The following is a 57671-nucleotide window of genomic DNA, read 5'->3' on the forward strand; positions in this document are numbered from 1 at the left end:
TGTAGGTCATCTGCTTTGTACTGCCTGTAACGATTTTAAAAAACTGTCCAATTCGGGGGCCAGAGGCGCTTCCAGTACTATAGTTTCATTTGTAGCCGGATGAACCAGCTGCAGGCGAGCTGCGTGCAAAAACATGCGCTTCAAGCCGTGCCTGGCCAATTGTTTGTTCATTTCAAAATTGCCGTACCGATCATCGCCAGCAATTGGAAACTTGTTGGCACTGGTGTGAACCCTTATTTGATGGGTACGGCCAGTCAAAATTTGAGCTTGAATTAATGTAAAGTTTGAATAAGGTGACTTATAGCATTGAATTACTTTGAATTTAGTGCAGGCTTTGTCGCCACTTTCATCCACAAAAACTCGTGCCTCTTTTTCACCTGCCTGAGTTTTCAACAAAGGCAAATCCACTTGCTTTAACGCGTTGGGCCAGTGCCCCAAGACAAGCGTTTTGTAATATTTTTTCCAAGATCTGGCTCTAAGTTGTTCTTGTAACTTTCTAAGAGCACTTCGTTTTTTAGAAATAATCAAGATTCCAGAGGTTTCACGATCAATTCGATGAACCAGCTCTAAATCTTGATGCGTTTCGGCCCTAAGTGCCCGAATACATTCAATTAAACCAAACGCAGAGCCCGAGCCGCCATGAACGGCCATGCCTGATGGCTTGTTCACCACAAGCAGGTGCTCGTCTTCAAACAGCACGGGAATATCTGCTGCTGCCTTTAGTAGCTGCGTTTTGTTTAAAGTGTTACTTGAGGAAATGGACTCAAGACTTTGTTTTTCTATTACCTGAATGGGTGGAACTCGAACTACATCACCCACACATAGTTTTGTTTTTGCTTCGGCCCGTTTTCGATTGATTCGAACCTCGCCAGAGCGGATGATACGAAACAAGTGGCTTTTGGGCACGCCTTTGCAGACACTGCACAAAAAGTTGTCCAAACGCTGATCTTGATGTTTTTCGTCAATTTCGAGCAAAACAGCCCTGTCGGGATTGGGTTTTTCCTGTGTTTTCAATTCTTTGTTTTACCAATTGAGCGGGTTCAGCATATAATCGGATTATCGCTTGGGAAGCGTCCGAATTCAGTTCTGGATACGCCCCACCGTGATTTTATTTAGTGGGTGTGCCGCCTACCCTGGATGGTGGCAATGATGGCTGAAAAAGAGGCGCGCGGCTGAATGCCCGCCTTAAGCTGGAAACAAAGAATTTTACGCACCAGCGCACACAAGAAGCGCTGGGTACTAACAAAAACGACGCAGGCCCACCTTACGCAGGTGAAATTTGAACCAATATTTATTATTAAATATCAATGCCTTAGTATAATCGCCGCTCTTGGTTAAAGCCGAGCGGCGCTTTGTTGTATTCGTTTTTGAATCTCTTTGTTCCTTCCGCTTTTTCAGCATCTCTTTTCGCACTGCGGTGCCATTGGAGTGTGCATGAAGCGCATGTTATTTAACGCAACTCATTCAGAAGAGTTGCGGGTCGCAATTGTCGACGGCCAAAAACTTATCGACATTGACATTGAAACAGCCGGCCGTGAACAACGGAAGAGCAATATCTACAAAGGTGTAATTACCCGCGTAGAACCCAGTCTTGAAGCCTGTTTTGTCAATTACGGCGAAGATCGTCACGGTTTTCTGCCATTCAAGGAAATTTCCCGACAGTATTTCAAAGAAGGCGTTGAAGCTGGCAAAGCCCGGATCCAAGACGTCGTCAAAGAAGGCCAGGAACTGTTCGTTCAGGTCGAGAAGGAAGAACGTGGCAACAAGGGCGCAGCCCTGACCACTTTTATTTCTCTGGCTGGCCGCTATTTGGTGTTAATGCCCAACAATCCGCGTGGTGGTGGTGTTTCACGCCGTATCGAGGGTGAAGAGCGCCAGGAATTACGCGAGGCACTCGACAAGCTTGAATACCCCAAAGGCATGAGCATCATTGCGCGTACCGCGGGTATTGGTCGCTCGGTTGAGGAGTTGCAGTGGGACCTTAACTACCTGTTGCAACTATGGACAGCGATCGACGGCGCGGGTAAATCAGCCAATGGCGCATTCCTGATTTACCAGGAAAGCAGCTTGGTGATTCGCGCCATTCGCGATTACTTCAGCCCCGATATTGGCGAAGTGCTCATTGATACCGATGAAATCTACGACCAGGCCAAGCAATTCATGCAGCATGTAATGCCTGACATGATGAATTTGGTGAAACGCTACCGCGACGACATTCCGCTGTTCAGCCGGTTCCAGATTGAACACCAGATTGAAACGGCCTACAGCCGCATGGTTCCCCTGCCCTCTGGCGGCGCGATTGTCATTGACCACACCGAAGCTTTGGTGTCGATCGATGTGAACTCAGCCCGCTCGACTCGCGGCACTGACATTGAAGACACCGCCTTGCGCACCAACCTGGAGGCTGCTGAAGAAGTGGCTCGCCAGCTGCGCCTTCGCGATCTGGGTGGCTTGATCGTGATCGATTTTATCGACATGGAAAAAACCGGCAACCAGAAAGAAGTTGAAAACAGGGTTAAAGACAGCCTGCATTTTGACCGTGCACGCGTGCAAATGGGCAAAATCAGCCGTTTTGGCCTGATGGAATTGAGCCGCCAGCGCATTCGCCCTGCCCTGAACGAAGGTTCCCACACCACTTGCCCGCGTTGTAACGGCACTGGCGTGATTCGCGATACAGAAAGTACAGCACTGCATGTATTGCGCATTCTGCAAGAGGAAGCCATGAAGGAAGGTACGGCCAGTGTGCACGTACAGGTTCCCGTGGACGTGGCAACATTCCTCCTGAACGAAAAACGCTCTGAAATCTACAAGCTGGAAGCGCGTTTGAAGGTGAATGTGCTCTTGATTCCAAACAAGCATTTGGAAACACCGCATTACGAAATAACACGCTTGCGCCATGATGACGAGCGTCTTGAAGACCCGCGTCAGAGTTTTGAATTGGCAACTTCCAAGGAAGAGCCAAACTACTATGAGAAGAAAGTTGAAGGCGAAGCAGTTAAACGTCAGGAAGCGGTGATCAAGGGAGTAATTCCTACCCAGCCCGCACCTCCCCATCAGGAACGTAAGCCCAAAGCTGAACGGGCTGTTGCAGTTGCTGCACCTGCGGGGCCTTCCTTGATTCAACGAATTATTGCTTGGTTTAAACGTGACACCACGGCTGAAGCACCTGCAGTGGTCATCGAGCAGAAGAGCAATGATCGTGGTGGCCGTGGACAAAATCGGTCTCAAGGTGATCGAAATGATCAGCGCAATGGTCGCGGTGGAAGAAATCGCCGACGTGGTGGCCGTGGTCGTGACGATGAGACTACAGGCACAGCAACTGGCGACGAAGTGAAAGCCGCTGATGCGCAGCAAACACGTTCTGGCCAACAGAACCGTGGTGGCCGTGGCAAACCGCGCGATGAACGCACGGCAGGTGCAGAGGTACTTGAAGTGAAGCCTTTGGCAGCGGTGGAAGCTGTTGCTGGTGATGCTTCAGAATCATCCGCTGAACAAAACGAGCGCACAGGTGGACGCCGTCGCCGTCGTCGTGGACGTGGTGGACGTGGCGCTGGTGAAGGTGAAACTGGCGTGGCCGTGGATCAAGCGGCAATGCAATCAGAAGACGCCTTCCAGGCCGCTGATGCAGCGGATGACGAGGAGTTGGCCAACAAGATTGCCGAAACCATGTCTTATGGGAGTGATGAGGAAGTGGGTGGCGATGAGCCACGCCGACGTCGTCGCCGCCGTGGTCGTGGTGGCAACCGTGATGGGGCAGCCCGTGACAACGCAGGCACTGAGCAATCTTCAGAAACCCTTGAAGAAACCGCTGAAGAACCTACTGAGCAGGTTGTTGCTGCAACAGGCGTGAATGTTTCTGAAATGGGTTTGCCTGCAGAACCAACACAAATGGGTTCTACTGAAAACAATCCCGATGAGTCCAATGCTTTGGGTGCAGACGTACAAGCTGTTCAATCAGTGATCGCTGCAGTGGCCCAACCGGCGGAAGAAGCAAAGCCTGAGACAACGGAACAAGAGACTGTGGCCAAGGCCGAGACAGTACAAGCTCCAGTTGAAAGCCCAGCGGATACTGCACCTGTATCGAACATTGAACCTGTGGCAGAGCCTGTGGCCGAGCTGGAAACCAAACCAGTTGTTGAACCAACGGTAAAGCCGACAGCAAAACCAACAGCAAAGCTGAACAAGGTTGAGCTGGAACAAATGTTGAGCAGCGCCGGTATGTTGTGGGTTGAAACGGACCATGAAAAATGGTCACTTGTACAGTCGAATCTGGCAGCCACACCAAAGCCGGTTCGAGCACCACGCGAGCGAAAGCCGGTTGTTCAGATTGCCTCCGAGAATCTGGTTTTGGTTGAAACAAAACCTGAGTTCAGAAGCGGTTCAAACTAAAGCAGTTCTCAGGTCAGCCATGACCTGAGTAAAAAACCCGATGGATGAGAGTCCATCGGGTTTTTTTATTGATACACAATGCCGGTAACCATAAAAAAACCCACTCATTGCTGAGTGGGTTTTTGCCATGCCGTATCGAACTGATTTCCCTTTACTGGGCCATCACCTGAGAACCCATGGCTGTTGCACCCTCTTTGGAGCGCACTGGCGATATTTTGCCAGACTTGATGTCGTCGTACCAGGCATCGTGATGAGCCTTGGCCCACGTTTCATCCACATAGCCGTCGCGCATGGCCTCAAGCGCACCTTCCATACCGATAGAACCGACATAAATATGCCCCATCGACATGATGATGAACAACAGCGCAGCGCTGGCGTGAATCACATGAGACTGTTGCATCAACAGACGTTCCTGGTCAAAGTTCGGGAAGTCGAGAATAAGGCCAGTTGCAGACACCACGAGGCCAAGCACCGTGACACCACCCCAGAACCAGATCTTCTCGCCCATGTTGAAGCGGCCTGCCGGTGCATGACCGAACAAACCACCACCCTTCTTGAGCCATTCAATGTCGTTTTTCTCTGGCAAATTGTCTTTCACGTACATGATGAAAAACACAATGATGCTGACCGCAAACAATGGACCCACAAAGTTGTGAATCACAATGCTCATGGAGGCGAGCCATGAATTGAGCGTTAAGCCCATCCACGGTGCCAACACATACTTGCCAAACATTAACAACAAGCCCGTAAGCGCCAAGGCAACGAAACTGAATGCCATGGTCCAGTGGGCCACACGTTCTGCCGAAGTAAAACGCTCAATCAACTTACCGGTACGTGGCTCAGGCAGCTTTACAGGACCTTTGACCAAGTGAGCACCAACAATCAACAGAAAAACCACTGCAACGGCCCAGCCGCCATAGTAGGAAATCCAGTCATTGCGCATTTGGCGCCATGTTTCACCGCTTTTGTTGATCAACACACCGGTTTCACGGCCTTTGGTGACTGTGGTGAATGAATCACCCGACGCCACGTCGGACCAAACCGGTGAGTTGTTCAGGGGCTGCGTTTGCTGCTTCTGGACTTGCGCTTGCGCGCGTTCAGATGCATCTTGCGCCATGGCCCCCATTGACCACAGTGAGCACACCGCGAAAACCAGCGCGGTGAACAAGGCCAACATCGCCTTGCTCATGCCTGGCTTTGCAGCAGCCCGAATGGTTGAATGTGTCATGATTGACTCTCCTTATTTGGCCTTTGCCGAATCGCCAGTACGAACGTATTCGTTCTGTGCTTTGGCTCGGACGTTCAGGTTGTCTGCCCAGCTTTCCTTGTCACCCGCTTTGAAACCACCGGCGGTGAATTCACCGCCGCCAGTCACATAAGCCGGTGTGTCGGCCTTGCCTGCATACCCCTTGCCTTCGTTGGCATCTTCCAGGGGTGAGCAACCAGTGGCCAAAACCAGGCCCGCAAAGGCCCCGGAAAGGATCAACTTGCTACGAAGCGCCATAATTACGCGCCCTCCTTGGCAGGTTGGCCATAAGCAGAACTCCAGCCCCACACTTCAGCGCCTTTGCCGCGAACAACCACACGATTGCGGAAGATGTCGGAGACTACGTCACCGTCACCAGCCAACAAGGCTTTGGTTGAACACATTTCGGCGCACAGTGGCAGCTTGCCTTCGGCCAAGCGATTGCGACCATACTTCTCGAACTCGGCTTCGGAAGCGTCTTCTTCAGGACCGCCTGCACAGAATGTGCACTTGTCCATCTTGCCACGCTGACCAAATGCACCTTCCTGAGGGAATTGTGGTGCACCGAATGGACAGGCGTAGAAGCAATAACCGCAACCAATACACAGGTCCTTGTCGTGCAACACAACACCTTCATCGGTCTTGTAGAAGCAGTTCACTGGGCATACGGCCTGACAAGGCGCGTCTGAACAGTGCATACAGGCTACAGAGATTGAACGCTCTCCGGGTTCGCCGTCGTTGATGGTAACCACGCGGCGGCGGTTGATACCCCAAGCCACCTCGTGTTCGTTTTTACATGCGGTGACGCAGCCATTGCACTCAATGCAACGCTCGGCATCACACAGAAACTTCATTCGTGCCATTTTGTTATCTCCTTTGCATTAGTGCTTAAACCAGCTTTTCGATCTGGCAAACGGTGGTCTTCGTTTCCTGCATCATCGTCACGCTGTCGTAGCCGTAGGTGGTTGCAGTGTTCACTGCCTCACCACGGACAACAGGTGCCGCACCTTCCGGGTAGTACTGCAGAAGGTCTTTGCCTTCCCAGTGTCCAGAGAAGTGGAATGGCAGGAACACTGTGTCTTCACCCACGCGGCGTGTGACCAAGGCTTGCACCTGGATCTTCGCGCCAGTTGGGGTCATGACACGTACCTGATCGCCATGCTTGATGCCACGGTCGTTCGCTGCCTTGGGGTTGATTTCAACAAACATGTTTTGTTGAAGCTCAGCCAGCCATGGGTTGGAACGTGTTTCTTCACCGCCACCTTCGTATTCCACCAAACGACCTGAAGTCATGATCAAGGGGAAAGACTTGCCAATGTCGGCATTCTTTTCCTGAAGAGACTTGTACAGGGTCGGCAAGCGCCAGAAGGCTGCCTTGTCGTCGTGTGTTGGGTACTTGGCCACCAAGTCAGGCTTGGTCGAGTACAGCGGTTCGCGGTGCTTGGGCACTGGATCCGGGAAGTTCCACACCACGGCGCGGGCCTTGGCGTTACCGAATGGATGGCAACCGTGCTTCATAGCGACGCGCTGGATACCACCGGACAGGTCGGTTTTCCAGTTTTTGCCTTCGGCTTCGGTTTTTTCTGCTTCGGTGAGGTCGTCCCACCAACCCAACTGCTTGAGAAGGTCGGCTGTGAACTCGGGGTGACCGGTTGTAATTTCAGCGCCCACTGGGTGTGATCCAGCCTCGGCCAACAGGTTGACACCGTCTTTTTCAACACCGAAGTTGGCGCGGAAGTTACCGCCACCGTCCATAAGCGATTTTTCTGTCGAGTACAGGTTGGGTGAACCGGGGTGTTTGATATCGGCTGTGCCGTAGCAAGGCCAAGGCAAACCGAAGTAATCACCGTCGCATGGTCCGCCCTCAGCTTTCAGGGTGCGAACGTTGAAGGTGTGCATGTTTTTCATGTGCAACTTCAAGCGCTCTGGGCTTTGGCCTGTGTAACCAATGGTCCATGAGCCCCTGTTGATCTCCTTCAAGACGGATTCCATTTCTGGTTCCATCATGCCGCCCTTGCCTTTCACCAAAGTGTGTGAACGGCTGAACTCGTCAGCAAAGCCCAGTTTTTCGGCCAGTTGATACATGATCATGTGGTCGGTGCGGCTATCGAACATCGGTTCGATCACCTTTTCACGCCACTGCAGTGAACGGTTGGAGGCTGTGCACGAACCGGCACACTCGAATTGTGTGGCTGCGGGTAGCAGATACACTTCGCGGTTGGGGTTCAGGCCAGCAGGATCGCCGGGCATGGCAGCCATGGAGGCGGTTGCTGAAGGATAAGGATCAACGACCACGAGCAAGTCGAGCTTGTCCATGGCTTTCTTCATGTCCAAACCACGGGTTTGTGAGTTCGGTGCATGCCCCCAGAAGAACAAACCACGCAGGTTACCTGCTTTCTGGTCGATCAACTCGGGGTTTTCAAGCACACCGTCTACCCAACGTGACACAGTCATACCGGCTTTGGTTGACATGCCCTCTGAGTAGCGACTCTTGATCCACTCGTAATCCACACCCCAAACACGGCACCAGTGCTTCCAGGAGCCTTCGGCAACGCCGTAGTAGCCTGGCAGTGAGTCTGGGTTTGGACCTACGTCGGTCGCGCCCTGTACGTTGTCGTGTCCGCGGAAAATGTTGGCACCACCACCAGACACACCAATGTTACCCAAGGCAAGCTGCACGATACAGGATGCACGAACCATGGCGTTACCAATGGAGTGCTGGGTTTGACCCATACACCACACCAGAGTACTGGGGCGATTTTTAGCCATCATTTCGGCTACTTTGTACATTTGGGCTTCGCCCACACCGCAGGCCTCTTCGACCTTGTCGGGTGTCCAGTTGGCCATCACATCGGCCTTGATCTGGTCCATGCCGTAAACACGGTCGTTGATGTACTTCTTGTCTTCCCAGCCGTTCTTGAAAATGTGGTGCAACAAGCCAAACAGGAAAGGAATGTCTGAGCCAGAGCGAATACGCACGTATTCGTCTGCGCGCGCAGCAGTGCGTGTGAAACGTGGATCCACCACGATCATTTTCGCACCGGTTTCCTTGGCGTGAAGCATGTGCAACACAGACACGGGGTGCGCTTCGGCTGCGTTTGAGCCGATGTACAAGGCGCACTTGGTGTTCTGCATGTCGTTGTAGGAGTTGGTCATTGCACCATAACCCCAGGTGTTCGCAACGCCAGCCACCGTGGTGGAGTGGCAAATACGCGCCTGGTGATCACAGTTGTTGCTGCCCCACATCGATACCCACTTGCGCATCAAGTAGGACTGTTCGTTGTTGTGCTTTGAAGAGCCGATGAGGAATACGGAATCAGGACCGTTTTCTTCACGCAGTGCCAGCATTTTCTTGGCGATGCCGTCGAGCGCTTCGTCCCAGGAAATTTTCTGGTACTTGCCGTCCACCAATTTCATGGGGTATTTCAAACGGTATTCACCGTGGCCGTGCTCACGAAGCGCCGCACCCTTGGCACAGTGCGCGCCCAGGTTAATGGGGCTGTCGAACACCGGATTTTGGCGAATCCACACACCATTCTGCACTACTGCATCGGTGGCGCAACCCACTGAGCAGTGCGTACAAATTGTGCGTTTGATTTCAATTGCGCCGCCGGCTGTGCTGCCTTCAGCAGCCGCTTCAGCGCGTTTGACCATACCAAACGGCAGGCTGCCCGCAACGGCACCCGCACCCACGCCAATTCCGGAGCGCTTCAGGAAAGCGCGGCGGTCCATTGTGGCACCCAAGCGCGACCCAATTTTATTGAGCAGGCTGTGGTTGTGATTTGGGATCACTTTGGCCACTGTCTTGTCGTCTCTTCTCTTTAACATCCTGGTCTCCTTGAGTTACACCAGCAAGGTTCTGTAATAGGTTTTCACATGCTCAGAGAGCTGGTAACCCTTCGATTTCTTTTCTGTGCCTGCGGCAGCGGCTTGTTCGGCCACTTCAGGTTGTTTACTTACCACCAGTGCAGCACCGGCAGCAGCAACACCCACACCGGCACCCACCAGGAACTGGCGTCGTGCAAGCTTGGGTTTGTCTTGACTTATCATTTTCTTGGTCATCTCATCACCTCCAATCAAACGGCACTTTCAAAATCGAAAGACTGTGTTTCAACATCAAAGAACACGCGGGCCAAACGACCCACAGTTTTGTAAAAATCGGTATTGCTGGCTGCCTCTATGTCGTCGGCCATGCGGCCATACCAGCTCGCCATGTGGGCCTGGAAGAACGCACGCTGCTCTGCAAACGACACAGGTGGCTCGTCCGCCAAAATCAAATAACGCATCACTTCGCACAGAAAAGCGATGTGGTCTTCGGTTTCCACCAAAGCTTTGTCGCGGGTCAATCCAAACTTTGCCAGGTCATCGCGCAAGGCAATCAAGGGCTTTTCGTTCAAAAAACCAGCCATGTAATACGAGCCATACAACATCACTTCGGGGCGACCCACGCCAATGAAGTTGTCGACAAATTCCTGATTGATTTTCTTGCTGTCGAATTGCTCCACCACGCGAATGAGCTCGGAAAACTCGAAGCCCAACGGTGTTGTAATGTCGAGCGTGCCGCGATCAATTTCACGGAAACGGGCCAGAAACTCATCGTTCACCTTGCCGGAAAACAATTGGGACAACAGGCCATAAAAATCGGCACGAGCCCAGTCTTCGCCGGCGATCAGGTTGTCATCCTGTTGAACCTGGGTGGTCATTTTTTCACCTCAAATATGGTCATTTCATCTTTGGCGCTGTACATGTCAGTTACGCGGCAATCGGCGCACATTTTCAACCGGTTTGCATTTCGTTCAAACATGCTGTGCGCACTCAGTTTTGCAAACATGTTCTCGATCATGTGCTTGGTGCCAAACGCTTTTCCACAGCTGATGCAGTGGAATGGCTGCGATTCGTTCAACACGCGCTTTTCGCGAGCTGCCGGGCCAAGCAACAGCTGTGGCACCAATTCCATTGCATTTTCGGGACAAGTTTCAACACACAATCCACACTGAACACAGTTCCGTTCAATGAAGCGGAGCTGAGGCAATTCGGGATTGTCGATCAGTGCTGAAGCTGGACAAGCGCTGGTGCAGCTCATGCAAAGCGTGCATTTGTCTTTGTTAACCAACACGGCACCAAAGGGTGCGGAAGCGGGCAATGCTATTGGTTCTTCAAAATCGAGCTGAGCATGCTTTTGAGCGTGCTCTGCCAGATGATCCACAGCGAACTCCATGCGGGTTCGCTTGTTGGAAGACAGCTCGAAGCTGGCTGCTTGCACACCGGAAGCGACCAAATTCGACGGCTGGAACAACTGCTCGGTTTGCCCAACGGCAAGAAGGCGGACACGGCGCTGCAAACCCATGGCTTCGAGCAGCGTATTTACCCAACCTACTTGTGCGCCAAGCGGCTCACCATAATGGGCCCCTTCCAGCGCAGATTGCACAATCGTAATTCTGTCTACACCAAAAGCCAGGGCCGACAACCACAAGTCTGGGCCCGCACTTGCACTGTGATTCAATTCGATGGGCAACAAACTAAAATCTGAGGAAGCGGACTTGCCGGCATTGATTGCCGCCATTTTTTTGGCTGACTCCAGCCAGTTGTGTTCAAAGTCTGGGCCGTGAAACACCAATTCCAACTTTTTTCCACCATTTGCACGAAACGCTTTCACAGCCGTTTTAATCGCGCGCCCCTGCGCAGTTGCGGGGCTCAATGCAAATTGAATTGCGCCGGTTGGGCACACGGTAGTACAGGCACCACAACCTAAACAAAGATGTGGATTTACCTCAATTTTTTCACCGGCAGATCGGATTGCCTTGGTACTGCAGGCGTCGATACAGTTGCTGCAGCCCTCTTTGTTCGAACGGCTGTGCGCGCAAATGCCCGACTTGTAATCAAAAAACTTGGGCTTCTCGAATTCACCCACAGTTTGAACTGCGTCCAGCATGGCTTCGAGCATAAGTTGCTCACTGTCGCCCACATGCCAATAACCCAAAGGCGCTTGGCGATCAGCAAACAAGCCCGGCATGGTGCAGTCAATGACCATGTCGTATTCGCGCGCTGAAACCAAATTCATGTCGGAAAACGAAATGGCTTTGAACTCGCCACACGCCTTGATACATGCACCGCTTTGATCGCAACTGCCGAGGTCAATCGCAAAGGAATCTTTGGAGATCGACTTTGTTGGGCATGCATCAACACAAGCGCCGCAGCGTGTGCACATTTCCATGTCCACAGGGTTTGTTTTTCGGGTATTCAGAGTGAACGAACCCAAGTAACCCTCGGCTGAATCAACAGCCAAAGCCAGCACATTCAAATCACGCTTGGCTGGCAACACAACGCCAGAGGCATCAACAACCAACAAATCAACGGTGAGGTTGTTGGCCAGCGTTTGGGCATGGTGAAGCTGCTTGTCGGTTTGCGAAACAACAGCAATGCGGCCTTGCGATTTGAACAGCACGGCCGGGACGGGTTCTACCTGAAATTCAGTTTCGTAGGCGGCGAGTGCCGCAACGGCTGCGGCTGCCTCGGGAGATGACTGCAGGCCGGGCTGACCTCTCAGCAATCCGCGCAAATTTACGAATTCAATTGTTTGGGTGTTTGCAGATGCGCCTGAAACAGATTCGAACACCGCCTGTTCCTGAGTACACCCTACGAAACAACGCGCACCGCTGGACCGGTTTTTTGAATCAAGAATCGTGGAAATACCATCGCGACAAGCACGCTGAGCGGACAAAAACCGTACTCCGTCGACACTGACGTTTTTCAACGCCTTGTCAACTGTCTCGCCGCTTCCCTGGCAACCACACACAAACACATCCGAGTTGGTCATCTAAAACTTCTATTTTGGTTATTTGGCAATTAATTGCAAAACTTGTGCCACACCCACCCCGTAATTTTTCTTATTTAAAATCATTGGACTAGGAGAAGGGTCTTGTATACAAGGAAGGCATGTGGTGCATTTTGTCTGTATCGACATGGACAATCGATACGACAAAATGTACCAAATGAAGATCATTTTTTTGGAAGATTTTCGAACGATCGTTCTGTTAACTGTTCTTGTGAATCAATGGCTTGCGATTCATTAGGGATTACCCTCGGGTCACCCTCGGTTTGTGTATTTTCTTCACCGGTCTGTGCTTCGTTTTCCTGTTTGTCTAGCACAGGCGTTGGAACTTCCGGCAACTCATCAACCGACCCAGGCAAGGCATTCAAACCCTCTTTTATGTCACCTATTTTCGGTAATTCAAGGTCTGGGCGACTCAACAATTGCTTTGACAACGTCATCTTGCCAATGTCCTCCTGACTCAACGGAGTGAACTTGCTGTAGTCATCAATGTAAATATCCAAACCGTCCATGACATTGAATTCCGGGCGGGAAAACAGAGCTTTGAAGGCCTTGTTTTTCAACTCTGCGGATACTTTGTCCACCATAAACGCCTTGATATCACCGCCCTGCTCCACTTTTGTTAAATCGGCTTCGGTGGGCAAAGGAATATCGACTTGGGGCTCTTTCGAGACCGCCACCGCTGAATCGTCACTGGAATCGCGATTCAACTCAGCAGGGGCCTGTTTAATGCTCAGCTCACTGCCCCCTTGAATTGGCTCCGAGAGGTTTTCAAGTTGTTTTTCCTGCTCTTTGGCCTCCAGTTTTCGCTTTGACCACCTGCTTAGAAAATTATCACTCATCGCTTTAACTACGCTCCCCAGGTTTCACAAAAGACTGTGGGCGCCGGCGCTGCTTAGGCTCGGGTTGATACCTCGCCTGCACCAACTCAGCAAGCCAACTTGCCACGGGGCCAGGCAATGGAAGCGTTTGGACTTCCTCATTCGAGTCCATCCAGCGCGCCGCTTCGTCATAACTTAACGTTGCTTCAAAAACCGATGGTCTCAAGGTCTTGTTGTCTTCGGGATAACGTACGCAAAAGAAAACATAGGGCACTTCAGTATCAAGGTTTAAAAAATAGCCTTGCAATTGGTCTTGGTACACCTCAACTTTAAGGGTTTGCACCAGTTCTTCATCACCTTGTTCCAAGGGTACTTCCGCCGGACACATGTCAAGAACCTGCCAGCGAAAAGGCTGCCAGGGCGACTGTTGCATTACTTTTCCGATTTTTACTTTGATCGCCAGTTCACCCAGCACCAAAAAATTTGCACTCAAAAAACACCTCTGCGAGTTGCCGGTGCCCGCCAGTACGGGCACAATTCATGGTTATTAGATTAGAAGATACACCACAAGTATCACAATAGGAGTTTGCCCCATGGGGCGAGGGATTGAACGATGACAGACCGAGTTATTCAACTGGTCCAGGACAATTCGCGCGTAATTCCATTGAATTTCAGCGCGCCCGCAAGCATTGAAGTACCCGCAAAAGATCATTTCAATCGCAGGCTTCATGACTTGCGCATTTCTGTCACTGACCGCTGTAATTTCCGTTGCGTGTACTGCATGCCAAAGTCGATCTTCGACAAGGATTACCAGTTTTTACCGCACAAAGATTTGCTCAGCTTCGAGGAAATCGAACAGGTGGCCCGTCAATTCGTGGCCTTGGGTGTAGAAAAAATCCGCCTGACTGGCGGTGAACCGCTGCTGCGCAAAAACATCGAAATACTGATCGAGAAGCTGGCCCGCTTGCAAACACCCAACGGCAAGCCTGTTGAAATTACGCTGACAACCAATGGCACCCTGCTTCGAAAAAAGTCCAGAATATTGAAAGAGGCGGGACTGAACCGCGTCACTGTGAGCCTGGATGCGATCGATGATGCCGTGTTCAAAGCCATGAATGATGTCGACTTTTCAGTCAATGAGGTACTGGATGGTATTGAGGCTGCTTACGAGGCTGGCCTGGGGCCGATCAAAGTAAACATGGTTGTGAAAGGCGGCATGAACGATGACCAGGTCCTGCCAATGGCCAAACACTTCAAGGGCACACCGCACATTCTGCGCTTTATTGAGTACATGGATGTAGGCAGCAGCAATGGCTGGAAAATGGACGAGGTGGTGCCTTCAGCGCGCATCGTGAACATGATTTCCCAGCAGGTATCCCCATTACAAATGCTGGATGCGAACTACACTGGCGAAGTTGCAGAACGCTGGAAGTACAGCGATGGAAACGGGGAAATTGGCGTTATTTCGTCGGTAACCCAGGCCTTCTGTAAAGATTGCACACGCATTCGCCTGTCGACCGAGGGCAAACTTTACACCTGCCTGTTTGCAAGCAAGGGACATGATTTAAAACCGCTGATTCGTTCAAACGCATTGCCTGAAGCAATTGGCGAACAACTGAATCATGCAATCAGAAACCTGTGGGCTGTGCGGGCCGATCGCTACAGCGAAATTCGAACTGAAAACACCACGCAGCCAAAAGACAGAATCGAAATGTCTTACATCGGCGGCTGAGGAATTGATTGAAGCAAGTTATGGCAGCACACATACAAACCACCCATGCAAGCATTCCCAGCACCGTTGAAATTACCGCAATCAACGAACGTGGCGAACAGGTACCCGTTCAAATTTCCGGAGAGCACCCGCTTACCCTGTACTTCGACAAAAAAGAACTGCTGACCATCATGACTCTGGGCGCGCAACCCGAGGCCTTGGCGTTGGGTTGGCTGCGCAATCAACGACTGGTTTCCGACCCATCGGAAATTTCAGCCATTCACGTGGATTGGGAAACAGAAAGCGTTGCAGTTACTTCTACCGTGCTGAAGACCACTGGCCAGACAATTTGGGAAACCACAGAAAAAGCCCAAAAACTGGAGAAGAAAACAACCACTTCCGGATGCGGTCAAGGCACTGTATTTGGCGACTTGATGGAAGATCTGGACAAGGTACATTTAAGCAATGCCTACAACCTGTCGCAAGACGTGCTGTACGGTGTGATGGACCAGGTGAGGAAACACGAATCCATATACAAACAGGCAGGTGCCGTGCACGGTTGTGCGCTTTGTTCCAACAGCGGCGAGAATCGCGGAGAGATATTGCTGTTTGTTGAAGACGTGGGCAGACACAACGCCGTGGATGCCATTGCCGGTCAAATGTGGTTGCACGGCATGACTGGCGAAGACAAGATTTTTTACACCACCGGGCGCTTAACCTCCGAAATGGTGATCAAGTGCGCCCAAATGGGCATACCGGTGTTGGTGTCTCGATCCGGGCTGACGCAAATGGGCTATGAAATCGCCCAAAAACTGAACATCACTATGCTGGGTCGCTGTCAGGGCAAGCACTACCTGCTCTACAGTGGCACGCATCGATTCAACACTTTAACCAACACACAATTCGCATGAGTATTTCACTTGATGACATCACTGGCGTTATCCTGGCAGGCGGAATGGGCCGTCGCATGGGTGGCATTGACAAAGGACTTCGAAATTTCAAAAACGCACCGCTGGCGCTTCATGCAATGATGCGTTTGAATGGACAGGTAGGCAGCATGACCATTAACGCCAACAGAAATATCGGTGTATACGAAGGGTTTGGCATTCCTGTCATCTGCGATCAACAACCCGATTTCGCAGGGCCTTTGGCAGGTATGCAAACCGCCCTTGGCTATGCCACTGTGCCTTTTTTGGTCACGGTACCTTGTGATGTGCCAATGTTCCCAATGGATCTGGTGGAAAAGCTGGGCGCACCGTTTGAAAAGAATGTGGGATTGATGTTGACAGTGGCCGCGACCAAGGGTCGACACCACCCGGTGTTTTGTATGATGCGCACCGAGTTGCTACCCAGCATGGAAGAGTTTTTACGCAAGGGTGGGCGAAAAATTGACGCATGGTACGCCAACATTCCTCATGAAGCAGTCGAGTTTGACGACGAGGCTGCTTTTCACAACGTCAATACCCTTGACGAACTTAAAGAGCTTGAGCAGAAATCCTGAGTAGCAGAACAAAGCATGGAAACTGATTTTCAAACGGTCGATGAAGCAAGGCTGAAAATACTGGCGCTTCTTCAGCCTATTACCGGGACACGCACCGTAGCCATTCGAGAGGCGCTCGACCAGGTGTTGGCAACAGACTTGCTGTCACCCATCAATGTGCCAGCACACGACAATTCCGCGATGGACGGCTATGCCTTCAGCGGGCACTGTATTCAAGCCGCAGGCATTACCAATCTGAAAATGGTCGGCACTGCTTACGCTGGAAAGGCCTTCAACGGCAATTGCGGCAAGGGTGAATGCGTGCGCATCATGACTGGCGCAGTAATGCCCGAGAATTGCGACACAGTGCTGATTCAAGAAAATGCCACCGTCAGTGGCGACACCATCAGCTTTCCGCCAGGTGCCGTCAAAGCCGGGGACAACCGCAGATTGGCGGGTGAAGACCTGACCATCGGAAAGCCTGCCCTGCCCGCCGGTAAGGTGCTGCGCCCAGCAGACTTGGGTTTAATTGCCTCATTGGGTATCGCGGAAATTGCCGTACGCAGAAAACTGCGGGTGGCTTTTTTTTCCACTGGCGACGAACTCCGATCTTTGGGTCAACCCCTGGATGAAGGCTGCGTGTATGACAGCAACCGCTACACATTGTGGGGCATGCTGACACGCCTGCGATTCGTTGAATTACTGGATATGGGCGTTGTGCATGATTCACCTGAAGCGCTTGAGCAAGCCATGCTTCAAGCCATGGAACAGGCAGATGTTATCGTGACTTCGGGCGGTGTTTCTGTCGGCGAAGCCGACTACACAAAACACGTGATGGAAAAACTGGGCAGCGTGAATTTCTGGAAAATTGCCATGCGCCCCGGTCGCCCCATGGCTTTTGGTCAAGTGCACAACAAAAACACAGGTGATTCAGCATATCTGTTTGGTTTACCTGGCAACCCGGTGGCGGTCATGGTCACCTTTTACGCATTTGTTCGTGACGCCTTGTTCAAATTGGCTCACGCAAATACCTTACCAATTCCCATAGTCACCGCAAAACTTGCGCAGAACGTGCGCAAGCGCCCGGGGCGCACCGAATATCAACGCGCCCGACTCGATATGACTCAAGGCACTCCAATTGCACACCTTACAGGTGCACAAGGTTCCGGTATTTTGCGCAGCATGTCCGAATCCGATTGCTTGCTGGTGCTGGCCCATGATCAAGGTGACTTAAAAGCGGGCGACTCGGTGCTGGCCCTGCCGTTTGAAGGCTTGATTTAAGTTCCCAATGAACCCCACCCGGGGGAGTGAACCAAGTGAGTGATTTTCAGGGGTAAGTTCAGGCGCTACCATGGGCGCTCTTGAATTCAGGCCCCTGACATGCTCCAAGACCCCCGCCCCATCAAACCGTTACAACACACCCTGTGCAGTGTGCTGGAAGAGTTAGGGCTGGAGTTTCTGCCCAGCCAGTGGGCACTGCAATCCGAGCTGCTTGAGTCTGGCGACGACGCTGAACTGAATCACGTGTTGGGCTATCTTTCCGCCTGCAATATTTCCCGGCAACTATTTCACGAGGTGTCGCCCGGGGAAATCAAACACCTGGGCCCATTCACCCTGGCCATGTTGCACAACGGCCAGTGCGGTCGGCTTGAAGAATTGATTGCACGTCATCCTGAGCAAACCGCCTTGAAATGGGCGCTTCAAATTGACTCGATCAAACCCGACAGCGTCCACGCCAACACCAACCACACACCCTCAAGCCTGCTCGGCTTTTGGCAACAACTTCGCGACAGCCCATGGTTACGCGAAGCGCTGAATTTCGAGAACGGAAGCTTCAAGCCAGTGATCTACGCATCACTGCTAATTAACTTGTTGGCCTTGGCTGGCCCACTGTTTTCGCTTCAGGTGTACGACCGGATCATCCCCAACCAAGCCTACGCATCAATGATTGCATTGCTGATGGGTGTGTTCCTCTGCCTGGGGTTTGAACATGCGTTAAAGCATGCCCGCCACCGCCTGATGGAAATTGCCGCGACATCAATTGACGTCCGCTGCACCACACACCTGTCAAAAGCACTCCTGAATGTACCCATTAACAAAACAGAACCCACTTTGCTGCTACAGCATCTTCGCTCGTTTGAACAACTGCGAGAATTGATCACAGGTGTATTCCTGCTGGCCTTGATTGACTTGCCTTTTCTGGTGCTGTTTTTGGCAGTAATCGCGCTGATTCACCCAGCGTTTTTATTGATCGCTGGTGGCGTTATTGGATTAACACTGTTATTCATAGCAACCTCGCACAGAACAATTTCCCGGCTAGGGCAAATCCAGATGCGGCAAAGCCGCGAAACTCAAAGTCAATGGCTGGATTCACTGGCCTGCCTGGACAACATTCAAGCCCATGGCGTGCAACAGGCTCACAGCCAATTGCTCAACAAACTACAACTTAAGTCGCGATTAAGCGGCAATGCTGTGCGCGATCAGCTCTTTTCAGTCAACCAACGCATACACCTGCTACAGCAAAGCAGTTGGGTGCTTACAATTTCGCTAGGGGTTTACTTCATTGTTGAGAAACAACTCACAGTGGGTGGATTGATCGCAGTGTCGATGTTGACCATGCGCTGCTTTGCCCCCATTCAAAAACTGCAAGCGCACTTGGTGCAAACGCATTCAGCCCAATCCAGTTTCGAAGAACTTGACCAGTTTTTAGGCCAGCAAAATCAATCAAAAACACAACGTAACGCGCTTGAACGCGTGGATCACATTGCGCTTGAATCAGCCAGTGTGCTCAAGCCTGGGCGCAACAACACTACAGCACAACCCTTTGACTTCATACTTCGCGCCGTGAACTTGAACCTACACGCTGGTGAGCGACTCGGAATTATTGGCACCACAGGTTCAGGAAAAACCTCCCTGCTGAAACTACTGGCACAACAGCTGAAATGCGACCTGGGTCAACTGGCGGTCAACAAACTGTCTGTCGACCATATTCACGCCAGTGAATTTCAATCCAAAGTGGGCTATGCCAGCCAACCTCCGGTGTTGATCAAGGGTAGTTTGCTCGACAACATTCGCTTCATGCGCCCAAACATTGGCACCGCAGACTGCTGGAAAGTTTTACGGCAACTGGGCCTGAAAGAATGGGTAGACCAGCACCCCGACGGAATTCACATGGTGATTGAAAGCCAAGGCAACAATTTGTCCTCTGGGCAAAAACAGGCCGTGTCGCTGTGCAGGGCACTGGCTGGTCAACCGCAATTGGTGCTTCTCGACGAACCCACCGTGTGCCTGGATCAACACATGGAAAACCAGCTAATACAACACCTGCAACAACTACCGGAACAAACTATTCTGGTGTTTACCACGCACAAACTGGGGCTACTTTCTTGCGCAAACAGCTTGGTTCTAATGCACAACGGGCAAATACACACACAAGGGGGAAAACCTGAAGTACTGCACGCCGCCAACGCACTTGCCACGCAGCGCAAACAAGAAAGGCAGATTAAACAATGAGTATTCAAAACACGATAAAGGGGATCATTCATTGGTTTGCGGGGAAAAGTGAGCCGCACCACATGCCTGCTACAGCCGCGCTTGAACAATCACGGCTGTGGCAACAACAACAAGTGATCACCAGGCGACTGGTGCACTGCTGTGCGCTCACCTTGCTGGCCTTGCTTGCTTGGTCTGCGATTGCAACAGTGCCCCAGGCCGCGCATGGCGAAGCACGGGTAGTGCCTTCGCAGCGCTTGCAAGTGATTCAAACCGTGGACGGCGGGGTGATCAACCAAGTGTTCGTACGCGAAGGCCAATTGGTGAAAGCCGGTGACAAACTGGTGCAAATCGACATCACCCGCTTTTCATCAAGCCTGAAGGAAAAGGAGGCGATCGATGCCTCGTTTCAATTTCGGGAAGCCAGGTTAATGGCCCAACTTAACAAAACCGCACTGAATCTGCCTGCGGCTTTGGTTCAACAATTTCCCGATTTATACATGCAAGAATCCAAGCTGCTGCAAACCAAATTGCAAGAGTGGGCTGCGCAGACACAAATTTATGAGCAGCAACTTGATCAACGGCAACGCGAGCTTGATGAAGCTCAAAGTAATGCCACTGCGGCCAAACGCAATCTGGAAATATCCGAACAAGAATTGGGCAGCATGCGGCCTCTTCTAAAAAGTGGCGCGGTGTCACCAATCGAAGTGCTTCGTCTTGAACGCGATGTGGCCAAAGCCAAAGGCGACTTTGAAGGCGCCAATGCCCAGACCAATCGGCTTCATTCCGCGATTCGTGAAGCTCGCCAAAAAATTGAAGAAATTCGCTTGAAACAAATCAATGAAGCGCGCACTGAACTGTCCGAGGTCAAAGCGCGACTGGCCAGTCTGGAGCAAAACCAGATCGAACTTTCCGACCGGGTAAACCAGGCCACATTGAAAACCCCGGTAGACGGACTTGTACAGCGCATTTTGTACAATACCCGCGGGGCCGTTGTACCTGCAGGAAAGGAAGTGATCGAAATTGTACCGATTGATGAACAATTGGTTTTCGAGACTCGAATTAATCCGAAAGACATTGCATTTATTCGCCCCGAACAACATGCCAATATTCGTGTAACGGCCTATGACTATGCCATTTACGGCGCACTTGAAGGGACGGTGGAGAGTATTTCCGCAGACAGTTTACTTGACGAATTTGGCCGACCTTACTTCAGTGTAAAAGTCACGGTGCAACGCCAGCAGGTGCACGAAAAAATCCGTTTAATGCCTGGCATGGTTGCCAATGTGAGCATTGAGACCGAAGACCGAACGGTGTTGTCCTACCTCACCAAGCCGGTTTTACGGGGTTCGATCCAAGCCTTCACTGAACAGTGAAGCAAAGCCACCCTTACAAATAACTCCATAGAGTTAACTCCCGCTCATCCTGACCCAATCACCTGTTTGGCACACACTGGATTTGGAACCAAACTCGCGACTCGATCACTTATCAATGACATCGAATCCGAGGACCCGTATGAGCGAGAAGCCCGTTGTGAATGCCCAAGAATGCGACCCAAGTACACTGGGACTGGCCAGAAAACCGCGCCCTGCCCTGAAACGCAAGCCGCAAACCGAGGTGGTTGTACAACTGGGGCCATTTACCGATGGACAGATTACCGCCCCTGAAATGGTTCGCCCCCTGGAAGGACCAACCGAATGGCTGATCAAACCGAAAACCGGTGAAATTGTGCCTTTCGATGCGGGTACCCCACCTGACAAAGATGTTGTTCGCAAATACATTACCGTAGAAGCCCAAGACAACGACGTCCCCGAAGACCTTCCGAAATTGAGCGAAGGCTATGTTGTGGAACGCGTCAGCCAGGACCCACTACCCAGCATGGATGGCGAAGTGGGCGAGAACGGTACCGACACGGTCCGCGTGGTTGAAAAAGAAGGTCCTGCCAGTGTGGAATGCAAAGACATGCCACCCCCAACACCCGTGGATGAAAATGAAGAACCGCCGCCCGTAGACCCACCCGTCGACGAAGAGGAAGACTGCGAATGCCCCGCACCGCCCACCTGCCCCCCGGTAGATGAGCAGGAAGAATGCAAGACCGATCCAGATTGCCCCGAAGTAGATGCGGTGAATGACTGTGCGAGTACCAAGGTAGATTGCCCAGTCATTGTCGACGTGCTCGACAACGACCTGGGCTGTGGCGAATTGAAAATCACCGAAGCAAGTGCAGAAAACGGAACAGTTGAAATCAGGGACGGCAAATTGCACTACACGCCCAACGAGGGATTTTGTGGTGAAGACGTTATCAGCTACACCATTGGTGACGACGGTTGCCTGACCGACACCGCCCATGTGTACATGAATGTTGAGTCAATTGACACACCCGTCAGTGACAGTGACTGCCCCACAGACTACACAGAAAACGCTGGTGACACGGGCGACACCAAGATGCACGACTATGAATACTCATCCGAAGAATATTCGGTCGATGCCGTCGTACAAGCCACTCAAGAAAAAGTGCAGGCTTATCTGGAGCATGCCCAGGAACAAGCCAACGAACACACCCAAAGCAAAGCAGGATGGGCTTCAAGTTTCAGCGCCAGTGACTTTGACTCTTCATCCTGTGTACCCGCCGAAGACGCAGTTGCGGTGTGCTGATGCAATTTAACGAACGAGCCAACATGAACACAAGCCACACGCCAAACACCACATTGAGAACCTTGCCTGCAGCAATGTTTCTCGCCCTGCTCACTTTCAGCGTGCCCGCTGCATGGTCCCAGGAAAATCAGGCCACTCCTGCCGTAGAAACGCCCAACCCCTTGCAACAAAGCGTAATCAAGGGTTTGCAAAACAGCCCCACACTGGACGCCGATGTGCATGCACTTGAGGCACAAATGGAGGAAGCAAACGTGGTCTTTGGCACCCTGCTGCCCACGGTCGATGCGCGGGGTTCGGCAGGTCGGGAACGCACCAGCATTGAGAACTCGGACACACGCACCTACAACGCAAATTCCTATGGAATTGAGGCACGCCAAAACCTTTACAACGGGTTTGCCTCTCAGGCCCGCTACATGGCCGCCCATTCCGGGGCCATGCAAAGTTATTACCGATACATCAACAAGGCCAATCAGGTGGCCTTTGAAGCGTCCAGTGCTCATGTGGACGTTTCCCGGTTTCAGGCCCTTACTCTACTTTCAGAAAACAATCTGAAATACCACCAGGACCTGATGAACCGCATCGAAGAGAAAGTGAAAAGCGGAGTTAGCCGCCAATCCGATCTTGAGCAGGCACGCAGCCGATACACCTTGGCCTTGGGCAACCTGGCGACCGAGAAAGCGAACACATTTTCGTCGATGGCAAATTACCAGCGAATTACAGACACGGTTTGGCCTGTGAATCAAGCAGGGGAATATGTTGTTAACGCTAACTTTGAAGTCGAAAACAAAGAACGCCTGGTATTCGCCCTGAACAACCACCCCTTGCTGAAAGCCTCTAACGCGGCAATTATCACCGCCAAGCAGGAAGTGACAGCAGCCAGCGAGGGCTTTCACCCACGCCTTGACCTGCGCGCGAAAACAGATGTGTACAGCAATTACCTATCTACCTTCGATGAGCGACAAATTTCATCCATTGACTTGCTGGCAACAATTAACCTGTACCGCGGCGGTGCCGACAACGCCTCCCGAAACGCCGCGATCAAACGACGACTTCGCAGCCTGGACGACAAGCTGATTATTTGCCGCGCCATTCGCCAGTCAACACAAACCTCCTTGTTCGACGTGGTCAGTTCGCAAAAAAAACTGAATTACTTTCGTGAGCAGGCAGCGGCAATTACCAAAGCACGTGCCGCATACGAGCAGCAATTCGCCGTGGGGCGGCGTAGCCTGCTCGATTTGCTGAGCGCGGAAAATGAGTACTATCAGGCGCAACGCGCCCTGATCAATATTGAAGCGGACTTAAGCATTTCAAAACTGAAACTGCTGGCGGCTACAGGGCAACTCACCACGCTGTTTGCAGTTGATGAGCTGGTCAACGCTGACGAACCCACCAAACGCAATGTCTTGTTCTACAAAGAACAAACGCAGAGTGGTGCGGAAGCAGAAGGCTGCCCGGCCAGTTTGATTAATCTTGAAGATTTTGATTTGCCCAATATTGGATTCGACGAGGCGCTGAAGTCAGTCGATGCCAGCAATAGCCTGCCCCCGATTCAGTTGGCTCAGCTCAACGACGGTGGCCCCACTCAACAAGTGGCAGCATTTGGTGACCCTGCAGAAGTATCAAAAAGCCTGATCGACAAAACGAAAGCGTGGGCCAAAGCATGGGAAAACAAAGACCTGAACAGCTACATTGCGTTCTATGCACCCAACTTCAAACCTGAAGAAGGAAGCTACGAAGCTTGGGTAAGTCACCGGCGTGATCGAATTTCGAAAGCGCAAGGAATCGACATCGAAATTTCAGACTTGCAAGTCATTCCCAGTTTCGACAAACCCGATGAATATGAAATCAGTTTTGTTCAGGATTATCAGGCGAAGTCGTATCAGGAACGCTCAAAAAAAGTACTGACCTGGAAAGAAGACAAAGGCATTTGGCAAATTATTCGCGAACAAAACATGCCTTTTACCACCGCGCAAACCCAAGGTAAAAAGGGTTTGAATCTGGCGCAGGCCAAGGTCGAATAATTCAATAACCGCTAGGCCATCAGGCTGCGGGCCAACACTCGCAGCCGCTCGTACATTGCACACTTGCTCAAGCTCAAACTTCCCGACTCAGAAAATACTGCGGCATTGCCCGCATTGCCGCCTTCCCTGAAACCATCCAAAGCGCTGAATTCGCCACCCTGTTCCACGCCACCTTCGGCCACTCGGCTTGCACGTACCACACTGACCCCATTGAGCAACAAACGGCGTAACACTGAAACACAATCGTCAGGAATGTTGCCATGGCCTGGTGCAGCAACAATTACAGAGGCAGGCTTGCGACTCAAAAGGTCATTTAATTGACGCAAAGCGCCGTTTCCAGGCACGCAGTACACCACAGGGACTTCCATGGCTTCGAACAGGGGGTGCCCGGTTGCATCGTCATCAAATAGTTTTGAAAACTGACCTTGCGTCCCTGAATCCAAGGGCGAACTTAACGCCTCCTGGCTGTTCAGACAATTTGAATCAGGCACCACGGAATAAGGTCCGTCGAAGGCATCGAAACCCGCTGTACTTTGCTTCTCCACGCATGCCGCAGGCGTAAACAAGCCCTGCATGAACAAGCCAAACGGCATGGCGCTGTTTGGCTGGCGACCCATCAAACATTGCTCGATAAAAGCCAGTGCACCACGCAAGTTTTCTGGGCCATCGGCTTGTTCGGCATCGGCAGGCAACATGGCGCCGGTGAACAGCAAAGGTTTACTAAAGGCTGAAGTGGGCAATGTAAGGTGGAGGAAGTACAGCATGTCTTCCACGGTATCGGTGCCATGCGTCACCATGACCGCGTCTACCAAGGGCGATTGAAGCAAGCGCAAGAGAACTGAACGCAGTTGCAGCATGTGCGACAGCTGCAGGTTTTGACTACCAATGCTGTAAGGTTGCTCAAAATGCCACTGTGCGCGGCGCAACAAATCGGGCATGTCAACTACAAGGCTTTCACCGCTGCGTTGGGCTGATTCATAAGCCCAGGTTTCCGATCCTTCGGTCAAAGCACCGGCAATGGTGCCACCTGTGGCCACCAATGCCACGCGGGGTAAGGTGTCAGGTGTTTGCGGGCGCATCGTCATCATCCAGCGGGTCCACCTTGCTGTCGTTGAACCCCAAAACACTCAGGGCATCTTTCTCGGGCAACTCATCAACGCCTTTCAATTTGCGTTGCATGGCGCGTGAACGAACTTCTGCGCCCTCAATATTTTTAGCGGCTTTTTCCAGGGTATCGCGCGTTTTGGCAAGAATATCGCCAAATTTACTGAACTCAGTTTTGACGGCGCTAAGCACTGTCCACACCTCGCTCGAACGCTTTTCGAGTGCAAGGGTTTTAAAACCCAGCTGAAATGCATTCAACAGTGTGGTCAAGGTAATGGGGCCGGCCACCGTAACCCGGTGCAAACGCTGCAGGTCATCGACCAGGCCTGGGCGCTTCACCACTTCAGCATACAAACCCTCGGTGGGCAAAAACAGAATGCCGAAATCGGTGGTGTAAGGCGGGGCCAGGTATTTTTCTGCAATTGTTTTGGCTTCGGCGCGTATGGCCATGTCCAATGCTTTGGATGCGGTGGCCACGCCATCGGCATCTGCCCGGTCAAAACATTCAAGCAGGCGTTCGTATTGCTCTTTGGGGAACTTGGAGTCGATGGGCAACCACACGGGTTGGTCATCTTCCTTGCCCGGCAGGCGCACTGCGAATTCAACAATGTTGTTGCTGCCCGGTACAGGTTTAATATTGCGACCGAACTGCGACGGTGTCAGCATTTGCTCAAGCAATGCCTGCAACTGCACTTCGCCCCAGGTGCCACGGGTTTTCACATTGGTTAAAACGCGCTTTAAATCGCCCACCCCAGTGGCCAGGGTTTGCATTTCACCCAAACCTTTGTAAACCTGTTCAAGCCGCTCGCTGACCTGCTTGAACGATTCACCCAAGCGGGTTTCCAATGTGGCGTGCAGTTTTTCATCCACCGTTTTACGCATCAATTCCAGCTTGCTGGCATTGTCGTCTTGAATGTCTTTGAGCTTTTGTTCAACCGACAAACGAATTTGCGTAAGCTGATCTTGAATCAGGGTGTTGGTGCGGTGCAGGGTTTCAGAAAACTGGTTCAGTTTCTCAGATTGAATTTGATTGCCCTGCGTGAATTGACCCACAATAATTTGCTGCAAACCATGTGCGGCCTGCTGACTCTCGGTGCGCGCTTGGGCAAAAGTTTGCTGAAGCAATTCAGCCTGTTTTCCCTGTCGTGTTTCCATGTCTTGATTAACAAGACGCAGTTGCTTGCCCAACTCTTCCGAGACGAAACGCTGCTGGGCCTGCGCATCCATGAGCTCATCAAGATTGCTCAACACCTGTTGTTGAAATTGGGCAAGCTCGGCCGAATTGTCGGCTGACATTTTTCGGTACACCAGGAAAAGACCGATCAGGACCACAAGCAACAGTCCCAGAACTGCCCATATCAGTGAAGCCTCCATGCTTACTCGCCCTTGATTGAAATGGTGTTCAAACCCTTGGCGCTGCCCTCGGGATCGGGTTTGTTACGCATCCAGTCGGCTGTGCGGAAAAATGACAACATCAGCCCTTCAATGACTTTCTCGGGCAGTTGCATGGCACGCAAGGCATTGACCATGCACAACAGCCATTGGTCACGGTCCTCACTGGAAATGGGAAAGGGCATGTGGCGCATGCGCAAACGTGGATGACCAAACTGGGGCGAATACAAGTCGGGACCACCCAACCAGCCCGACAGGAACAGGTAAAACTTTTCGCGTGAATGATTCAGGTGAACCGGGTGCAGCTTGCGAATGCGCTCGAAATCGGGGTTTTGATCCATTTCGTCGTAAAACAGATCAACCAGCTTGCGCACGCCCACCTGTTGGTCTTCTGGCGTGTCGCCGAAGTAAAGAATGGGCGATTTGGGTTGCGCGTCGTCGCTTGTGTTGGTGCTGGTGCTGCTTGAATCGTTGTTGCTCATGGACATGCCGGCCTGAATTTGGGTCTGGGTAATGCGGATAATCTACCCACATTGTACCGGCATGTAACATGCTTTACGCGGTGGCTTGCCTCAAGGTTTGCATCACCGGTGCGCGGCACACCTTGTTCACTGACCATGCACCAAACAACACCGACACCGCAGCACCTGCCACCACCCCCGCAACAATGTGCATGGGCGACAGGAAATATTCAAACTCGAACACAAAATGCGCCACACCCCAGCCCAAACCCTGGGCGGCTATTGCAGCCACCAAGCCAGCCAAAGCACCCAGCACAGAAAGCTCGAGCCATGCGGCGCGTTGAAGTTGCGCAGTAGAAGCACCCATGGCGCGGTAAATCGCGGCTTCGCGGGTGCGCACCCGTGCACCTGTCATGACGCAGGCCACCACCACCAAGCCACCTGCTGCCACAGTGAACAGAAATACAAATTGAACAGCCTGCCCCACCTGCCCCAGAATTTTGCGAAGCTGGGTGATCACCAGTTCAGTGTCCAGTACCGTCAAGTTGGGGTAACTGCGCACCAACTCACGCGACACAGGAATGGCTTTGTCTTGTTGCAAACTGACCGAAGTAATCCAGGTTTGCGGGAAACTTTCCAGCACTTCGGTCGGAAACACCATGAAGAAGTTCACTTCCATGGAATCCCAACGCAGTTCGCGAATGCTGGTAATTTCAACCGTGAGCGGTGTGCCTGCAATGTCGAAAGTCAGCTTGTCGCCCATGGCGAGCCCCAGGCGCACGGCCACGCCATCTTCAACTGAAACCTCTGCTTTGACTTGTGTTTCGTCAAACCATGCGCCTTCTGCAAGGGTGTTGTGCGTGGGCAATGTATCGGCAAAACTCAGGTTCAGTTCACGTTCCACGGTATTGCGGGCACGTTCATCAGCGAAAGTTTCCGCAGTAATGATTTCTCCATTGATGGCGCTTAAACGGCCACGCACCATGGGATACAGGCGCACGGGATTCTGGCTTGCCGTATTCAGGGTTTGTTGCACGCCCTCAACTTGATCCGGTTGAATATTGAACACAAAACGATTGGGTGCGTCTTCGGGCACGGCTTCTTGCCAGCGGTCAATGAGATCACCCTGCACCACAGCCAGCATCAACAATGCGGCAAGGCCCAACGCAAGGCTGACACCCTGCAACACCAGTGTGCTGGCACGTTTGGACATGCTTTGAAACACCGCAATGTTGGAACCTTTGGACGACCTGCCCCGCCCGAAATAAGCCAAGGCCTTGAGCAGGCCCCAAAACAACAAGGCAAACACAAGGGAGGTGCCAACAAAGCCGGCGAACAGCAACAGGGCCAACACCACATTGTTCACAATCAGCAAACACACAGCAATTGCCGTGAGCACGCCAAACAGCACAGACAACACCAATTGCCCACCACTGCTTTTAAGCGTTTGATGACGAATTACTGCCACTGCCGGTGCACGCAAGGCATACCAGGTTGGCACCGCAGCAAAACCGAACAACAGCAGTGCTGACAGCAAAATACCCATGGGCAGGTAATACAAACCGGCCAGTGGCAAATCAACCCCCACCAGTTCGGCCAGCAAGGCCAGCAAGCCCCAGTGGGCCGCCCACCCCAAGGCCACACCCAGCACCCCTGCACCCAGCGTTAACAGGCCCATGCCGATGACCCACATGCGCAACAGGCGTTTGGGCGTGTAACCCAGGCTTTTCAGCACGGCCAATTCGCTGGCCTGCTCTTTGGCAAACAAATGCGCAACAAGCGCAATGCCCACGCAGGCCACCATGGTGCCGATCAGTGCGGCCATGGCCAGAAAATCATTGGCGCGTTCTAAAGTATTGCTGATCTCCGGACGCCCGTTTTCAAGGGTTTCAATTTCCTCGACAGGGGTTAACTGGGGAGTAAGTTCAGTGATCAGTTGGTCAACCAGGGGTTGAGCGCCTGTGAAATAAATTCGCCAGGTGGCGCGCGAGCCAAGGCCCAGCAACTTCGATTCGCCCAGGTCGGCGGTATTCATCATCACGCGAGGGGCAAAATTAACAAAACCACCGCCACGGTCAGGCTCTACCAGAATGACGCGCGTTACCGGGCGTGTAATTTCGCCCACCTGAATTTCATCACCCAATTGAACATCCAGCGAACCCAATACGCCTTGGTCTACCCAAAGCTCGCCTTGTGGCGGACCACTGGCCACTTTTTCATCCTGCCCCTGTGCGTTGCGCACTGTCATTTGTCCACGCAGCGGATAAGTGTTGTTCACTGCTTTCAGAGACACAAGCAGATCAACCCGCTCGGAAGGGACCACGCTGGGAAACACCACGCTTTGCGCCTGCTTCAAACTGGCGTATTCCGGCTTGTCCAGCACGGAAAGCCAAGGTGCGGCATCCACATTGCGTTTGGATTCAATGACCAGGTCTCCGCCCAACATTTGGCTGGCGTCGCGCACCAAAGCCGCCTCGATGCGGGCTGAAAACACCCCCACGGAGGATATCGCGGCCACAGCCAAGACCAAGGCCACGAACAAAATGCGGAACGATGCACGGCGTGATTGCCGCGCCCAATATTGAAAAGACTGCATGGGGAAAGCGCTTGCTGGGTAAAACACCAGTTTAGGACAAAGCGCGGGGATACAGGTTCCCCTGAATATTGCGGCGCAGTAATTTCTTCATGAATAAAACACGCAAAAAATTGACCGATCGTGCTATTTTGAGTGCTGACTCCAACAATAAAAATTACTTTTAAGTAACATAAGTAAATACATTACAAAAAACTACCGATTTTTAAGGAGACGGTAACGTGTCTGACGCATTCCCCCATTTGAATTCTCCGCTCGACCTTGGCTTTACCACATTGCGTAACCGCATCATGATGGGTTCGATGCACACCGGCCTTGAAGACAAATACAAGGAATTCGACAAATTTGCTGCCTACTTTGAAGCGCGCGCCAAAGGCGGCACTGCCTTGATCGTGACCGGCGGGTTTTCTCCGAATCTGGAAGGTTGGCTGTATCCTTTTGCCTCCAAATTGAGCAGCAGCGGTGCCATCAAACACCACAAGAAAGTGACCGAAGCCGTGCACAAGCACGACGGCAAAATCGTGATGCAACTATTGCACGCCGGTCGTTATGCCTATCACCCGCTCAGCGTCTCGGCTTCGAATGTGAAGTCATCAATTAACCCGTTCAAACCCCGCGAAATTGGCGACTTCGGCATTCGCCGAACCATTGCGGCATTTGCACGTTCTGCAAAAATTGCGCAAGAAGCCGGTTACGACGGTGTGGAAGTGATGGGTTCTGAGGGCTATTTTCTGAACCAGTTTATTTGCAAGCGAACCAACCACCGAACCGACCGCTGGGGCGGTTCAGTTGAAAACCGTGCGCGTTTGTCGGTTGAAATTGTTCGCCGCATTCGCGAAACCGTGGGCGAGAAATTCATCATTATTTATCGCCATTCCCTGCTTGACCTGGTCGAAGGTGGCAACACCTGGGAAGACGTCAGTTACATCGCCAAGGCTGTGCAAGACGCTGGAGCCAACTTGCTGAACACCGGAATTGGCTGGCATGAGGCCCGTGTACCCACCATTGTTACGTCTGTACCCCGTGCGGCGTTTGCTGAACTGACCGCGCGCCTGAGGAAAGAATTGCGTATTCCCGTGATTGCGTCCAACCGCATCAACAAACCGGATGTGGCAGAGCAACTGTTGGCCGACGGAGCATGCGACATGGTGTCGATGGCTCGCCCCCTGTTGGCTGACCCCGATTTTGCGATCAAGGCCAAAGAAGGCCGCGCCGACGAAATCAATATATGCATTGCCTGTAACCAGGCTTGCCTTGACCACACCTTCAGCCTGAAGCGTGCCTCTTGTTTGGTGAACCCGCGCGCCTGCCATGAACTTGAAATTGTGGACAAACCGATCGAGCGCAAAAAGAAAATTGCCGTGGTGGGTGCAGGCCCGGCAGGACTGGCAGCGGCCACTGAACTGGCCCGTCGTGGACACCACGTAAGCCTGTTCGACAAAGCGAGTGAAATTGGTGGCCAGTTCAACATGGCCAAACAAATTCCGGGCAAAGAAGAATTTTTTGAGACCATCAGCTATTTCAAGCGTCAACTGGAACTGAAGAACGTGGACGTTCGCCTGAACACGCGGGTAGACGCCGCGCTGATTTCAAAAGAACAGTTTGAAGAGGTCATTCTGGCCACTGGTATTAAACCCCGCACGCCCGGTATTGAAGGCATTGATCACCCCAAGGTGATGAGCTACATCGACGTGCTGCTCCACAAAAAAGAAGTGGGCCAGAAAGTGGCGGTGATTGGAGCTGGTGGCATTGGGTTTGATGTGTCGGAATACCTGACGCACGACTTTGCCCACCCTTCCCCCACACTGGACCTGGAAAGCTGGAAAAAAGAATGGGGCATTACCTTTGACCCCAAGAACGCAGGTGGTATTGATGGCGTGCAGCCAGAACCACCCAAGCCTGCACGTGAGGTGTGGCTATGTCAGCGCAAGGACGAACCCTTGGGCAAACGCCTTGGCAAAACATCGGGCTGGGTGCACAAGGCCAGCTTGAAAAGCCGCCGCGTTCACTTTATGCAGGGTGTTGAGTACCTGAAAATTGACGACCGTGGTTTGCATGTGATGGGTGCGCATGGCCCCCAAATTCTGGAAGTGGACAACATTATTGTGTGTGCTGGCCAGGACCCCTTGCGTGAACTGGTAGAACCGATCGAGGCCTTGGGCGTGCCCGTGCATTTGGTGGGCGGTTCATCAGTGGCTGCTGAACTGGACGCCAAACGAGCAATTAACCAAGCCACTCGCCTGGCTGTAACCCTGTAAAGGCAGAACAAAAAATGACTGAAAAATCGATGCTGCAAAAAGTGTATGCGCAAGTGGACAAACTGCCCACACCTTTAAAAACCCGCGCATTTACCCTGCTGTTTGGGCGCGCCGTGAAGTACTTCAAAACCAGTGGTTTGAAGTTTGAGTGGATTGAGCCCAACCATTCGATTGTGGTGATTAAAAACCGCCCCTATGTACAAAACCACATTGGTACGGTGCATGCTGTGGCCATGATCATGATTGCTGAATCAGCCACAGGTGCTTTGGTCGGCTTGAACGTACCTGCCAATGCGATACCCGTGATCAAGCGCATGGAGGTGGATTACCGCAAACGGGCAGCGGGCGATATGCGCGCCGAAGCCATGCTGACGCAGGAACAAATCACCATGATGCAAACCGAGGAACGCGGTGAAGTGGATGTGGCGGTCACCATTACCGATGGCGAAAGCAAAGAACCGATCTTTGTTCGCGCCATTTGGGCCTGGACCCCCAAGCGCAAAGGCTAAAATACAAAAAAACAGCGAGGAGACACCGGCATGGCCCCATTTGAATTTAGAACCGTCAACCGTATTGTGTGCGAATCGGGCAGCTCTGTACGAATGGCAGACATGCTGGCCCCATTGTTGACGCAGCACGGACTAAAAACAGCACGGGTCTTCATGCTGGTGGATCCTTTTATTTCCGGTACTGCTGCGTTCAAAACCATTTGCGACAATTTGGCGTCAGCAGGGCACGCCGTGCACAGTTGCAACGATGTGGAACCCGACCCGCCCGAGGCCTTGGTGCACCGTGTAACCCAACTGGCAAAAGATTTCAATGCAGATGTGGTAGTGGCCATTGGTGGTGGCTCTACGCTGGATGTGGCCAAGCTGATCGCTGTGTTGGCGCGCGGCAAGCAAGAGCTGACAAGCATGTACGGCGTGGGCAATGTACACAGCGACCGGTTGCCACTGGTGCTGGTGCCCACCACCGCCGGAACCGGCAGTGAAGTAACGCCAATTTCAATTGTAACCACGGGTGTGGATACAAAAATGGGCGTAGTTTCACCTGTGCTGTACGGCGACCTGGCCATTCTGGATGCGGACTGGACACTTAGCCTGCCACAACATGTCACCGCAGCCACCGGCATTGACGCCATGGTGCATGCCATTGAGGCCTACACCAGCAAACGTCTGAAAAATCCCTATGCGGACTTTCTGGCCTGTGAGGCGCTGCGCCTGCTGGCTGCGAACCTTCACACCGTGTGCAAAGACCCTGGCAACCGCGAGGCGCGCCAGGCGATGATGCTGGGTTCTTGCATGGCGGGCCAGGCTTTTGCAAACGCCCCCGTGGGCGCAGTGCATGCCTTGGCTTATCCAGTGGGCGGCATATTTCACGTGCCGCATGGCTTGAGCAATTCACTGGTGCTGCCCCATGTGTTGCGCTTTAACTTGCCCGCAGCCGAGCAGCAATATGCTGAATTGGCGCAGGTGTTGAAGCTGGGCCACCATGGTGACAACCAGGCACAACTGGCGCAGGCCTTCATTGACTACACGGCAACCCTGTCGCCCTCCACTGGTTTGCCGGTGGGCTTGCGCGAAGTGGGCATTGCCGAAAAAGATTTGCCGGTGATGGCCAGCGCCGCCATGCTGCAAACCCGCTTGCTGAGTAACAACCCGCGCGATGTGAACGAGGCCGAGGCCTTGGCCATATACCAGGCAGCCTACTAAACAATACCAACAACGACCATGACCACACTGGCTCAATACCCCTTACAGCAACTGGTTCAAACCCGTTGGCACGACAACGACATTTACGGCCATGTGAACAACGTGGTGTATTACAGCTACTTTGACAGCGTGGTGAACCGCTACCTGATTGAAGAAGGTGGCCTGGACATTCACAACGGCGAAGTGGTGGGTTTTGTGGTGGAAAGCCAGTGCAAATACCTAAAGCCACTGGCCTACCCTGAGCCCGTTATGGCAGGCCTGCGTGTGGGCAAGTTGGGCAACAGTTCAGTGCGTTATGAATTGGGGCTTTTCAATGCCGAAGGTGAATTGTGCGCCCAGGGCTACTTCATTCATGTGTTTGTGAACAAAGCCAACAATACACCCACGCCGATTCCGGAAGGCATACGTCGCAAAATGGCATTGCTGGTGATCTAAAAAATCAGTGTTCGAGCATTGCTCAGTCAATGCTCGTATTGCGCTCGAATGTTTTTCGCCACTTGCAACAAACCGGCTGGCGACAAGTCGCTCAAGTCAATCAGGGGTGACTCATCAATATTGGGATATTCGCGCAATATTGAGCGGCGGTATGCCGGGTCGTAATGGTTGCGCATCAAACGCTCAAACAGCTCCGGCATTTGTCGGTCAGCCGCCAGTTTTTCCCACTCTTCGAATTCTTTTCCACCCACCAGGCTACGGATAAAACGCAGGCGTTCCAGCATGCCTTCCGGGTCTTCTTCAAAGTGTTTGTAATCCTGGCGCCACAGTTCAACCCGCTGTTGCATGTCCGCATGCACACGAACGGTTTTACCCTTGCGCATGGAATCAAGCATGGAAGCAGGAATTTGCACGTTGCCGATTTTTTTGCTTTCCGCTTCTACCCACACAGGTCTGGAAGGATCCAGCTTGGCAAGTTCCTCAAGCAACAAGGTATCAAAATACTTTTGCGAGGGCTGCGGCGTATCGGGAATGGCACCAATAATCGAACCACGGTGCCTTGCAATCGCCTCCAGATCCACCACTTGGCAACCCGCTTCGTGCAAGGCGTACAACAGGCGGGTTTTTCCACAACCGGTTGGCCCACTCAGTACGTGGTAGTCAAACTTCGTGGGCGCTGTTTCAAGCTGCTCATTCACCCAGCGTCGATAGGCTTTCCAGCCGCCAGTGAGCTTTTGTACGTCGTAACCAATGGTTTCAAGCGCATCAATCCACAGTTTGCTCCGCTTGCCTCCACGGAAGCAGTACACCAGCACCTTGCCGTCTTTGGGGTATTTGGGCAGGTCTTCGGTCAAGTGCCGTGCAATATTGGCCAAGGAATAACGCACGCCAATGCTGTATGCGCCCATTTTGTCGCTGCGGTGAAGGGTGCCGACCTCTGCATACTCGTCGTTGTTCACCACGGGCATGTTGACTGCACCAGGTATGTGATCTTCCTCGTACTCGCGCGGCGAGCGGGCATCAATAATCAGCGTGTAACTGGAAAAATCATGCATGGCCAGACAACTTCAAATCAAAATGTTCAGCCCGGCAGAATAGCGTAAAACAAGGGATTGACCAAACCGGACAAGCCCTGCCCGGCAATTATGTGGGTAGATTGCGGCCTGGCAGGGTTTTCAGGCCACCAACAATGGTTTTCAGTTCTTTCCAGTCAGTGGCCTTTCGTTTTTGCAACATGGGCCACAACTTCATGAGCAGTTGCGCAGTGGCCAACACATCGGCTGCGGCTTGGTGGCGTTGTTCGCATTCAATGCCATAACGCTGCATCCAGACATCCAGCGGTAGTTGATGGTTTTCCTTGTGCAGCACCGCGGCCAAGTGTTCAAGATCAAGCCAGTGCCGGTGGGTTGCCCGGCCCAGCACTTTGCGCATGGCTTTGTTAATCAGGATTTCATCAAACCAGCTATGAAATGCAATGATCGGCGAGTTGCCGACATAGCAAAGAAATTCAGACAAAGCCACCTCGGCCTTCACACCGCGCTGCTGCGCACCAATGCCAATGCCGTGAATCAAAATATTGTTTTTGTCGATGGCCTCAAATTCAATCATGTCGACAATTTCAGGGGGCTGTTTTATCACCACCTCAAAAGTATCGGTCAAAGAAATTCTTGGGCGGCGTTGCGAGTCAAAAGCAATCGCTGTGGCTGCAATTGAGATCAAACGATCTTTTTTCGGGTTCAAACCCGATGACTCTACGTCAACCACCACCCATCGATCGGGATTGGGGCTGGAGAAATCCAGCGTTTGAACCAGGCGGGTTTTTATGTAGCTGGCCCAGCCTTGAGCGGGCAACAATTGGCCCTGCAATGTGGTGCTCAACGCATGTGCTCCATTTCAATTCGCTGCTGCAAACGGCGCCCCACCCGGAAACACTCTTTCAGTATGCGGCGGTCAATGTTATCCAGCACATCGTAATTCACCACGTTGGGTTGATCCGGCAAATTGGGAACGGCCACGCCTTCATCAAGTTGTATGCGAAGGCGCATCATTTGCAAAAACTCAAAGGCACTAACCCAGGCGTCCCGGCGTTGTTCTTCCACACTTAAACGCTTGGCCACTGCCTCGAACCTGCGGCGCGTATTGACTTCATCAATACCAAACACCAGCGAGAAGAAGCGTGCAGCATCTACAAACACCGCCGTACCCTGCTTTTTCAAGTCCAGTGTTCGAATGTCTTCGATCTCGGTTGTGTCAATACTGCCGTGCCAATTCAATGGTGGGCGAAAACGCATGATGTTTTCAGCCAGAAGACGCAAGAATATGGTGGAGTCTTTGGCACGGGTCACGATGTAATCACGAAGCGGTTGTGCCAACTCCTTGTTACCCGCCAAAGCACGAAGATCAAAAAAGATGTTCACGCGCAGCAGGTTCTCGGGGGTAGCCACGTCGATCCATCGTGCAAATTTGTTTAACCACTCACCCGCTGTCATGCAGCAATCAGGGTTGCTGGCCATGATGTTGCCCTTGCACAATGGGTAACCGCACTGGTCAAGTGTTTGGTTTACTTCTTTGCCAAAAGCCAGCCAGCGTGGCCTGTCCACTTCGGGCTGATCGCTGACGAACAACAAGCCGTTGTCCTGGTCTGTGGCAATGGTTTGTTCCGAACGGCCTTCAGAGCCGAAACTGAGCCAACAGTAGCTGTTGGCATCAATGCCCATGCGGTTACCCACCACTTCAAGAATGCGCTCGGTGAGCACATCGTTCAGGTGGCTGATCAATTCGGTCAGCTGTTTCGCAGCAATGCCCTGGCCCAGCAGGTTTTTGGCAAAACTGCGTATGTCGTTGGCGCAGGTGCGCAGCATTTCAGCGTCTTGGGCAGACCGAATGTTGCTGCTGATTTGCTTCAGCGACAAGCGCTGCATGGCAAAAATATCGCGCTCAGACACAATTCCACTTAATTTGCCATTGCGGGTTACTGGCACATGGCGTATGCCGAATCTGGACATTAACAAGGCGGCGTCTTGCGCAGAATTGCTCTCATCCAAGGTGTGCACAGGCGTATTCATGACCTCGGAAATTTGCGAGTTAAGCGGTTTTTGCGCCATGGCGACACGGGAGAGCACGTCTTGCCGGGTCAAAATTCCTTCAACCACCATGGTCTCGCTCACAACGATCATGGAGCCGATTCGATGCTCATGCATCACTTCCAGCACCTGCTTCAGCGGGGTATTGGGCGAACATGAAAACGGCTCATGGCGGCACACATCCCTTAAGGGTTTCTCAAGGGTTTGCTCTGCCAGCGTTTGCGAAGAATAAGCGACCTGAATTGCCTTTCTTGAAAGGTCCAGAAACTGCATGGTGCGCCGGGTCAGGTAATCGGAAAACACCGGGCTTTTGCGTGCCAGCGCCTGGACACCGTCGAAAGTGAACATCAGGCAAAAGGTGTCTTCGCGGGCACTGTAGGTGGCAGTTACAGCACGTTTGGCCAAAAAGGCGTTCACGGGAAACATTTCCCCGGCTTCATATTGAAACCCGGTAGAGGACAGGTCGGCCAAACCCTTTCGGCCTACGGCTGAGCCTTTTTCAACATAGTAAAGAAACTGGGGAGGGCCGTCGTCGGGCCGCACAATTACTTCATTGGGCGCAAAGTAGGTTTCAGCACAACCATCAAGCAGGCAGTCCAGGTCGCGCGGCGGAATTTCACTAAACGGCGCGTATTTGACTAGTCTTTGCTTGATGTAGTCCAGCATTTGCCCAGAGGGGCTGGTACTGGATTGGGCTGATTCAGGAGCATTTACCCCCGAATCAGCCACAGAAGCGGCATTCGGTCGATTCACAGTCTCTCCATTTGCTGGGCTAAATGGTTTTTATAATGGTTTTCCCTATTGTAGCCTCAGCACCTTACAAAAAGCTTGTTTCTTCCAAACGACGCGCCCTGAAAATAGTGCTTGCTTTGCGCCAGAGGCAGGAATATATTCGCGCAACTCCCCCGATGGCTGTCTTTTTCCGAGGTTAAATTGCAGTCAAATCCCACCACTATTATTGTCGACGGCGCAGGCGTTGAAGCCCTGTGCCAAAGCTGCGGCGTATGCTGCTCAACCTTCAGAATCAGCTTTTACTGGGGAGAGACCACGGCGGCCGAAGGCGGTGTGGTGCCAGTGGAAATGACCGAGCAAATGAACCTGTACCGCAGCTGCATGAAGGGAAGCTCACAGAGCAAGCCACGTTGCATTGCACTGGCGGGCAATATTGGTGAGTCAGTCAACTGCACCATTTACGAGAATCGCCCTTCCCCTTGTCGGGAATACGATGTGTTCAATGCACAAGGCGAGTTAAATCCCCGATGCAACCAGGCACGCGCCCAGCACGGTCTTGCACCGCTGGATGTACGTTACGTGCCGGTGGTTGGTGTGCCGGATCACATCACCCTGCCAACGCCTGAAATCAATACAGGTCTTTAATCAGTCAGCACCATTGAACATGTCTTGATCGTGCTCTGTTAACGCAGCGCGAACCGCCTGTGCATTTTCCACTGCCTGGGGGCTGTCGCCGTGCACACACAAAGTTTGAGCCACGACAACACGGCTCGAACCATCCAGACATGGCAATGGACCACCTCGTATCATCAAGGCAGCCTGGGCCTTGACCTGAACCGGGTCATGTAGCAAAGCACCCGGGTGACTTCTCAGTGCCAGCGTACCGTTGCCCAAGTAAGCCCGATCGGGAAAAGCCTCCTCGATCACCTGAATGCCCGCAGAGCGCGCCCAAGCAACCAGGGGGCTTTCTGCCAGGGCCAGCATTTTAAGGTGCGGAAATGCATGGGCCAGCTTGATCAGTATTTCTGCCTCGGCGGGTTGAACCGCGGCATCGTTATACAGCTGCCCATGGGACTTGAAATGCGAGCTGGTACAGCCCATTTTTGCGGCGATGTTTTCAAACAACTCCATTTGTTGCTTCAGCTCGTTCAGTAGCACGGCGGGTGAAATTTCAGGCTTCTGGCGCCCAAAACCTGCGCGATCCGGGTAACTGGGGTGCGCGCCCACCTCCACATCATGCTCAAGCGCCAAGGCACACGCCTGGCGAATACTTTGCTCGTCACCCGCATGGCCGCCACAGGCAATATTGGCCCAATCAATAACATTGAACATGGTTTCATCGTGGGCACCACCTTCACCCAAATCTGCATTAATCCACATTTGTGTTTGCCTCGTTACATTCAATTTCGTGCCTGTAACGCCTGCACTCCTGTTCATGCCTGGACTGCAGGCGCAACGCTTGCTCTTCATCAACCAATACCCAATTTACGCTTTCCCCCGATCCCAGTTGCGACAATTTCCAAAGATCGCAAGACAGCACGCTGCCAAGGCGGGGGTAACCACCGGTGACTTGCGCTTCGCACAACAGCACCACCGCCTGCCCGCTGGGCGTCAACTGCACGACACCAGGGTGAACCGCATGTGAGCGCAAGGACACCGCGTGCTTCAGGGACAAAGGCGATTCAGCCCCCTCCAAACGATACCCCATTCGACTGCTTAGCATGCCCAGAGTGAAAAACTGGTGGACAAGCAGGTCTTGAGAATTTTCACTGAGCTCAAAAAATTCCGGGCCTGGCAGTAAATGAAGCCCCAGTCGGGTTGAATGTTCAGCGCGGGCCAATGGCATGGCCAAACGAATTCCGGGCCGTATGCTGGTGGTGAACTGTCGGGCAAAATGCAGTTCATCCCCAACCTGCAAGGCCCTGCCCTGAAAGCCCCCAAAACCTGCTGCAAGGCAGGTGCTGCGAGAGCCCATGAGTTCCGGCACATCGACGCCGCCCTGCACGCACAAAAGGTTCCAAAAGCCCAAGTGCGGCGGCCTTGTTCGCAACAAGTCGCCTTCCTGCAGATCCACCATTTGACCGCACAGCAAGGACTTTCCATTTAAACAGGCTTGTGCACCACGGTTTGCAAACAGCACCCGGCATGGTTTGGCACACACAAAATCGAATTGCCCCATCAGCTCCAGGCAAGCAGCATTGTCTGGATTGCCCAGCGCAAGGTTGCCCAGGCGGAAGGAAAACCCATCGAGCACGCCCCCAATAGGCACACCCTCATGTTGGTAGCCCCAACGACCCGAATCGCTGACAATGCCCTGCCCCTGCGCCCTGACGATTTTAAGCATGATCAGCCCGAATGAATTGCACGGTGTCACCGGCCTTGAAAAGTGACTGCCCTTCCTGCCCTGTGATCTCAGGATCAAAAAGCACCTGCTCCACATGCCCCAACAAATGCCACCCACCGGGACTTTCCCAAGGATACACAGCGCAATAATGTGCGCCAATTGCCAATGTGCCTGCTGGCACGCGCGGGCGCGGCGTGTCCCGGCGCGCAAACTGAAGCTGCTTGGGCAAACCTGTGAGGTAAGCAAAGCCGGGTAAAAAACCCAAAAACTGAACAGTGTATGTGGCGCTGCTGTGCAGCTCGATAAGGGCTTCAGGACTTAGTTCTGTTTTGGTGGCCAACCATTGAAGGTCTTGCCCGGCGACACCGCCATAGTTCACGAGAATTCGATGCTGGCTTCCCGACTTGACCAAGTTCTTCGTACTTTTCGTCAGTTCAGAAACGAGCCGATCAAGTTGCTCCAGTATGGATTTGCCTTGCGAATTGGAAAGAATTGAATTGGTAAACAACACGGTGATTGATTGATCGGCCTGAACACATTGAAATGCGGACCAAGCCAGAGAGTGCATTGATTCAATCAATTCCTGACGAAATGCGGTGAGTCGGGCAACAGAGACCTGATTCTCGCCAGGAGTTGACCCTGTGCCCCAGTCAATCTGAATTGCGCGATCGGAAAGAAGATAAACCCTGGGCATGCGTGCTCGACAAAATTGAACATAATGCCTTTAGTTTAAACACAAAAAAAGCAGCCAACGGCTGCTTTTTCGGGATGAACTACACAGCTTACGCTGCGGCCTGTTTGCCTTCGCTGGAATCAATGGTTCGAAGGTCGGTGTCACCAATCGGAATTCTGCGCACTTTCATTTGTTCTGGGATCACCTTGCGCAACTCGACGACCAACAAACCATTTTTCAAATTTGCGCCATCCACTTGCACGTAGTCTGCCAGGTTGAATTTGCGCTCGAAACTGCGGAATGCAATGCCTTTGTGCAGGTACTGTTTGCCCTCTTCGTCAGCTTTGCGGCCACGCACTGTCAGCACGCCGCGCTCCACTTCCAGTTCAAGCTCTTTTTCCTCGAAACCAGCCACTGCCACGCTGATTTGATAGCGGTTTTCTTCCAGTGCTTCAATGTTGTAGGGAGGATAGCCGGTTGAGGTATCGGCACGCATTGCAGCATCCAGAATAGTGGCCATGCGGTCAAAACCGATGGTGCTGCGGTACAAAGGGGTAAGGTCGATTGTTGCCATGATTCATTCTCCTGAGAAGCAAAAAATCAGTTATTCAAAATGTGCGGAAACTCTCACAGAGACATTTCCCACACCACTGATTTATGAGCCACCCAGACAATTTCAAGGTCTTTTATTAAAAAATTTCAGCTCGAAAAAAGATCACCATTGACGTAAAACCATTGCCCGTTTTCCTGCACAAAACGGCTGCGCTCATGCAAGCGACTGGCTGGCCCGCTGTGGGGCTTGTAACGGGCAACAAACTCCACTTCCGCATGTTTGCCTTGTGGCCAGTGCCCCTTTACATTCAGGCCCAGCCATTGGCCTTGCGCAAGCTCCTGTTGTAAATCAAGCTGGTTTGGTCGGGTACTGGCATGCCAGGTCGACAACACGTAGTCGCTTAAACCCATGGCATAGGCGCTGTACCGTGAACGCATCAGGGCCTCTGCAGTAGGGGGCAATGCCACGTTGATGTGAAAAGGTTCACAGCAGCTTGCATAGGAACCCTTGCCGCAGGGGCACAGCAGTGATTTATTTTTTTGGACCATGTAGGGCAAAGCCGGTGAACTGTGCAGATTTTTCATTTTAGACTGAAGCCAGAGACAGCCAACCAAAAACCAACAACAATGACCACTAACAATGACAACTAAGCCTTCACAAGTGCATGCGTTTAACCATGCCGACGCTTTGGGCCATCACGATGCAGTGGCCCTGGCCGCGCAACTTCAACGCGGAGAAACCAGTGCAACTGCACTGGTGCAAGCCGCTTACCACCGGCTGGAGCAAGTCAACCCGGCGCTACACGCCACGGTGTGCCTTCAGGAAGAAGCTGCGCTGGCTCAGGCAAAATATTACGATGAGCTTGGAAACTTCAGGGCATTTCAGGGCATACCCGCTTTTTTGAAAGACAACCTGGATTTGCAAGGCTTGCCCACCCAGCACGGTTCAGCGGCCATGCCGGCGACTACCAAGAAACACACCAGCGCAGTGGCACAGCAAATCATCGACACGGGTGTGGTGCTGTTGGGTAAAACCAAGTTGCCCGAATTCGGGCTGACCGCCACCACCGAATACAGCAAAGCCGAGCCCGCGCACAACCCCTGGAATACAGGGCACAGCACAGGCGGATCATCGGGCGGTTCAGCCGCCTTGGTGGCTGCAGGTGTGGTTCCAATTGCGCATGCAAACGATGGCGGTGGCTCTATCCGCATTCCTGCAGCCTGTTGCGGGCTCGTGGGCTTGAAACCCAGCCGTGGACGCCTTGCCATGAATGAAATGGCGAAAAACCTGCCCATCAATATTGTTAGCGACGGGATTGTGTCGCGCAGCGTAAGGGACACTGCGGCGTTTTTCGCCTTGGCCGAAGAACACTACAAAAACCCCACCCTGCCACCATTGGGACACATTACGGCCCCAGGGCGCAAACGCCTGAAAATTGGCATGTTTACCCAGAAAATTTCAGGAAAGGAAACCGACACTGCCTGTGTAGTAGCTGTTCACAAAGCGGCCGCCTTGTGCGAAGAACTGGGCCATGAAGTGCAGGAAATTCAAATTCCGATCAATGCTCAGTTTGCAGATGATTTTTTACTTTACTGGGGCATGCTTGCCGCATCGATTTCACACCTGGGCAAGCTGGCAGTTGACCGGCACATGGACACCAGCAAGCTGGAACCACTCACCCACGGACTGGCCAGGCATTTCACCCGGAATTTACTGACCTTTCCTTTCGCGCTACGCAGGCTTTACCAATTTGAAGCGCAATACGCCACCGCATTTGCAGACCTTGATGTACTACTTAGCCCCACACTTGGCCAGCCTGCGCCGCCCTTGGGTTATTTGGCGCTGGACTTGCCTTTTGATGAGGCCAGGGAAAGGTTGATTAACTTTGCGTCCTTCACAGCGGCACAAAACGTGGCAGGTGCACCGGCCATCAGTTTGCCCATGCACCACACCGTTGAAGGAATTCCGGTGGGAGTCCATTTTGCAGCGGCCATGGGTCATGAATTCCGATTAATTGAGCTTGCGCTGGAAATTGAGCAAGCCCAACCTTTCAAGATGCTGGCATGAATTCCAGATGGGCTTTGTAAACCAGCGAGGCCCTGTCTACCATGGGGCAATGCCCCGTATTTTCTAGCAACAGATCAACAATTTCAGGCTTGATCTGTTTCAACACAGCCAGCCCGCCGGGGTGCACCAGTTGATCCGAATCGCCCCAAACCACCATCAGGGGCACGGTGGTTTTTTCTACCATCTCATTCAAACTTACATTGGCATCGGGATTCACAAATTCCATGAACACCCGGTCAAGCAGCGATTTGTTTTTGATCGACATACGCCCGAAGTATTTGCGCATAAAGCCAGGCATGGGTGGTGCCTTGCCATTGAAACAAAGGCCAACCACCTTTTCATATTCTTCAAAATTGCTGGGAGCAAGAATGATTTTTCCCTCATCTGCGAATGCGCGCCCAATGGCAGTGTGTTCAGCACCCTTCACGCCTGCCGGGTTGAGCAAACAGGCGCTCAACACTCTGTTTTCAAAGTTGGCTGCCAGTGTGCCCGCCAAATAGCCGCCCATGGAATTGCCCATCACATGGAAATTCTTGACCCCCACGGCATCAAGCCAACGCACAACCCGGTCAGCCTGCTCTGCAATATTGAATCGTGCATTGCTGGGCCGGTCTGATTCACCAAAACCGATCAGGTCGGGAATCCATACGGTGTAATGGCGCATCAATCGCGGGGCAAGTGCCAGCCAGTTTTCCTTGTTGGCGCCAAAGCCGTGTACCAGCACCATGTCGGGCCCTTGCCCGCCCTTGAAGAATACGGTGCGCCCGTCTACGGTGTTGATGCTGCTCTTGACCAAGCCCATTTGCTTGCATTTGGAGTCGATCAATCGGCGGCAAAGCCAGTTCATAAACGCATTACTCATTGTTGTCTCACCTGTCGTGTTGTCTGGTTTTTTCTTACAGCATCCAAAGCCGCTCACTGATCTCGCTTACAGCAAATGGATGGCTTAGTTTTTTTCGTGATTGTTCAACAATACATTCACTGGGATCGATGTCTGTGGGAAGCGTCGAAACCTTCTGAAAAAGATTGCTCGATTTGAATAGGAGGATGTTCAAAATGAAAGCAAATGAACTACTGGAACAAATTCGCGAAGCCAATTTATCTTACCTGCTTCTGGCCAAACAACTCATCAACGAAGACAAAGCCGAGGCCATCATTCGCCTGGGTATCGATGAAAACACAGCAGACTTGCTGGACCAACTGACCACCGCACAAGTCTTGCGCATTGCAGCAAACAATGTGCCCATGTGCAGCATTCGGTTCGAAGACCCTGCCGTGTGGAAACTCCTCTCCGACCACGGAAAAGAACGCGCCATTTCGGGCATGCACGCCGCCATCCTGATGGCTGGCCGCAGCGCCCAAATTGCAGCTTAAACGCACTTAAAAAAACCGTGGTTCATGCACCCAAGGGTGCTTTGGAGAACAGACATGTCAAAGATTAAATCCTTGATGGCTGAGGCTGTCCAAATCAAACTTGCTTCTGACCTGATCAAGCTGGATGCCCGCTTGCAAGTTCTGGAAAGCGAAACCCAATTGTCGCGTGAACGCCTGATTCGCCTTTACAAGGAAATCAAGCAGAAATCACCACCCAAGGGCATGCTGCCCTTTTCAACCGACTGGTTCATGACCTGGCAGCCGAATATTCACTGCTCGCTGTTCATTAATTTTTACTCGACATGCATCAAACACACCGACCTTGAAGACGGGGAATGCCTGGTAAAGGCTTACAAACTTTATCGCGAGCAAATCAACGCCTTGGGCCTACCGGAAGTGTTGTCGCTGACCCGTGCATGGCGCCTTGTGAAGTTTTTTGATGCCGGCATGCTGACCACCACTGCCTGCAAAACCTGTCAGGGCAACTTTGTGGTGCACACCTATGACCTGGTGAACAACTACGAGTGCGGTTTGTGCAACATGCCTTCCCGTGCCGGGAAAACCAAGCAAGACGCAGCCACCCGCTTCTTCAATGAAGAAAGCATGCTGGAAACCGCTTAAGCAATTGGATGGCTGTGCCGTTGTATCAAGCCATAAACCGGGCAAGGATTTGCCGGCTTCTGGCGTCCAGCGCAAACATGTCTTCGACAATGAACTGCATGCCGTTTGCATGGGTCAGCACCAGGCGACTACCACCCAGTCGTCGAATGCTTTCATCCGTGGGTAACTCAAACTTGCAGGGCCCTTTGTCGGTTTCCAAGGTCCAGATGCTTGGCGTGGAGTACGTGGACACCGAAGTAATTCGCAGCACCGAGGGCCTGAACTCCCGCACAGCAAGGTACTCTTTCGCCACTGCTTGTGAGTCGGCGTCCAGTTGATCAAGCCGGTCCAGCCAGGCCAGTTCCTTGCTGTACTCATCCACAATTGAAATACTTTCGTCAGGCGCGGAAAAAGGAAATGCCAGCACCGGCATGACTTGGTCTGCCACCAGTGCATTGCCTTTGTACAAGGCCAACTTGCCTTGAGTTGATTCACGCAATCGCCATTCATTCATATTGGGCTTGCTCCTGCTTCAGTTTTTCCTGGGTCTGGTGCAAATGCCAAAAATGCGACTTCGCTGCCAGCAATTCATCGTGCGGCCCCTCTTCTACCACCTTGCCACGGTCCATTACCACAATGCGGTCGGCTTTGCGCAACGTTGAAAGTCTGTGTGCAATCGCAATGGTTGTCCTGCCCTGCACCAGGTTGTCCAAGGCTTTCTGGATCTCCTTTTCTGTTTGAGAATCAACCGAGCTGGTGGCTTCGTCCAGAATGAGGATTTTCGGATCAATTAGCAGTGCGCGTGCAATCGAAATGCGCTGGCGCTCACCGCCCGACAAACTTTGACCACGCTCACCGACCAAAGAATCGTACCCATGCTGCAGTCGCAAAATAAATTCGTGCGCGTGTGCCAATCGAGCCGCTGCGATAATTTCTTCACGGGTGGCATCGGGGCGTCCATACGCAATGTTTTCTGCAATGGTGCCGAAAAACAAATACGGCTCTTGCAATACCAAACCAATGTTGCGGCGATAACTTCCCATCTCGATCTGGCGAATATCAATACCGTCGGCCAATACAGCGCCATCGCTCACATCGTAAAAACGACACAGCAAATTCACCAAAGTGGATTTACCCGAACCACTGTGACCCACCAAGCCAACCATCTCACCCTGCTTGACCTTCAGGCTGACACCGTCGAGCACTTGCCTGCTGCCATAGCGGAAGGACACATTGCGCAATTCCAGCTCACCTTTGAGCTGATCGATTTTCACCGGGTTTTCAGCTTCCGGCACAGAGGACTTGTAATCGAGAATGTCAAAAATTCGCTTGGAGCCAGCTGCCGCTTTTTGGGTCACTGACACAATTCGGCTCATGGAATCGAGCCGCGTATAAAAACGACCTATGTAAGCCAGAAACGCCGTGAGCACACCCACGGTGATGTCGTTGTTCATGATCATCCAAATGCCCGAGGCCCAAATCACCAAAATACCCAACTCGGTCAACAAGCTAACCGTGGGTGCAAACAGTGACCAGGTTTTGTTGATTCGGTCGTTCACCTCCAGGTTACGGGTATTGGCTTTCAGGAAGCGATCCGACTCCCTGCGTTCCTGAGCGAAAGCCTTCACAACGCGAATACCGGGAATGGTATCGGTAAGAATGTTGGTGACTTCTCCCCACACTCGATCCACTTTCTCAAACCCAGTGCGCAATTTTTCACGCACCAGGTGGATCATCCAGGCAATCACCGGCAAAGGCAGCAAAGTCAGCAAAGCCAGCTCAAAATCAATGTTCATCAAGATGACGGCGGTCATCACAATCATGATGACATCGGTGATGAAATCGAGGGCATGCAGCGAAAGGAACAAATTGATTCGATCGGTTTCAGCACTGACACGCGCAATTAAATCGCCGGTGCGTTTTGCGCTGAAATAATCAAGCGACAAACTCATCAAGTGGTTAAATGTGGTGGTTCTTAAATCGGAACCGATTCGCTCAGAAACCAAAGCCAACAAATAGGTTCTGGCCCAGCTCAGCACCGCAGCCACCACGGAGGAAATTAACAAAGCACTCAAATAAAATGTGGCCAGCTCGGTATTCATGGGTTGGCCATTCTGGAATGGAATCAGTACCTCGTCCATGAGCGGCATGGAAAGATAGGGCGCCACAAGTGTTGCCGCAGTGGAAAGCAAAGTCAAAACCAGCCCGGCAAACAGACGCCAGCGATAGGGGTGCGCAAACTGCCACAAACGCAACAAGGCACGAGAGGACACTGGCTCGTCAAAACCGGCCTCGTCCAACTCATCTTCGGCGAGCAAACGTGGCACTGGATGCTGAATTTGGGCAGTGTGCGCCATGCCCTGCTCAAATTCGCGCACAGCGGTTTCAAGCAGCTCAACGAATTCTTCAAGTGCGCGATGCAAACTGAAGCTTGCGTAGAAATAAAATACCTGCCCGGAGTCAACCTGAATCAAGACCGTTGAAAGACCGGAATGATCAGACATCGAAATTTTTTCAATGCTCGCGAAAGGTGCTTTGAAAACAGGCGCCTGCGAGTCCCTGTCTACCACAATTAATTCATGGGCGTTAAAGGCTACTAGGCTGCGAGAAAACTCACGCCGAGTATTCATGTCAGCGACAAACACCGCTTGGGTTGGCGTGTTTGCGGCCCATACCTCTGAAAGTCGTTGTACTTCGTTTTCAGACGGTGAAAATCCAACGATTTTCAATGAGATTACCCCCTCAGTTCGCGAATTCGCTGATGTTACACCACTATTTCCAGCGACACGGAGTTAACATTGATCGAAAATCCAATCCTAGAAAACAAACCTGCCGGCACTCAGCTTATGACGCAAAAACGCCTTGAAATACTCCGAACCATGTGGCTTGATGGCCCAAATATCTGGACCTATCGAAGTTGTATCGAGGCGTTGGTGGACATACAGGAACTGGAACAGTTTCCATCCAACTTGCTGCCAGGCTTTTACGAGCGATTAACGGCTTTGCTACCCGGTTTGGTTGACCACCGCTGCGGAATTGGTGAACCAGGCGGTTTTCTGCTGCGCGTGCGCGAGGGCACCTATGCTGCGCACATGCTCGAACACATCGTCATTGAACTACACACCCAGGCCGGGCTTGAGGTCGGTTTCGGCAAAGCCCGAATGACCAGCAAAGACGGTGTTTACAAAATGGTGTTTCGCACCCCCGATCCTGTTGTCGGCATGGCTTGCCTGGAGGCCGGTGTGCGGCTGTTACACGCTGCCATTGAGGGCACCGAGTACGACTTACAAGCCGAGCTGAAAGTGATCAAACGTCACTGTGACATGCATGGCCTGGGACCAAGTACCCAACATATTCTAGACGCCGCCTATGAACGGCGCATTCCTATCGTTCGCCTGAACGATGGCAACCTGGTTCAATTGGGCCATGGAAACAAACAACAGCGAATCTGGACAGCTGAAACGTCGAAAACATCGGCAATTGCTGAGGGCATTGCCGCTGACAAGGACTTGTGCAAGGAATTGCTGGCTCAATGTGGCGTGCCGGTTCCCGAGGGTGCGTTTGCAAAGACAGCCGAACGCGCGTGGGAAATTGCGCAGGAAATCGGCTTGCCTGTGGTGGTTAAACCAGTGGATGGTAACCAGGGCCGCGGGGTTTCACTTGAGCTGGACAAACAGGAAGACATACAAAAAGCCTGGGCACTGGCTTATGAAGAAAGCTACAGCGGCGTAATTGTAGAGAAATTCATACGGGGTGTGGAGCACCGTGTGCTGGTGGTCAACTACCAAATCGCCGCAGTTTCGCGTGGAGAGCTGGTCAGCGTGAAAGGCGATGGCCAATCTACACTGCAAAATTTGATCGATCTGCAAATTAATGCCGATCCACGGCGCGGTGAAACAGAAATCACGCCACTTAAAACAATCCGCATTGCCTCAAACCCTGTGGTGACGCTGGAAGTTCAGCGACAAGGCTATCAAGCCGATTCGATCATTCCCCTCGACAAACAGGTCATCATCGAGCGAAACAGCAACGCCTCTGAAGATGTGACCGATTTGATTCACCCTGAAATTGCGCGACTGTGTTGCATGGCTGCGCGTGTTGTTGGGCTGGACGTGGCGGGTATCGACCTGGTGTGTGAGCACATTGACCAGTCCCCCAAAGGGCAATCGCTGGCTGTGGTCGAAGTCAATGCTGGCCCTGGGCTGCTAATGCACATCAAACCCGCCAGGGGGCAGGCACGCAACGTGGGCAAACCCATTATTGAGTCGCTGTTCCCCGGTGATGCGAATGGTCGAATTCCCACCATTTCTTACTCGGGCGGCAAGGAAATCGATGGTTTCGGCCCCGAACTCACCGAAATTCTTGAAGACCAGGGCCACAAAGTAGGCTTGGCCTGCGACCAGGGTTTGGTCATGAACGGTCGCACCATTAACAAAGCACCTTCAGCCAACTGGCAATCGGGTCGAAATTGCCTGATCAACAAGAACCTTGACACACTGGTCATGCAGGTCAAAGCCAGCACAATTTTATCGGAAGGCCTGCCTTTTGACCGATCAAGCCTGGCGGTCATTACCAGCATGGGTTCAATGGATGGGCTGAACGAATGGGACATTCTCACCAAAGAGCAGCACTTCAATGTGATGCGCACGTTGGTGGACCTGGTGCTGGCTAGTGGTCACGCCGTGGTGAATGCAGACGAAGTCAGCCTGTTACCCTTGAAAGACCTGTGCGATGGAAAGGTAATCTGGATCAGCAACAGCGCTGACAACCCAATTGTTACCGAACATGTCAAAAATGGCGGTATGGCAGTGATTTATCAAAGCGAGAACATCCATTTCATGGGTCCCCGGGCGGAAGCCGAACAAAGAAGTCCCATACCCCTGAGACAGCCCCCTGTGAATTTAACCAAGGCACTGGCTCTGGCTGCTGCGGGCTGGGCGATGGATGTGCCCCACCACCTGCTGCGCGCCGATCTTCGGCAGCGCTATTGACCCCATGCCGATGCACACAACAGGTTGAAAAATTATGAAAATTGAACGCATTCGCGCCTTGCGCGGCCCCAATTTGTGGAGCAAAAACACCAGCATGGAAGCCTTGGTGTTTTGTGAAGAAAATGAACGCTTGTACGATCGGTTCGCCAACATTGAAATGCGGGTACGCAGCGCTCTGCCCGGCATTGGTTCACTGCGGGCCACCGGGTTCGAACAAAGCAATATTGCACTGGCTCACATTTTAAGCCGTGCCGCCCTGCGCTTTCAGGTTGAGGCCGGCTCGCAGGTCACCTTCGCCCATGTGGCCGACAACATCACCACAGGGTACTTTCGGGTGGTGGTACAGTACGAAGAAGAAGAATTGGCGCGTGCTGCCTTTGAAGAAGCTCACCAACTTATCCTGGCTGCACTGGCCGGGCAAGACTTCGACGCGAAATCAGCCATTGAACGGTTGAAAGAGGCTTTTGAGGACTGCAAACTTGGACCAAGTACCGGCTCAATTGTCAATGCAGCCTTGCGCCGGGGCATTCCCATTCGCCGCCTGACACAGGGCAGCCTTGTGCAATTGGGCTGGGGCTCAAAAGCACGCCGAATCCAGGCTGCGGAAACAGACACCACCTGCGCCATTTCTGAAGAAATTGCGCAAGACAAGGACCTGACCAAAACAATTTTGTCTGCCGCGGGTATTCCAACCCCCAAGGGCAAGCTGGTCAAAACTTTCGAGGAAGCGCTAGAGGCGTTTCGCGAACTGACCCAAACCACCAAAAAAGGGGTGGTGATCAAGCCCAGCGACGGCAACCAAGGCAAAGGCGTAACCGTCAATATTGTCGATGAAGAACATTTGCGCGTTGCATTTGATGCCGCCAAAAAACACGGCAGTGGTGTACCCATTGTGGAGGAATTCATTCCTGGCCATGACTATCGCTTTCTCGTGGTGGGAGACAAACTGGTGGCCGCAGCACGTCGCGAGCCTCCATCTGTAGTGGGCGACGGCGTCAATTCAATTGCGCAACTCATTGAAATCGAAAACTGCAACCCACTGCGCGGCGAGGGCCACGGCAGTGCGCTGAGCAAACTTCGGCTCGATGAAATCGCAATAGCCCGGATCAAGAAACAGGGTTTCACTGCTGAAGCAGTACCCGGGCAAGGTGTTCGAGTCGTACTGCGCAACAATGCAAACCTGAGTACCGGCGGCAGCGCAACCGATGTCACCGACAACGTGCACCCCGCCATGGCAGAAATGGTCATTCAAGCCGCACAACAAATCGGCATTGAAGTGTGCGGCGTTGATGTCGTGTGCGAACGCGTAGATGAATCACTTGAAGCCCAAGGTGGTGGCATTGTGGAATTGAATGCAGCGCCTGGCTTGCGCATGCACCTGGAACCCTCGATTGGCAAGGGCCGCGATGTCGGCGCAGCAGTCATCGATCTGATGTTCAAGAAAGACGAAAACGGTCGAATTCCAGTGGTGGCGGTGACCGGCACCAATGGAAAAACCACCACCGTTCGCCTGATTGAACAAATTTTGCGCTATCACAACCTGCGTGTCGGCTTTACGGGCACCGAGGGTGTTGTCGTGAATGGTCACCTAATTGACACAGGCGATTGCAGTGGCCCGAAAAGTGCCCACAAAGTTTTGGTTCACCCCGAAGCAGACGCTGCGGTGCTTGAATGCGCACGTGGTGGCATGTTGCGTGAAGGCCTGGGCTTTGACATGTGCGACGTAGGCATAGTGACCAACATTGGCGAAGGTGATCACCTTGGCCTGAACTTTATTGACAGCGTGGAAGACCTAGCCTTGCTGAAAAGCGTGCTGGTGCAAAACGTAGCCCCGGAAGGGCTTGCCGTGCTGAATGCCGATGACCGACATGCCGCCAACATGGCCAAGCTGACACCGGGCCGCGTGCTGTTTTTCACCAGCAACCCCGACAATCCGATTGTTGCTGCACACAAAGCCAAAGGCCGCCCCGTGATTATTCACGATGGTCGGGTCATCAATATCAGCTATGACGACACCGAGAAAACCATCGACCTGATGGATGTGCCATTGACCAACAATGGTTTATTCACCTTCCAGGTGCAAAACGTGATGTGCGCTGTTGCTGCAGCATTGGCCCTGAATGTGCCTTTAAACACCATCCGTGCAGCACTGGGCAGTTTTCAGTCAACGCCCGACACCGTCCCTGGTCGCTTTAACTTTTTCAAGCACAAAGGTGGCTCAGTGATTGCCGATTACGGCCACAATCCCGATGCGGTCTCTACTTTGGTGAACACACTGAAAAACATACCTGCGATCAAACGCACGGTGGTGATTAGTGCTGCAGGCGATCGCCGCGACCAGGACATTATCGAACAGGGTCGATTGGTGGGCGGCTTTTTCGATCACATTATTTTGTATGAGGACGCCTGCCAGCGTGGTCGCCCAGACGGTGAAACTCTCGCCCTGCTGCAGCAAGGCATTGCCCAATCCAGCAGCGATAAAAAACAATCGGTGGTGGAGGTGCGCGGTGAATTCAAAGCCATCCAGATGGCACTGGATGAAACCGCACCGGATCACCTGGTGCTGGTGTTGATCGACCAGGTGAATGAAGCACTGCAGTACCTGCAAGGCAACACAAGCGGCGAAGCCGAAGCCACGCGCGCTGCAGTTTAAATACCAAGCCGCTTTAACATGCGGTGAAAATTACCGGAATCGAGCCCCAGTTGTCTGGCGGCTGCGGCTCGATTGTCATCGGTTTGCTTCAGCACCTGCTGAATCAAGTTTCTTGAAAACTCATCCACGGCATCGCGATAATCCATGCCACCCATCGGGGTACTCATTGCAATGTCTGGGTGACGATGAAGCCGAACATGTTCCTGCCCTGCTTCGGTCAAAAGGTCCAGGTGCTCAAGCTCCACGGTCACCATGGGGCCCGCTTCATCCCGGCGTGCCTTCAACGCTGCGCGCCCCAATGTGTGCTCAAGCTCTCGCACATTACCCGGCCAGTTGTAACGCTTTAAGGCCGCTTCGCAACCACGACCCAAACGAAGATTTCGCAACCCCAACCGACTGCGGTTTTGTTCCAGAAAATAACCGGCCAGCAACACCACGTCGTCGCCCCGCTCACGCAAAGGGGGAATGTGCAAAGGGTAAGCACACAAACGGTGATACAGATCAGCCCTGAAGCGCCCTGCTTTCACCTCGGCAGACAAATCGCGATTGCTGGCCGCAACAATGCGAACATCAACCCGATGCTCCCTGTCGCTGCCCACACGCTGCACTTGCCCGCTTTGGAGCACCCGAAGCAGCTTGGCCTGCGCAGAGGCACTTAACTCGCCCACCTCATCCAGAAACAAGGTGCCCTCGTTGGCCAATTCAAACTTGCCCTGGCGATCGCGCTCAGCCCCGGAAAACGCACCCTTAACATGACCAAACAACTCGCTTTCAATCAACTGGTCAGGCAAAGCTGCGCAATTAATCACCACCAAGGGTAAATTGGCGCGACTCGACATGGCATGCAGAGCCTGCGCAACCAATTCTTTGCCTACACCGGTTTCGCCATGAATCAGTACTGCCAACTGACTACTGGCAACGGTCAAAATTTCATGCTTTAGATCGCGAATGGGTTTGCTGTCGCCAATCATTTCCCGGCGAGACAATTGAACGCCCTCCAGTGCCTGCAAAGCATTGCCATTGCCCTGACTCAGCTTCAAGTTGGTCAAGGTTCGCTCGTTCAATTCAGCCAAATGCACCACAGCCTCGCCCAAGCGGGCGAACATGGCCATGGCCCGCTCAACTTTGACGTCGAACACCCCTGCCTTCAAAGAATCAAGGGTAATCGCACCCCACAACTTGCCATTGACATGCAGGGCACAACCCATGCAATCGTGCACAGTCAAATCCCCCGCATGCACCCCTTCCAGCAGACCATCGTAGGGATCAGGCAGCGTGGACTTGTTTGGAAAATGAGTGACCCCCCGGTAAGTGACAATCGCATTTAAGCGGGGATGCTCATTCAATTCAAAGCGGCGCCCCAGGCTATCCGGCGTCAAACCCCGAACGACCAGTGGCTTTAAGGCCGAGCCTTCCTTTTTTAGCAAGGCACACGCGTTGCCCGGCAATGCCGCTGCCAATGAATTCACATAACGTGCATACCGGGTCTGCGGATCCAGGTCAGCGCCCAAGTCCTCGATCACCGCCATCACAAAACTGGACATTTCCATATATTGTCACTTTAACAATTATTGTGTTATTAACAATAATAGTACATTGTTTTTAGCACAATCTTTTGAAATATTTAACAAATCCATAATTATCAATTAATTATATTAATCAATAGCTTAAAAAAATTTTAACGTCTGGCATGGATCTTGATAGTACTTGTCACCGAGAAGCATGTGTCAATTTACAATCACGCGAAAAAGGAACATCAACATGTCAGTGAGCACCGAACAAAAACAATGGATCAAGGCAACCATTCCCGCACTTGAACAGGGCGGCGAGGCCTTGACCACGCACTTTTACAAACTGATGTTCAGCAAATACCCGGTTACAGCCACTTTTTTCAATCCGGCTCACCAGCAAAAAGGCACCCAACCGCGTGCACTGGCCAATGCGGTACTGGCTTATGCAAAGCACATTGATAACCCAGCCGTGCTGATGGGTGCGGTTACCCTGATCGTGAACAAACACGTGGCACTGGGCGTTAAGGCCGAGCACTATCCTATCGTGGGCGAATGCCTGCTGCAGGCCATGAAAGAAGTACTGGGTGCAGCAGCCACCCCCGAAATTATCGACGCCTGGGCAGCCGCATACGGCCAACTGGCCGATATTTTAATTAATGCAGAAGCCAACCTGTATGCCAAACAAGCCATGTCCGCTGGAGGGTGGGAGGGGCAACGCGCTTTCAGAATTGCCGCGAAAGAGCAAGAAAGCGAACTGGTCACATCTTTTTACCTGAAACCGGTGGACGGCAAAGAGATCATGACCTTCAAGCCAGGGCAATACATTACCCTGCACTTGAATATCAATGACACAAGCATCATGCGCAACTATTCCCTGTCTGACTCACCCAATGGGGAGCACTACCGAATCTCGGTAAAACGCGAAGAAGGTGGCATGGTGTCCAACCACCTTCACAATGAATTTGCTGTGGGCGACACCGTGCAACTCAGCCCGCCCTGTGGCGAGTTTGTACTCGATGACAGCAAAGACCCACTGGTGTTGATTACCGCAGGCGTGGGGCTGACACCCGCCATTGCCATGCTCAAAGCTGTTGCCGGCCAGCGCGAGATTCGATTCATTCATGCCTGCAAGAACGTAGCGCAGCACTCATTCAAGAATCTGACTGAGCAATTGAAGGCTCAACACAGCAATATCACCACCGAGTATGTTTATGAAAATCAGCATGGCTTGATCAAAGCCCAAACCATTGAAAACAACCTGCCCAACAATGCACAAGTTTACTTTTTGGGACCAGTTGGTTTCATGGGTGCAGTGAAAAGCATGCTCGGAAAACTGGGCGTGCCTGCCGACCGTCAGCATTTTGAGTTTTTCGGCCCTGCGCAAGCCATTTGATTGATTTGAGGAACTAAGCCGACAAGCCTTTGGCTTTGCCAGAGGCTTGAGCCTGCACAAACTCCAGCAACTCATCAATTTGAAACGATTTGTCGAAAAAAGCCTTGGCACCAAGGCTTAAGCACCGGTGCCGTATGACCAAATTGGAGTAGTTGGAAAACACCACAATATTAACCGGGTGCGGATTCATCTCCAGACTTTGCTGGAGGTTCTTCAACACACCCAGCCCGGTACCTGATTCCAATTCCAAATCAACGATTGCCAAATCAGCGCATTCATTCCGTATTGTCGCAAGTGCCGCTTCCTCGGACTCCACACTTGCAATAACCTGCACACTGGGAATTTCACACAGCATCGCCTGCAACATGGTCTGCAACTCGATCGAGTCTTCAACCACCAGCACACGCAAGGGGAGCTGATCCATACAGTTTTGTTTCATGGCAGACACCTGAAACGCCCCGCCAGCGAGAAGGCCGGCGAGGCATCATGACAGCCCGTTAAGACTTGGGCTTCAACTCAATCAAATTGGAGACAGCTTTCACGCCCTCCACCTGCTTGGCCAACGCTTCGGCACGATCAATCTCGGCCTCGGTTTTGGCTTCGCCTGACAACACCACCACGCCTTGCTTGGTTTCCACATGAACACGCAAAGCGCTTACTGTTTTGTCCTCAGCGTGTTTTGCTTTCACCTTGGTGGTAATGGTGGCATCGTCCACATACTGCCCTACGGCTTTCAGGGGCTCTTTACCCTGCTCTGCTGCATAGACTGGGCTCAACGCAGACAAAGCAATACCAGAAGCAATCAAAGTTTGTGTGATCAATGTTTTCATAGTTGTACTCCTTCAAAGTGTTTGAACTGACTACTTTCAAGAAATCAAGATCAAAGGTATGTATTGATCAGGCTTCATGCGTTCAATACTACTGAGGGGCAAAACTGAGATCTGTCCGACAAGGACGATTCAATTGTAGGAATAGTCTGGCCTCAATGATTTACAACCCCAAAAGGAATACACAGATGATTCGATTGGCCATTGTTGATGATCATGCCATTGTGCGCGCTGGCTTTCGCGAAATGCTGAATGAAGAATTGGGAAT

General features: G+C 52.4%; 50 protein-coding genes (2 of these 50 cut by a window edge). 21 read left to right on the top strand and 29 right to left on the bottom strand.

All coding sequences use genetic code 11. The annotated features are described in order from the left end of the window. Positions 1 to 10: the 5' end (the start) of an HAD-IA family hydrolase gene (locus tag FRIGORI9N_RS10360; protein ID WP_159570452.1), read on the bottom strand. The gene continues 650 nt to the left of window position 1, outside the view; only the first 10 of its 660 coding nucleotides appear in the window; the start codon lies at positions 8 to 10; its stop codon lies off the left edge, out of view. Then, positions 7 to 1014 carry an RluA family pseudouridine synthase gene (locus tag FRIGORI9N_RS10365; protein ID WP_159570455.1) on the bottom strand — a complete coding sequence of 336 codons (1008 nt, stop codon included), beginning with the start codon at positions 1012 to 1014 and terminating at the stop codon, positions 7 to 9. The genes FRIGORI9N_RS10360 and FRIGORI9N_RS10365 overlap by 4 nt, the downstream gene beginning before the upstream one ends. A 420-nt stretch (positions 1015 to 1434) precedes the next feature. Here FRIGORI9N_RS10365 and FRIGORI9N_RS10370 point away from each other — a divergent pair, with 420 nt between their 5' ends. After that, the gene (locus FRIGORI9N_RS10370; protein ID WP_159570458.1) at positions 1435 to 4389 is read left to right on the top strand and encodes an Rne/Rng family ribonuclease; all 2955 of its coding nucleotides are present in this window, start codon (positions 1435 to 1437) and stop codon (positions 4387 to 4389) included. A gap of 151 nt (positions 4390 to 4540) precedes the next feature. On the opposite strand, the gene FRIGORI9N_RS10375 is transcribed toward FRIGORI9N_RS10370, so the two are convergent. The 9 genes from FRIGORI9N_RS10375 to FRIGORI9N_RS10415 form a co-directional block, all read right to left on the bottom strand. Further along, positions 4541 to 5617 (bottom strand): formate dehydrogenase subunit gamma, encoded by a 1077-nt coding sequence (locus FRIGORI9N_RS10375; RefSeq protein WP_159570461.1) that lies wholly within the window; start codon positions 5615 to 5617, stop codon positions 4541 to 4543. Between the two features lie 12 nt (positions 5618 to 5629). After that, entirely contained in the window at positions 5630 to 5893 is a 264-nt protein-coding gene (locus FRIGORI9N_RS10380) for a hypothetical protein (protein ID WP_159570464.1), read from the bottom strand. A gap of 2 nt (positions 5894 to 5895) precedes the next feature. Then, a complete protein-coding gene (gene fdh3B, locus FRIGORI9N_RS10385) occupies positions 5896 to 6498 on the bottom strand; it encodes a formate dehydrogenase FDH3 subunit beta (RefSeq protein WP_159570467.1) in 603 nt (200 codons plus the stop codon). A 25-nt stretch (positions 6499 to 6523) separates the two neighbouring features. Next, entirely contained in the window at positions 6524 to 9463 is a 2940-nt protein-coding gene (locus FRIGORI9N_RS10390; RefSeq protein ID WP_159570470.1) for a formate dehydrogenase subunit alpha, read from the bottom strand. Between the two features lie 15 nt (positions 9464 to 9478). Next, the gene (locus tag FRIGORI9N_RS10395; protein ID WP_236550867.1) at positions 9479 to 9697 is read right to left on the bottom strand and encodes a twin-arginine translocation signal domain-containing protein; all 219 of its coding nucleotides are present in this window, start codon (positions 9695 to 9697) and stop codon (positions 9479 to 9481) included. Between the two features lie 14 nt (positions 9698 to 9711). After that, complete coding sequence (locus FRIGORI9N_RS10400; protein ID WP_159570473.1) at positions 9712 to 10338, bottom strand: molecular chaperone; 627 nt, start codon at positions 10336 to 10338, stop codon at positions 9712 to 9714. Beyond that, a complete protein-coding gene (locus tag FRIGORI9N_RS10405; RefSeq protein ID WP_159570476.1) occupies positions 10335 to 12452 on the bottom strand; it encodes a 4Fe-4S binding protein in 2118 nt (705 codons plus the stop codon). The genes FRIGORI9N_RS10400 and FRIGORI9N_RS10405 overlap by 4 nt, the downstream gene beginning before the upstream one ends. Before the next feature lie 182 nt (positions 12453 to 12634). Next, complete coding sequence (locus FRIGORI9N_RS10410) at positions 12635 to 13309, bottom strand: DUF3306 domain-containing protein (protein WP_159570479.1); 675 nt, start codon at positions 13307 to 13309, stop codon at positions 12635 to 12637. A gap of 4 nt (positions 13310 to 13313) precedes the next feature. Continuing rightward, positions 13314 to 13781, bottom strand: a complete 468-nt coding sequence (locus tag FRIGORI9N_RS10415) for a DUF3305 domain-containing protein (RefSeq protein ID WP_159570482.1) — start codon at positions 13779 to 13781, stop codon at positions 13314 to 13316. Positions 13782 to 13901: 120 nt separating this feature from the next. Here FRIGORI9N_RS10415 and moaA point away from each other — a divergent pair, with 120 nt between their 5' ends. The 8 genes from moaA (at position 13902) to FRIGORI9N_RS10455 (ending at position 24647) form a co-directional block, all read left to right on the top strand. Next, positions 13902 to 15020, top strand: coding sequence for a GTP 3',8-cyclase MoaA (moaA, locus tag FRIGORI9N_RS10420; protein ID WP_159570485.1), 1119 nt, complete (start codon positions 13902 to 13904; stop codon positions 15018 to 15020). 20 nt (positions 15021 to 15040) lie between these two features. Further along, positions 15041 to 15910, top strand: coding sequence for a formate dehydrogenase accessory sulfurtransferase FdhD (locus FRIGORI9N_RS10425; protein ID WP_159570488.1), 870 nt, complete (start codon positions 15041 to 15043; stop codon positions 15908 to 15910). Further along, entirely contained in the window at positions 15907 to 16500 is a 594-nt protein-coding gene (gene mobA, locus FRIGORI9N_RS10430; RefSeq protein ID WP_159570491.1) for a molybdenum cofactor guanylyltransferase MobA, read from the top strand. Before FRIGORI9N_RS10425 ends, mobA begins: the two co-directional genes overlap by 4 nt. A 15-nt stretch (positions 16501 to 16515) precedes the next feature. Continuing rightward, on the top strand, positions 16516 to 17760 hold the full coding sequence (gene glp / locus FRIGORI9N_RS10435) for a gephyrin-like molybdotransferase Glp (protein WP_159570494.1): 1245 nt from the start codon (positions 16516 to 16518) through the stop codon (positions 17758 to 17760). A 99-nt stretch (positions 17761 to 17859) separates the two neighbouring features. After that, positions 17860 to 19992: an ATP-binding cassette domain-containing protein gene (locus tag FRIGORI9N_RS10440; protein WP_159570497.1), complete on the top strand. Its 2133-nt coding sequence runs from the start codon at positions 17860 to 17862 to the stop codon at positions 19990 to 19992. 62 nt (positions 19993 to 20054) lie between these two features. After that, positions 20055 to 21347, top strand: a complete 1293-nt coding sequence (locus FRIGORI9N_RS10445) for an HlyD family type I secretion periplasmic adaptor subunit (RefSeq protein WP_159570500.1) — start codon at positions 20055 to 20057, stop codon at positions 21345 to 21347. Between the two features lie 139 nt (positions 21348 to 21486). After that, positions 21487 to 22626: an Ig-like domain-containing protein gene (locus FRIGORI9N_RS10450; RefSeq protein WP_159570503.1), complete on the top strand. Its 1140-nt coding sequence runs from the start codon at positions 21487 to 21489 to the stop codon at positions 22624 to 22626. A 23-nt stretch (positions 22627 to 22649) separates the two neighbouring features. After that, a complete protein-coding gene (locus FRIGORI9N_RS10455) occupies positions 22650 to 24647 on the top strand; it encodes a TolC family protein (RefSeq protein WP_159570506.1) in 1998 nt (665 codons plus the stop codon). An 11-nt stretch (positions 24648 to 24658) separates the two neighbouring features. On the opposite strand, the gene FRIGORI9N_RS10460 is transcribed toward FRIGORI9N_RS10455, so the two are convergent. The 4 genes from FRIGORI9N_RS10460 to FRIGORI9N_RS10475 form a co-directional block, all read right to left on the bottom strand. Beyond that, positions 24659 to 25726, bottom strand: a complete 1068-nt coding sequence (locus FRIGORI9N_RS10460) for an asparaginase domain-containing protein (protein WP_159570509.1) — start codon at positions 25724 to 25726, stop codon at positions 24659 to 24661. Beyond that, complete coding sequence (gene rmuC, locus FRIGORI9N_RS10465; protein WP_159570512.1) at positions 25707 to 27125, bottom strand: DNA recombination protein RmuC; 1419 nt, start codon at positions 27123 to 27125, stop codon at positions 25707 to 25709. The genes FRIGORI9N_RS10460 and rmuC overlap by 20 nt, the downstream gene beginning before the upstream one ends. A 2-nt stretch (positions 27126 to 27127) precedes the next feature. Then, entirely contained in the window at positions 27128 to 27625 is a 498-nt protein-coding gene (locus tag FRIGORI9N_RS10470) for a group II truncated hemoglobin (RefSeq protein ID WP_201301473.1), read from the bottom strand. 73 nt (positions 27626 to 27698) lie between these two features. Then, positions 27699 to 30200 (bottom strand): ABC transporter permease, encoded by a 2502-nt coding sequence (locus tag FRIGORI9N_RS10475; RefSeq protein WP_159570518.1) that lies wholly within the window; start codon positions 30198 to 30200, stop codon positions 27699 to 27701. 218 nt (positions 30201 to 30418) lie between these two features. On the opposite strand from FRIGORI9N_RS10475, the gene FRIGORI9N_RS10480 reads away from it, so the two are divergent. The 4 genes from FRIGORI9N_RS10480 to FRIGORI9N_RS10495 are packed head-to-tail and all read left to right on the top strand — an operon-like array spanning position 30419 to position 34602. After that, positions 30419 to 32455, top strand: coding sequence for an NADPH-dependent 2,4-dienoyl-CoA reductase (locus FRIGORI9N_RS10480; RefSeq protein ID WP_159570521.1), 2037 nt, complete (start codon positions 30419 to 30421; stop codon positions 32453 to 32455). A 14-nt stretch (positions 32456 to 32469) separates the two neighbouring features. Next, the gene (locus FRIGORI9N_RS10485; RefSeq protein WP_159570524.1) at positions 32470 to 32964 is read left to right on the top strand and encodes a DUF4442 domain-containing protein; all 495 of its coding nucleotides are present in this window, start codon (positions 32470 to 32472) and stop codon (positions 32962 to 32964) included. Positions 32965 to 32994: 30 nt separating this feature from the next. Further along, positions 32995 to 34167, top strand: coding sequence for an iron-containing alcohol dehydrogenase (locus tag FRIGORI9N_RS10490; RefSeq protein WP_159570527.1), 1173 nt, complete (start codon positions 32995 to 32997; stop codon positions 34165 to 34167). Positions 34168 to 34185: 18 nt separating this feature from the next. Continuing rightward, complete coding sequence (locus FRIGORI9N_RS10495; protein ID WP_159570530.1) at positions 34186 to 34602, top strand: thioesterase family protein; 417 nt, start codon at positions 34186 to 34188, stop codon at positions 34600 to 34602. Between the two features lie 26 nt (positions 34603 to 34628). On the opposite strand, the gene mnmH is transcribed toward FRIGORI9N_RS10495, so the two are convergent. The 3 genes from mnmH to FRIGORI9N_RS10510 all read right to left on the bottom strand — a co-directional run bounded on the left by mnmH (position 34629) and on the right by FRIGORI9N_RS10510 (position 38438). Then, positions 34629 to 35657 carry a tRNA 2-selenouridine(34) synthase MnmH gene (gene mnmH / locus FRIGORI9N_RS10500; protein WP_159570533.1) on the bottom strand — a complete coding sequence of 343 codons (1029 nt, stop codon included), beginning with the start codon at positions 35655 to 35657 and terminating at the stop codon, positions 34629 to 34631. Positions 35658 to 35745: 88 nt separating this feature from the next. Next, the gene (locus FRIGORI9N_RS10505; RefSeq protein WP_159570536.1) at positions 35746 to 36480 is read right to left on the bottom strand and encodes a 3'-5' exonuclease; all 735 of its coding nucleotides are present in this window, start codon (positions 36478 to 36480) and stop codon (positions 35746 to 35748) included. Continuing rightward, positions 36477 to 38438 carry a DUF294 nucleotidyltransferase-like domain-containing protein gene (locus tag FRIGORI9N_RS10510; RefSeq protein ID WP_159570539.1) on the bottom strand — a complete coding sequence of 654 codons (1962 nt, stop codon included), beginning with the start codon at positions 38436 to 38438 and terminating at the stop codon, positions 36477 to 36479. Before FRIGORI9N_RS10510 ends, FRIGORI9N_RS10505 begins: the two co-directional genes overlap by 4 nt. Positions 38439 to 38618: 180 nt before the next feature. Between FRIGORI9N_RS10510 and FRIGORI9N_RS10515 the strand changes: the two genes are divergently transcribed. Continuing rightward, entirely contained in the window at positions 38619 to 39062 is a 444-nt protein-coding gene (locus FRIGORI9N_RS10515) for a YkgJ family cysteine cluster protein (protein WP_201301474.1), read from the top strand. Here the strand turns inward: FRIGORI9N_RS10515 and FRIGORI9N_RS10520 are convergent, their stop codons facing one another. The 5 genes from FRIGORI9N_RS10520 to FRIGORI9N_RS10540 all read right to left on the bottom strand — a co-directional run bounded on the left by FRIGORI9N_RS10520 (position 39063) and on the right by FRIGORI9N_RS10540 (position 42571). Continuing rightward, the gene (locus FRIGORI9N_RS10520; RefSeq protein ID WP_159570542.1) at positions 39063 to 39797 is read right to left on the bottom strand and encodes a LamB/YcsF family protein; all 735 of its coding nucleotides are present in this window, start codon (positions 39795 to 39797) and stop codon (positions 39063 to 39065) included. Next, the gene (locus FRIGORI9N_RS10525; protein ID WP_159570545.1) at positions 39787 to 40761 is read right to left on the bottom strand and encodes a biotin-dependent carboxyltransferase family protein; all 975 of its coding nucleotides are present in this window, start codon (positions 40759 to 40761) and stop codon (positions 39787 to 39789) included. The genes FRIGORI9N_RS10520 and FRIGORI9N_RS10525 overlap by 11 nt, the downstream gene beginning before the upstream one ends. Beyond that, positions 40754 to 41455, bottom strand: a complete 702-nt coding sequence (locus FRIGORI9N_RS10530) for an allophanate hydrolase subunit 1 (RefSeq protein WP_159570548.1) — start codon at positions 41453 to 41455, stop codon at positions 40754 to 40756. Before FRIGORI9N_RS10530 ends, FRIGORI9N_RS10525 begins: the two co-directional genes overlap by 8 nt. A gap of 88 nt (positions 41456 to 41543) precedes the next feature. Next, complete coding sequence (locus FRIGORI9N_RS10535; RefSeq protein ID WP_159570551.1) at positions 41544 to 42008, bottom strand: Hsp20 family protein; 465 nt, start codon at positions 42006 to 42008, stop codon at positions 41544 to 41546. A 125-nt stretch (positions 42009 to 42133) separates the two neighbouring features. After that, the gene (locus FRIGORI9N_RS10540) at positions 42134 to 42571 is read right to left on the bottom strand and encodes a YchJ family protein (RefSeq protein WP_159570555.1); all 438 of its coding nucleotides are present in this window, start codon (positions 42569 to 42571) and stop codon (positions 42134 to 42136) included. Positions 42572 to 42626: 55 nt separating this feature from the next. Here FRIGORI9N_RS10540 and FRIGORI9N_RS10545 point away from each other — a divergent pair, with 55 nt between their 5' ends. Next, positions 42627 to 44054 (top strand): amidase, encoded by a 1428-nt coding sequence (locus tag FRIGORI9N_RS10545; RefSeq protein WP_159570558.1) that lies wholly within the window; start codon positions 42627 to 42629, stop codon positions 44052 to 44054. Here FRIGORI9N_RS10545 and FRIGORI9N_RS10550 read toward each other — a convergent pair. Then, positions 44038 to 44916, bottom strand: a complete 879-nt coding sequence (locus FRIGORI9N_RS10550; RefSeq protein WP_159570561.1) for an alpha/beta fold hydrolase — start codon at positions 44914 to 44916, stop codon at positions 44038 to 44040. The two genes, FRIGORI9N_RS10545 and FRIGORI9N_RS10550, sit on opposite strands and share 17 nt — an antisense overlap. A 194-nt stretch (positions 44917 to 45110) precedes the next feature. Between FRIGORI9N_RS10550 and flhD the strand changes: the two genes are divergently transcribed. Together flhD and flhC are read left to right on the top strand one after the other, a co-directional pair. Continuing rightward, positions 45111 to 45428: a flagellar transcriptional regulator FlhD gene (gene flhD, locus FRIGORI9N_RS10555; RefSeq protein ID WP_201301475.1), complete on the top strand. Its 318-nt coding sequence runs from the start codon at positions 45111 to 45113 to the stop codon at positions 45426 to 45428. Between the two features lie 54 nt (positions 45429 to 45482). Then, the gene (flhC, locus tag FRIGORI9N_RS10560; protein WP_201301476.1) at positions 45483 to 46049 is read left to right on the top strand and encodes a flagellar transcriptional regulator FlhC; all 567 of its coding nucleotides are present in this window, start codon (positions 45483 to 45485) and stop codon (positions 46047 to 46049) included. Between the two features lie 25 nt (positions 46050 to 46074). Here flhC and FRIGORI9N_RS10565 read toward each other — a convergent pair whose 3' ends face one another. Further along, on the bottom strand, positions 46075 to 46542 hold the full coding sequence (locus FRIGORI9N_RS10565; RefSeq protein ID WP_159570567.1) for a DUF1854 domain-containing protein: 468 nt from the start codon (positions 46540 to 46542) through the stop codon (positions 46075 to 46077). Continuing rightward, a complete protein-coding gene (locus tag FRIGORI9N_RS10570) occupies positions 46535 to 48658 on the bottom strand; it encodes an ABC transporter ATP-binding protein (protein ID WP_159571793.1) in 2124 nt (707 codons plus the stop codon). Before FRIGORI9N_RS10570 ends, FRIGORI9N_RS10565 begins: the two co-directional genes overlap by 8 nt. 216 nt (positions 48659 to 48874) lie before the next feature. Here FRIGORI9N_RS10570 and FRIGORI9N_RS10575 point away from each other — a divergent pair, with 216 nt between their 5' ends. Both FRIGORI9N_RS10575 and cphA read left to right on the top strand, forming a co-directional pair. Continuing rightward, entirely contained in the window at positions 48875 to 51019 is a 2145-nt protein-coding gene (locus FRIGORI9N_RS10575; protein ID WP_159570570.1) for an ATP-grasp domain-containing protein, read from the top strand. 34 nt (positions 51020 to 51053) lie between these two features. Beyond that, positions 51054 to 53672 carry a cyanophycin synthetase gene (cphA, locus tag FRIGORI9N_RS10580; RefSeq protein ID WP_159570573.1) on the top strand — a complete coding sequence of 873 codons (2619 nt, stop codon included), beginning with the start codon at positions 51054 to 51056 and terminating at the stop codon, positions 53670 to 53672. On the opposite strand, the gene norR is transcribed toward cphA, so the two are convergent. After that, positions 53669 to 55222 carry a nitric oxide reductase transcriptional regulator NorR gene (gene norR / locus FRIGORI9N_RS10585; RefSeq protein ID WP_236550869.1) on the bottom strand — a complete coding sequence of 518 codons (1554 nt, stop codon included), beginning with the start codon at positions 55220 to 55222 and terminating at the stop codon, positions 53669 to 53671. The genes cphA and norR overlap by 4 nt on opposite strands. 211 nt (positions 55223 to 55433) lie before the next feature. Here norR and hmpA point away from each other — a divergent pair, with 211 nt between their 5' ends. Next, complete coding sequence (gene hmpA / locus FRIGORI9N_RS10590; protein ID WP_236550870.1) at positions 55434 to 56576, top strand: NO-inducible flavohemoprotein; 1143 nt, start codon at positions 55434 to 55436, stop codon at positions 56574 to 56576. Between the two features lie 13 nt (positions 56577 to 56589). Here hmpA and FRIGORI9N_RS10595 read toward each other — a convergent pair whose 3' ends face one another. Beyond that, a complete protein-coding gene (locus FRIGORI9N_RS10595; RefSeq protein WP_159570579.1) occupies positions 56590 to 57015 on the bottom strand; it encodes a response regulator in 426 nt (141 codons plus the stop codon). Between the two features lie 58 nt (positions 57016 to 57073). Further along, positions 57074 to 57406: a BON domain-containing protein gene (locus tag FRIGORI9N_RS10600; protein ID WP_159570582.1), complete on the bottom strand. Its 333-nt coding sequence runs from the start codon at positions 57404 to 57406 to the stop codon at positions 57074 to 57076. A 185-nt stretch (positions 57407 to 57591) separates the two neighbouring features. Between FRIGORI9N_RS10600 and FRIGORI9N_RS10605 the strand changes: the two genes are divergently transcribed. Then, positions 57592 to 57671 carry the start of a response regulator transcription factor gene (locus FRIGORI9N_RS10605; protein WP_159570585.1) on the top strand. 556 nt of this gene lie beyond the right edge of the window, so 80 of the gene's 636 nt are visible here — the first part of the coding sequence; the start codon lies at positions 57592 to 57594; its stop codon lies off the right edge, out of view.

The sequence above is a fragment of the Limnobacter sp. 130 genome (assembly GCF_902506325.1).
Lineage (GTDB): Bacteria > Pseudomonadota > Gammaproteobacteria > Burkholderiales > Burkholderiaceae_B > Limnobacter.

What these genes read in the sequence shown, in the direction of transcription:
- glp (WP_159570494.1), top strand. Translation starts at nt 16,516, where the DNA reads ATGGAAACTGATTTTCAAACGGTCGATGAAGCAAGGCTGAAAATACTG.
- FRIGORI9N_RS10475 (WP_159570518.1), bottom strand. Translation starts at nt 30,200, where the DNA reads ATGCAGTCTTTTCAATATTGGGCGCGGCAATCACGCCGTGCATCGTTC.
- FRIGORI9N_RS10455 (WP_159570506.1), top strand. Translation starts at nt 22,650, where the DNA reads ATGAACACAAGCCACACGCCAAACACCACATTGAGAACCTTGCCTGCA.
- moaA (WP_159570485.1), top strand. Translation starts at nt 13,902, where the DNA reads ATGACAGACCGAGTTATTCAACTGGTCCAGGACAATTCGCGCGTAATT.
- flhC (WP_201301476.1), top strand. Translation starts at nt 45,483, where the DNA reads ATGTCAAAGATTAAATCCTTGATGGCTGAGGCTGTCCAAATCAAACTT.
- FRIGORI9N_RS10495 (WP_159570530.1), top strand. Translation starts at nt 34,186, where the DNA reads ATGACCACACTGGCTCAATACCCCTTACAGCAACTGGTTCAAACCCGT.
- cphA (WP_159570573.1), top strand. Translation starts at nt 51,054, where the DNA reads ATGAAAATTGAACGCATTCGCGCCTTGCGCGGCCCCAATTTGTGGAGC.
- FRIGORI9N_RS10525 (WP_159570545.1), bottom strand. Translation starts at nt 40,761, where the DNA reads ATGCTTAAAATCGTCAGGGCGCAGGGGCAGGGCATTGTCAGCGATTCG.
- mobA (WP_159570491.1), top strand. Translation starts at nt 15,907, where the DNA reads ATGAGTATTTCACTTGATGACATCACTGGCGTTATCCTGGCAGGCGGA.
- FRIGORI9N_RS10380 (WP_159570464.1), bottom strand. Translation starts at nt 5,893, where the DNA reads ATGGCGCTTCGTAGCAAGTTGATCCTTTCCGGGGCCTTTGCGGGCCTG.
- mnmH (WP_159570533.1), bottom strand. Translation starts at nt 35,657, where the DNA reads ATGCATGATTTTTCCAGTTACACGCTGATTATTGATGCCCGCTCGCCG.
- FRIGORI9N_RS10470 (WP_201301473.1), bottom strand. Translation starts at nt 27,625, where the DNA reads ATGAGCAACAACGATTCAAGCAGCACCAGCACCAACACAAGCGACGAC.
- FRIGORI9N_RS10400 (WP_159570473.1), bottom strand. Translation starts at nt 10,338, where the DNA reads ATGACCACCCAGGTTCAACAGGATGACAACCTGATCGCCGGCGAAGAC.
- FRIGORI9N_RS10460 (WP_159570509.1), bottom strand. Translation starts at nt 25,726, where the DNA reads ATGCGCCCGCAAACACCTGACACCTTACCCCGCGTGGCATTGGTGGCC.
- FRIGORI9N_RS10370 (WP_159570458.1), top strand. Translation starts at nt 1,435, where the DNA reads ATGAAGCGCATGTTATTTAACGCAACTCATTCAGAAGAGTTGCGGGTC.
- flhD (WP_201301475.1), top strand. Translation starts at nt 45,111, where the DNA reads ATGAAAGCAAATGAACTACTGGAACAAATTCGCGAAGCCAATTTATCT.
- FRIGORI9N_RS10425 (WP_159570488.1), top strand. Translation starts at nt 15,041, where the DNA reads ATGGCAGCACACATACAAACCACCCATGCAAGCATTCCCAGCACCGTT.
- fdh3B (WP_159570467.1), bottom strand. Translation starts at nt 6,498, where the DNA reads ATGGCACGAATGAAGTTTCTGTGTGATGCCGAGCGTTGCATTGAGTGC.
- FRIGORI9N_RS10595 (WP_159570579.1), bottom strand. Translation starts at nt 57,015, where the DNA reads ATGAAACAAAACTGTATGGATCAGCTCCCCTTGCGTGTGCTGGTGGTT.
- FRIGORI9N_RS10395 (WP_236550867.1), bottom strand. Translation starts at nt 9,697, where the DNA reads ATGACCAAGAAAATGATAAGTCAAGACAAACCCAAGCTTGCACGACGC.
- rmuC (WP_159570512.1), bottom strand. Translation starts at nt 27,125, where the DNA reads ATGGAGGCTTCACTGATATGGGCAGTTCTGGGACTGTTGCTTGTGGTC.
- FRIGORI9N_RS10535 (WP_159570551.1), bottom strand. Translation starts at nt 42,008, where the DNA reads ATGGCAACAATCGACCTTACCCCTTTGTACCGCAGCACCATCGGTTTT.
- FRIGORI9N_RS10405 (WP_159570476.1), bottom strand. Translation starts at nt 12,452, where the DNA reads ATGACCAACTCGGATGTGTTTGTGTGTGGTTGCCAGGGAAGCGGCGAG.
- FRIGORI9N_RS10490 (WP_159570527.1), top strand. Translation starts at nt 32,995, where the DNA reads ATGGCCCCATTTGAATTTAGAACCGTCAACCGTATTGTGTGCGAATCG.
- FRIGORI9N_RS10485 (WP_159570524.1), top strand. Translation starts at nt 32,470, where the DNA reads ATGACTGAAAAATCGATGCTGCAAAAAGTGTATGCGCAAGTGGACAAA.
- FRIGORI9N_RS10375 (WP_159570461.1), bottom strand. Translation starts at nt 5,617, where the DNA reads ATGACACATTCAACCATTCGGGCTGCTGCAAAGCCAGGCATGAGCAAG.
- FRIGORI9N_RS10600 (WP_159570582.1), bottom strand. Translation starts at nt 57,406, where the DNA reads ATGAAAACATTGATCACACAAACTTTGATTGCTTCTGGTATTGCTTTG.
- FRIGORI9N_RS10530 (WP_159570548.1), bottom strand. Translation starts at nt 41,455, where the DNA reads ATGCCCAGGGTTTATCTTCTTTCCGATCGCGCAATTCAGATTGACTGG.
- FRIGORI9N_RS10520 (WP_159570542.1), bottom strand. Translation starts at nt 39,797, where the DNA reads ATGTGGATTAATGCAGATTTGGGTGAAGGTGGTGCCCACGATGAAACC.
- FRIGORI9N_RS10550 (WP_159570561.1), bottom strand. Translation starts at nt 44,916, where the DNA reads ATGAGTAATGCGTTTATGAACTGGCTTTGCCGCCGATTGATCGACTCC.
- hmpA (WP_236550870.1), top strand. Translation starts at nt 55,434, where the DNA reads ATGTCAGTGAGCACCGAACAAAAACAATGGATCAAGGCAACCATTCCC.
- FRIGORI9N_RS10450 (WP_159570503.1), top strand. Translation starts at nt 21,487, where the DNA reads ATGAGCGAGAAGCCCGTTGTGAATGCCCAAGAATGCGACCCAAGTACA.
- FRIGORI9N_RS10445 (WP_159570500.1), top strand. Translation starts at nt 20,055, where the DNA reads ATGCCTGCTACAGCCGCGCTTGAACAATCACGGCTGTGGCAACAACAA.
- FRIGORI9N_RS10570 (WP_159571793.1), bottom strand. Translation starts at nt 48,658, where the DNA reads ATGAATACTCGGCGTGAGTTTTCTCGCAGCCTAGTAGCCTTTAACGCC.
- FRIGORI9N_RS10440 (WP_159570497.1), top strand. Translation starts at nt 17,860, where the DNA reads ATGCTCCAAGACCCCCGCCCCATCAAACCGTTACAACACACCCTGTGC.
- FRIGORI9N_RS10540 (WP_159570555.1), bottom strand. Translation starts at nt 42,571, where the DNA reads ATGAAAAATCTGCACAGTTCACCGGCTTTGCCCTACATGGTCCAAAAA.
- FRIGORI9N_RS10390 (WP_159570470.1), bottom strand. Translation starts at nt 9,463, where the DNA reads ATGTTAAAGAGAAGAGACGACAAGACAGTGGCCAAAGTGATCCCAAAT.
- FRIGORI9N_RS10565 (WP_159570567.1), bottom strand. Translation starts at nt 46,542, where the DNA reads ATGAATGAATGGCGATTGCGTGAATCAACTCAAGGCAAGTTGGCCTTG.
- FRIGORI9N_RS10545 (WP_159570558.1), top strand. Translation starts at nt 42,627, where the DNA reads ATGACAACTAAGCCTTCACAAGTGCATGCGTTTAACCATGCCGACGCT.
- FRIGORI9N_RS10575 (WP_159570570.1), top strand. Translation starts at nt 48,875, where the DNA reads ATGACGCAAAAACGCCTTGAAATACTCCGAACCATGTGGCTTGATGGC.
- FRIGORI9N_RS10410 (WP_159570479.1), bottom strand. Translation starts at nt 13,309, where the DNA reads ATGAGTGATAATTTTCTAAGCAGGTGGTCAAAGCGAAAACTGGAGGCC.
- norR (WP_236550869.1), bottom strand. Translation starts at nt 55,222, where the DNA reads ATGGAAATGTCCAGTTTTGTGATGGCGGTGATCGAGGACTTGGGCGCT.